Origin of the sequence: Brumimicrobium aurantiacum (genome assembly GCF_003402975.1) — a bacterium.
Classification (GTDB): domain Bacteria; phylum Bacteroidota; class Bacteroidia; order Flavobacteriales_D; family Crocinitomicaceae; genus Brumimicrobium; species Brumimicrobium aurantiacum.
In genome coordinates this window covers 1-57,671 of the sequence record NZ_QURB01000004.1, presented here as the reverse complement: position 1 = coordinate 57,671, position 57,671 = coordinate 1, and the positions used below count along the sequence as shown (strand labels likewise).

Here is a 57,671-nt window from a genome sequence, read left to right as displayed (position 1 = left end):
TTCATTATTAAAGGCTGTATATCCAGTTCTTACCCCAGTATTGAATGAGAGTTTAGATCTTGATCGGTCTATGGTATCTCTATATATATAGTGTGATTTGTTTCCTAATGAATCTATAGTTTTTACTTTAATTGCGATAGGATAATTTTCGATAAATTTATCAAAAGACTGCTCATATTGGAGAAAACCACTTGTTCTAAATGTAGTAAGTGTATTGTTCGCTTTTACAACATCGTTCAGTTCAATCGTACTTTGATCTCCCTGAGGTAAACTATATCCTGCAGAATCAGTTAAACTCCATTCGCTCATCTCATCAATAAAGTCTTCATATTGTGCTGCAATTCCCCAACTGAATTTACCTTTCATGTCATAAGCAAGTCCATCCTCCGTCAAAGTCATAAATTGATGACTTCCCTCGTGTCTTAATGAGTATATTGTGGCTTGTAGGCGATTTCTTGAATGGTCTAGAAATCCTCCAACACCAATTGTGTTTATTGAATCACCAAACTCTTCTTTAGCTGGGTCTTTTTCTAACTCATTAATGAAGTATTCTCCAAGTATATCAAAGGTTTCTCTTTCATCTGTGTTAAATATTTTCGCATAAACAGCCAAATCAGTTCTTTTATTGAGGTCCCACTTTAAAGAAGTTGCTCCAGTGATTGTTTGGAAGCGAGTAACTTCTTGACCTTCAAAATAGACCTTAAAACTTAATGGTTGGTTAATTGTACCAATACTTGTCTCCTGCGTTTCTGGAGAAAATCGATAATCATTGGTAGAAAAATGACCAAGCACACTCCAAACTAAATTTTCTCGAATGTTATAGTTTGTAATGAATTGAAAATCCATAAATCTTGGATTATAAGCACCTTTTACGGGTAAAGAGTTTAAGAGGTAACTTTGATCTTGGTAACGACCTGCAACCATATAATTGAATCGCGGATTCACTTTGTCTTCTACATGTAATGAAACTCCGAGTAGAGAAGCGTCAAGAGAACCTCTAAATTCGGTTGGAGTTCTATACGTAATGTCAAGAACAGAACTCAATCGGTCTCCATAATTCGAAGTAAAGCCTCCAGCACTGAATGCGATATTGTCAACCAAATTTGGATTGATGAAACTCATTCCTTCTTGTTGTCCACTTCTTGTTAAGAAGGGACGGTAAATTTGAAATCCATTAACATATACCAGGTTTTCGTCGAAACTTCCACCTCTTACATTATAGTTATTGGTCAATTCGTTGTTGGAAGAAGCGGCTGTTGTTAGTGTTAAGTACTTTTCAACTCCACCTCCAGGAGCAGGAATACTTCCCATATCTATCACTGGAAGATCATCAATAGTACCTCCACTTCCTTTTCCTGTGACATTTACTCCAGTGAAATATTGGACATTCAGTTTAACTTTTTCAAGGTTTATTATTTGATTTTCAAGAACAACTACGTCTCTTTCTTTGATTTCATCATCAAATTGAATAATGATGGTTTGATTACCTATTGGAGCTTCCAATTCATAAAAGCCATCTAGATTGGTTTTCGTTCTAATCTTTTCATTAGATTTTAGACTGATTTTGATTTCTGGAAAACCTTTATTGGTTTTGTCTACGACTTTTCCTTTCAAGGTCCCTGTTTGGGCTATTGCTTGTAATGAAAGAATTGCAGAGAGAAGAATCAGAAAAAAGTACCTCATGAATTTACTTAGTTTAAAGCTACTAACGAACCGAAAATGTAATTGGTATATTGAATTTAAACTTTATAGTAATTCTTGAATAATCTTGTCCATTGTGTAACCTTCTGCTTCCGCTTTATAATTTCTAACCAATCGGTGACGTAGAATAGGTTTTGCTACTGCTTGAACATCTTCAATGTCTGGAGCATATTTACCTTTTAAAACCGCATGACATTTGGCTCCGATAATTAAATATTGAGAAGCTCTAGGTCCTGCCCCCCAAGAAATAAAGTCTTTGGTTAATTGTGGGGCAGAAGCATCATTAATTCTTGTTCTACCAACCAATTTTACAGCGTATTCTAGCACATTATCAGCAACAGGAATTTCACGAATCAACTCCTGGAAGCGAATAATCTCTTCTCCACTCATGATTTGTTTGATTTCTATTTTTTGATCCTGTGTAGTTGATTTAACAATTGCCATCTCTTCTTCAAAGGTAGGATAGTCCACCCAAATGTTAAACATAAAACGGTCCAATTGCGCTTCGGGTAATGGATATGTTCCTTCTTGTTCAATAGGGTTTTGTGTTGCTAAAACGAAAAATGGTTTTGGTAATTTATAAGTACTTCCTGCAGCCGTTACATGTCGTTCTTGCATGGCTTCTAATAAAGCTGATTGCGTTTTTGGAGGAGTTCTATTGATCTCATCAGCCAAAACAATGTTGTTAAACAATGGTCCTTTAACAAACTGAAAACTTCTGTTTTCTCCTAAAATTTCAGCACCAACGATGTCAGAAGGCATTAAATCTGGTGTAAATTGAATTCTGTTGAAACTCAGTCCAAGAGATTGTGCGATTGTGTTAACCAATAAGGTTTTTGCTAATCCAGGTACACCAACCAATAGACAGTGTCCACGTGAGAACATTGAAATTAGCACTTGATCAACCACTTCTTCTTGTCCAACAATTACTTGATGGATTTCCTTTTTTAGTGTCTTGTATTTTGCAACAAGTTGATCTAACTCTTTAACGTTTGACATAATCGTAAGTGTTTTTTTAGGTTATTTCCAATTGTAACGGAAGTCGCAATTCGCGAAACTTTCATCAAAACGAATGTAAACTTTTCCAACTTTACTGTTTACCCAGTCTTTTAATAACTCTTCTTTTTTACTGTTTTCTGCAGCTTTTTTAATGAAGTTATAGTCATCTTTTAAATTCGCTGTGTGTGGTTCTGTTCTGTCCTTTATTCGAACAATTCTCACCCCATCTTTTCTTGTTTTCATGTCAGTATAAAGACCAGGGTTTGAAATTTCACCAGTTTCCAAGCCATTGACCAAACCAAAAATCTGTGGATCTATTTGGTTGATATTAGCCACATCCCAATATTGGTCTCCAGTATAAGGATTTGATAAATTACCTTGATTCTGACTTGTTTCCTTATCTTCAGAATAAGCTTTTACGGCTTCGTCCCAAGTCATTTCATGCTTCTTAAGTTTTGCATAACATTCATCCATTAATGTTGCGGCATCACTCAACTCTTGACTTCCAATTTCTGGAGTTAGTAAGATATGACGAACGGTATAATCATCACCTTTACGTGAAAGAAGTTTAACTATATGGTATCCATATTGGGTTTCAACAACATCAGATATTTCACCAACTTCCAAGGCAAAAGCAGCAGCCTCGAATGGTTTTACCATCATTCCACGAGATGCATCAATTTTACCACCATCCTTGGCACTACCTTGATCTTCAGAGTGAATTGTAGCCACTGCAGAAAAAGAACGTTCTCCATTGATGAAATCTTCACGCCATCTATTTAATTTCTCAATAACTGCATTCCTACTTTCTTGTGTGATTTTTGGATAAATTACAATTTGTTGAATGGCAATTTTTTCATTTACATATGGTAAACTGTCTTCAGGAATAGATTTGTAAAATGACCTCACATCATCTGGACTAACTTCTAAATCCTGAACAATTTGACGTTCCATATCTTGTGATAAAAGTCTGTCTCTAATAATTTCTCGAAACTCTTCTTTAATTTGTGTATATGTTTTTCCGTAGAAAGACTCTAGTTTCTCGCGACTTCCAATTTGTTGTTCAAGTGTACGAAGTCTATTTTCCATTTCCGCGTTTACCTGAGCATCTGAAATTTCGATACTGTCAATTTTCGCTTGATTTAATAGCATATTTTGATAAAGCAATTCTTCTAAAATGAAGCATCTGGTTTGATCATTGACTTCTTGACCTTCAGATTTTAATTGAAGTAATTGAGCTTGGATGTCGGATAATAGAATTGGGTTGTTTCCAACTTGGCCAACAATTTTGTCAATGACTTTTTCATCAGTTGATTCGTTTGTTATAATCTGTGCATTTCCAATAAGGGAAATACTTAAACTAATAAAAATTGACAGGATACTTTTCTTTAACATTTTCTAATATTGTTTCTTTTGCTTTACTGCGTAAATTGTTCACTCTTCTTTTGAGGATATGACGCCTAATTCCAGCTCTTTCAATCTCCATCGGTGAAGATATAGATTTTGTTCTGAAATCGAGCACATTTAGGTAGTGAGTCTCTCCATTTTCTTTAAAAGTTTGATTCCCTCTGTTTTTTAATATTTCTTCTTTTTTATCAGAAGTAATTGTTAACTCTCTTACTAAATCATCAAAGTATATCCATCGAGATTCTTCAAAATAAAAGCTAGTGGCGTAAAGATTTGCAATTTTTTTTATTTCGGCTATATCTTTATCATTCTTTAACAAGTAATGGTTTTCAATAGATAAGGTAGAAGCCAAGGTGTCTGGAACTTTTAAATACAAGGCGCGAACAATGTAAGTTTCATCTTTATAATTTTCTCTATAGGTATTGTAGTACTCCTGAATTTCCTCTTCTGAAATGACTGAATCTAAATGTTGTGTGATGTAGATGTTTTCTAATTCAAAGAGGTTCAGTTGAGATAATTCTTCTTCAATTCTGATTGTATTTTTAAGGTAAACCTCCGGTTGTGAATGCTTGATTTCTAATTTAATCTGCTCTTGATCTATCCATTCTTGAATAGCCTTTTCTTTGGCTTCTTCATAGTTTAAGTCATCATCCATTAATGCTATTCTGTGAGACAGTTCGGTGTCGTAAAGAATGTTTTCTCCAACCTGGCAAATCCTAATATCATCCTCTTGATTACAGGAAAACATAAACAGAAGAAGGCTGCTCAAAAGAACAACCTTCTCAAAATGATATTTGGTTTGTTTACTCACCTATTCTGTATAATACTTCTTGGTTTACGTTAATCGTATGTTTTTCACTCAATTCTTTTAACCATTCTTTTTCTAAATGTTCTTGATATGCTTGGATTACAGAACCTCTAGCTTCTTTCAAAGATTTTGGTCCGGCTGGCATTAATTCATTAACTACAACAAAGTAATATTTATCTCCCATTTTAAAGATTTCATTCGCTCCCTCATTAAAGCTTCTGTTTTTTAAAACTTCATTGTTAGATTGAATGAATTTTCCTTTGTCTGCCTCTAGATTTAATTGAGACTCTGCATTCACTTTGTTGAGTATATCATACATTGTTAAAGAATCGATATCTTCTAGTAATTTAGCCTCCAAAAGCATTTCTTTTTTATTTGAAGAGTAAATAATTCCATCTATTCTATCCGTCCATTGGTAATCAGCTTGATTGGCTTCAAAGAATTTCTGTAAACCTACAGTATCTTTAATTGCTTTATCCCAAACCTTGTCTTTCATTATTTCATACAATAAAACACCGTCATGATACTCTTGTAATAAAGCTTTATAGGCAGGATATTTATCTTCCAAACGACTCTTTTCGTCATTCATGATTTCGGCCGCTTGCCATTGTTTGTACTTTTCATCAATGAAATTACGTACTGGTACTGGTTTTCTGATCTTACTTTTAGCGATAAAGTCTAAAAATGATTGCATTTCAAATTTTTCGCCATTGTATTTAAACATCCACTTGTTTTTATCCAATTCTGGTTTTTCCCAGTTTTTCTTAAAAACTGTACTGTCGATGTTTTCATAAAACCATGTTAGTCTTTTACTTCCTTTATCTTTAAATGAATTCTCTTCTTTAAGTTTTGCAATGAAAGCCATTTCAGATTGATTAGCTCTATCTCCACGATTTAATTTTTGTTTAATCTGTGAGGAAAGTTCTTCAAAGGATCCTAAAGGTTTATAGTCAATTCTTTTAACGATATGGAAACCATAATCTGTTTTAAAAGGTTTAGAATAATCTCCGTTTTCCTTTAGTGCGAATGCTGCATCTTCAAATTCAGTAACCATTCTTTGGTTTGTTCCAGAACCAAATGGTGGTAATTGTCCTCCTTTTGCTTTAGACCCTTGATCATCAGAGTATGATTTTGCAAGTTTTTCAAATGATTCTCCATCTTGCAGTTTTACATAGATTTCATTTATCTTTTTCTCTGCATTGGCAATATCTTCAGGTTTATCATTTGCTTGTGTCATCACCATAATGTGAGCTGCCGTGATCGTACCTCTTGCTGGACGCTTGTCGCTTACCTTGATAAGGTGGTAACCAAAACTAGATCGAACTGGCATAGAAACTTCTCCAATTTCTAGGTTGTATGCGGCAGTTTCAAAAGGATATACCATTTGAAATGCTGTAAAATAACCTAGTTCTCCTTTATTCATTTTTGCTGAAGGATCTTCAGAGCTACTTGCAGCGATAGCACCAAAATCAGCGCCTTTGTCAATTTTAGCTTTTAGTGCTAAAGCCTTATTATAAGCGATTAAAGTGTCTGAGGGTACTGCGTCTTGTGGTAGTTTTATTAAAATATGCGCTGCTTTAACCTCACTTTTCATCCTGTTGTATGCTTCTTGAAGTAATTCCTTGGTCTTACTTGAATCTACAAGATACGGGTGAGCTAATTGTTCTTTATATCCTTTTAACTCTCTTTTTAAAGATGGTATTGTGTCATACTGTAAAGCTTCAGCCTCAGCAACTTTTAATTTGAATTTTTTGTATAATTCAACATATTCGTCAAGGCTTTCCTTATCGTATTTAGGAGCTTCATTGTTTTTTAAGTAAACCTGAAGAAATTCATTTTTTGTAATTTCTTCTCCGTTTACTGTCATTACAACTTCATCTCCACCTTTTTGACTATTGGCATTAAAAGTGATTGCAAGTGTTGCAATAGAAAGTGTTAGGAACTTTTTTAAAAACATAATATAGAGCATTTAATTTTTTAAAACGTGACTAATTTAGTAATCTATTTTAAAGCCTAAACCCAAAACAAATAAAAATATTGTATTTAACTTTATTTAAAGCTGTAGTTTGGAGCTTCTCTTGTAATTGCAACATCATGAGGATGAGATTCTGTCATTCCTGCATTCGTGATTCTTACAAACTCAGCACCTTGAAGTGCGTCAATTGTAGGAGCACCACAATACCCCATTCCAGCTCTCAATCCACCAACGATTTGGTAAACAACTTCTTCTAAATGTCCTTTGTAAGGTACACGTCCTGCAATTCCTTCTGGAACTAGTTTTTTACTGTCATCTTCTGAAGCTTGGAAGTAACGGTCTTTTGATCCTTTCTCCATCGCTTCTATAGATCCCATTCCGCGGTATGCTTTGAATTTTCTTCCTTGATAAATGATTGTTGCTCCTGGAGACTCTTCAGTTCCTGCAAGCATTGAACCTACCATTACTACATCAGCACCGGCTGCAATTGCTTTTACGATATCACCTGTATAACGGATTCCTCCATCGGCAATAACTGGAATTCCTGTTCCTTGTAATGCACCTGCAACTTCGTTAATCGCTGTAATTTGTGGAACACCAACCCCAGCAATAATACGTGTTGTACAAATAGATCCTGGACCAATTCCAACTTTTACTGCGTCAGCACCTGCATCAGCTAAATGTTTTGCTGCTTCAGCTGTAGCAATATTACCAACAATAACATCAAGGTTTTCATATTTAGCTTTTACAGCTTTCAATTTTTCAACTACACCCATTGTGTGGCCATGCGCAGTGTCAATCACAATCGCATCAACTCCTGCTTTTGCTAAAGCGTCAACTCTTTCAATGGTGTCATCTGTCACACCAACAGCCGCAGCAACTCTTAATCGACCATATTGGTCTTTACAAGAGTTTGGATGTTGCTTCACCTTTATAATGTCTCTGTAAGTAATCAGTCCGATCAGTTTATTTTCCTTATCTACTACAGGTAATTTCTCAATTTTATGCTGTTGAAGAATGTCCTCAGCTGTTGTTAAATCAGTTGATTCAGTAGTGACAACCAAGTCTTCACTTGTCATTACTTCTGTAATTGGACGATTTTTTATTTTTTCAAAACGTAAATCTCTGTTCGTTACAATTCCTTTTAAGGTTTTGTTCTCATCAACTACAGGGATTCCCCCGATTTTGTTTTCTTTCATTAAGGCCAATGCATCTTTTACTAATGCATTTTCTCCAAGAACAATTGGATCGATGATCATTCCACTTTCCGATCGCTTCACTTTTCTTACTTCAAGTGCTTGCAATTCGATACTCATGTTTTTATGAATCACTCCAATACCACCAGATTGTGCCATTGCAATTGCCATACTCGATTCTGTAACCGTATCCATGGCCGCAGAAACAACAGGTGTATTCACTGCAATGTTCTTACTGATTTTACTTTTTAATACTACGTTTTTTGGTAGAACCTCTGAAAAGGCTGGGACAAGTAGGATGTCATCAAATGTTAATCCTTCTCTTACTTTGTTTATATCTCGGAATGCCATACGAACCTATTTTTACTTAAATAAATTCACGCAAAAGTACGAAAAATAAAAGGAAAATATTTTTTTTGAAGATATTTTTTACTTCATAAAATCTGTTAAAGCTTGAATATTCTTATATTCGACTTCAAATACATTAAACACATGCTTAGAAATTTCTCTGCTCTTTTGTTATTCTTTAGCCTAACTATTGGACAAGTAGGGCTTTGTCAACAAGTTGTTTTTCCAGAAGTAATACTCAAAGATATCCCAACTGATGTTCAAGTTCAGTCTGAAAAAACACTAAATTTTTTAGTTTTGAATGGAGATACAATAGAAGTGAAAAAAGCAGGAGAAGTATATGTGATGAAGGTTCAACTCTCTAACGACGATATCCATTTTGAAAATCCGAATATAAGCTTTGAAAAACCTTTGGTCATTCCGGGTTGGCTTTCTTTATTGCCTCCATTAATTGCAATTGTTTTAGCCTTGATTTTTAAAGAAGTACTCTCTTCTTTATTCATAGGGATTTTTATTGGTGCTGCCACTATTGGATATTATGGAGGTGGAATTTCTGGAATTTTTGCTGCGTTTTTTACCGTCTTGGACCACTATATTTTAAATGCTTTACTTGATACAGGACATATTTCTGTGATTTTATTTTCTGTGATCATTGGTGCAATCGTAGCTTTAATTTCGAAAAATGGAGGGATGCAAGGTGTGGTAAATCGCTTGGTGAAATTTGCAACGAATCGTAAATCAGGAATGTTAACTTCATATTTTCTTGGCTTGGCTATTTTCTTTGATGATTATGCCAATACTTTGGTGGTAGGAAATACAATGCGTCCAATAACTGATCGGTTGAAAATTTCGAGACAAAAACTGGCGTATATCGTTGACTCTACAGCTGCGCCAATTGCTGCCGTTGCCTTTATTACCACTTGGATTGGTGCCGAGCTGACGTATATTTCTGATGGAATTTCTAAAATTGAATTGCAGCAAGGCGTCGTAATTGATGAAAGCGCTTATGGGATTTTTGTGAATTCTTTGGGCTATTCTTTTTATCCAGTTTTTACCTTGTTTTTTGTGTTTTTTATGTTGTATAAACAACGTGACTTTGGTCCGATGTATAAAGCAGAAAAAAAGGCTATTGCAGAAGGAATAATGGCAGAAGCGACAACAAACAAAGAATTGGAAGAATTCGAACCAGTGAAAAACGCCAAGATGAAAGCCTATAATGCAATTGTTCCAGTTTTTATTGTGATTGCTGGAACATTTATCGGACTGTTGGTGACAGGATTATCTAGCGCTCATGCAGAATTGTTGGCCAATGGAGTTGATTTAAGCAATGGAACTTGGGCAGCAGTTGGAACAGAAGGAGGCGGTGAAGTTGGCTTTTTTAGAAAATTAGGAATTGTCATTGGAAATGCGGATTCTTATTTAGCTTTACTTTGGGCTTCTATGACTGGATTGGCCGTGGCGATAATTATGACAATTGCTCAGCGAATAATGAATTTAAAGGAAACAATGGACACCGTGGTGATGGGAATCAATACCATGATGCCAGCAGTTGTTATTTTAATTCTTGCATGGTCTTTAGCCGGAGTAACCGAAAGTTTAAGCACCGCAGAATACCTTAAAGCCTTTTTTGGATCTGACTTTTCACATGTTTGGGTAATTCCAGCATTAACTTTTGTGTTGTCGGCCTTTATTGCTTTTTCAACGGGTTCTTCATGGAGTACCATGGCGTTAATGTATCCATTGGTTATTCCACTATCTTTTGCGGTAGCTTCAGCAGATCCTAATTTCTCAGAAATGGCCATTTTGTACAATACTATAGCTTCTGTTTTAGCGGGTTCTGTGCTAGGAGACCATTGTTCACCGATATCCGACACAACAATTTTGAGTAGTTTGGCGACCTCTTGTGACCATATTGAACACGTGAGAACACAAATGCCTTATGCGTTGACAGTAGGAGCGGTTGCTTTGTTTGTTGGAGTAATTCCCGCAGCTTTTGGCGTGCCGAGTTTGGTTGTTTTTGGGGTGGGGATTTTGCTGTTGTACTTGATTGTACATTTTGTTGGGAAGAAGGTGTAGAAAACTGCTTTTAAGGATTTAATGGAACCACGAGATGAAATCTAGCTGCAGCGATGGGGAGAAGAGTAAGGATAAAATTCCGGAGTAGATATTAAACTATATTTTTCGCTGTATTGGAAAGCCGAAAACGCCGATAAACTATCATGTTTTGGTAATGAAAGTTTATCGGCGCTAAATCCGCGTTCGAAGATCCGTGTTCCCGAAAGCTTTCGGGACAGTGTTCCATCATCCAAACTACCCAAACCTATATCATAAATAAAATACCTTAAATACAGAATAATGTTAAGTTTGTTAGTGTAACAGATCCTAAAGAAACCAATATGATTACAAATACAGAAAATAAAGAATTAAATGTTGATGTGTACGATATCCATGGAAGATTGATTAAGCAGGTGTATGAGGGTAAGCCTTCCGCCAAACAAATCGAATTAAAAGTAAATACCAGTTCTTTTGCCAACGGAATCTACTTTTATCACGTACTATTAGGTAAGCATTCAGAGAATATCAAATTCATTAAAAACTAATGATATGAAAAATCAGAACTATATATTAATAACCTTTATATTTATTGCTCTATTAGCAACACAGTGTAAGAAGAAAGACGTCAATATTCCCAATACATCTTCCATTCAATATTGTCCAGATAAATATATGTTACACAGTGAGCCTTATCCAGATTCATTTGTAATAATGGATATTACCAGTTCTTGTCCGAGTTCACATGAGTTGTATTTTTTGGAAGACTATATCTATGATGAACCAGTTGTTAATCCCAACAATCCTTTTGAAATCGCATTTGTTAGAGTTGATCCAACTGTAATGGGGTATGATAGAGAATTATGTGTTTATAATTTCTGTACGAATAAACTTGACGTTTTAACAGGTGATGTGGGAAGTGGTTTAGATTGGAGTATTAAAGATTGGATCATATTTACAGGTTCTAACGGGAGTGTTAGAGTTAAATCGAATGGGGATAGTCTCAGTTCACAAGTCAATAGCGGGTTTGAAGCAAGGTGGTCTCCAAGTGGTGAGAAGTATGTGTATAGAGATCCAGATTGGATTGGAGGTACACCCATAAAAATTGCTGATGAAACAGGTGCTACAATAGGGTCTATTCCGATATATTTTTATTCATGGGATTGGCTCAACGAAAATGAAATTGTTTATTCCAAACAGGGGAATAATAAGTTAATAAAGTATGATATTTCAACTGGAGTTAGCACAGATATTGTGAGTCACCCAGGAATTGCTCCTTCTGATGGACAGATAAGTGTAGATGACCAGCAGCGAATTTATACCCAAATAGATGAAGCAATGATACGTGTAGATTTAAATGGAAATATTGAGTATTTAGATACGAATTACACTACGTTTTCATCGAGTTTTGCCCAGCATTTATATGGTTCGAAAATTTTATTCAAACGACATGTCCTAGATACTACTAATATTGGTTCATGTGAAAATTATGTGGCTACTTACATTTCCATTTTAGACGAAGCAACAGGAGAGGAGCGTAGGGTTAAAATACCGGAGTAGATATGAAAAATCAAAACTACATATTAATCGTCTTTGTATTCATTGCATTATTAGCAACACAATGCAAGAAGAAAGACATCAATATTTCCAACACATCTTCCATTCAGTATTGCCCTGATAAATACATGCTGCACAGTGAGCCTTACCCAGATTCATTTGTGAAACTAGATACGAACTTTCAACATTGTGTAAGTTCTCCAATGGTTTATGATTTAGAAGAGCATCGTTACACCTCACCAATAGTGAATCCAACAAATCCTTTCGAGTTTATTTTTATGCGTAGTAATATACTACAAGGAGGAGCTTCATATGAACTATGTGTTTATAATTTCTGTACGAATAATACCAAAGTAATTACAGAAGATTTTGCTGTGAATTCATATATTGATTGGAGTGTGAAAGATTGGATTGTTTTTAGAGGTGAAAATTCTGATATCTATAAAGTTAAGTCAAATGGAGATAGTTTAACTAATCTTACAAATACTGTTGACCTGTGTGGTGATCCTAAATGGAGTCCTTCAGGGGAGCGACTGTTATATTATGATGAAAGTAATTATGAATATTCCATTTGTAATGAAGATGGTTCAGTAATTGAATCTTTTTTTGTTTCTATGGATAGTTATGATTGGTTAGATGAAGAAAACTTAATCTATTTAAAATCGATGAATTCGAATATCTACTTGAGAAAATTTAATATTCAATCAAATACCCATCAAGACCTAACTGTTCTGAATAATATAGCAACTGCCGAACCAATTGAAGTTAATGGAAGTACCGCTTTTTTTACCACTTCTAAAGGAATGTACAAATATGAATCAAACCAAACGACATTAATAGACACGAATTATTTTACATATTATTCAATGAACCCACAACGTCTACTTGGCTCTAAAATTCTTACGAGAAGGATTATTGGGGATACAACTGGAATGAGTGAATGTGAATATTACTACGGTTCATTTCTGTCTATTTTAGATGAAGCAACAGGAGAGGAGCGTAGGGTTAAAATACCGGAGTAGATATGAAAAATCATTTCTAATTTTATTTATAGTGTCCTTTTAAAGATAAGACCGTGATGGTAATGATGTTGTCTTCAACTTTGTAAATGAGTCTATGTTCCCTATTAATTCTTCTAGACCATAAACCAGCATATTGATGTTTTAATTCTTCAGGTTTTCCAGTTCCATTAAAAGGAGAATGTTTAATTTCTTTTAATAAAGTTGCAATTTTTTTTAGCAAAACTTTATTTCCAGATTTTTTAAACTTGTTCAAATCATCGATTGCTTCTTTCGTGTAAATTAACTCGTATTTCATTAATTTATACCTAAGAATTCGTCAATATCCTCAATTTTTGAAGTTTCACCATCTTCAATTTGTTTTAGAGATTTTTCAATTTTTTCTACGAACTTCTTATTATACGCTTTTTGCTTGGTCACTTCAAACTTCAATTTTAAAGCTTTTGCAAATGCTTTCAAAGCAATGGCTTGCTCTTCGTTCTCTGGATGAATAATATATATATCTTGTGCTTTCATATTTATTAGATTCTTTAGGAAATGAACTTATTTAAAGAACTCTATTTACAAATTTAATGAATCTCAATTGAATAATGAAATCTATTATTTTCCTTTAATCAAACAGTCAAATGTAGATTAATGTTAAGTTTGTTTAATAGCTATTACCTTTTTAAAATTTATGATATTCTATGAAATATTTGATTCTACTATTTACATTCTTTTTAATTCAAATCTCTTTTTGTCAGGATTATATTCGTTATCATCAACAAAGAATGAAGGCTGAAAAGGCTATTTTAGATACTAATTATTCTGACGCTGTAGCAATTTACGATTCCTTATTTAAAGAATATGAATTTGTATTTGCAAAGCACATATATACTGCAACGCAAACTGCTATTGAAAATAATGATTTAGAAAAAGCTTTTGACTTTATTAAAAAGGGTGCTTTAGAAGGAGTAAAAATTAACGAAGTTGATAAAGATCCTATTTTGGTTAAACTTAAAAAGGATTCAAGATGGGAAGCGTTTCGACTTGAGTATGATTCTTTACGAAAAATTTACATCAGAAATGTTAATTGGGAAGCCCGAAATTGCATAAATAAAATGTATGATCTCGATCAAGAATATCGAGATAAACATGAATTGAAACCCTGGAATTTTATGTTGAAACCCTTTATTAGAATGAAATGGAATAAAGTTTTAGGGGAGATGGTGAACAAAGAATTAACTCCGTTAATTGATAGTCTTGGATTTCCGGGGGAAAGACTTGTAGGCCTAGATGAGCAATGGATGCATCACAAAAGAAGAAACGACGGACTGGAAAGTACTTTTGGTTTTTTTATTCTGATTCATTATTTCAGTAAACCAAGAGACACATCATTAAACGAAATGCTCTACGATGAAATTAAAAAGGGGAATATTTTACCTGAGCAATATGCGGCACTAATTGATTTTCAAGCAGAGTGGGGAAAAGGTAAGTTTTATAAAGGAATACATTATAACCAATGGCATACGACAGATCAAGAAAATAGCTACGCTCAGATAGATTACAACAGGTCGGAAATTGGTTTAGAAAACTTAGAAATTCTTGAGCTAAAAAGGAAACGAGGCTTTAAAATAATTAAAGAACGTAATAAAGGAAATGTACATCATCACATTAAACTATGGCATATTGGTGGATATTAGAATGAAAGTTTATCTGCGTTAAATCCGCGTTCGAAGATCCGTGTTCCCGAAAGCTTTCGGGACAGCGTTCCATCATTCAAACTACCTAAATCCACCTAAATTATAGATAATTCTTCCTTTTTTCTTCTTTGCGAACCTCAGCACCTTAGTGTCCCGACAACTGTTCGGGACTTAGCGAAATCCTTTTTTTAAAATTCCCAATATTTCCCCTTAATCAAACATCATAAATGCAGATTAATGTTAAGTTTGTTAGTCAAATTATTGAAGTCAAACAAAAACAATGGATACAATAACCCAACGACATATAGATTACGACCGTACAAAATTTTCAGATGATGAATTGGTCAGCATCTATAAACGCATCTTAAAGCCACGTTTAATCGAAGAAAAAATGCTCATTCTCCTACGTCAAGGGAAAATCTCAAAATGGTTTTCAGGATGGGGACAAGAGGCAATTAGTGTCGGAACAACTTTGGCCATGGAAAAAGATGAGGTGATCTTGCCAATGCATAGAAACTTAGGTGTTTTCACTACTCGTGATATTCCGTTGGAAAGACTTTTTGCACAATTTCAAGGGAAAATGTCTGGTTTCACCAAAGGACGTGATCGTTCTTTCCACTTTGGAACAATGGATTACAATATTGTGGGAATGATTTCTCACTTAGGTCCACAATTGGGAATTGCCGATGGAATTGCGCTTTCTTCAGTAATCAAAAATGATAAAAAAGCAACCCTCGTTTTCTCTGGAGATGGTGGAGCAAGTGAAGGTGATTTCCACGAAGCGCTAAATGTTGCAGCAGTTTGGCAATTGCCTACAATTTTTACGATTGAAAACAATCAATGGGGATTGTCAACGCCGAGTAACGAACAATTCAGATGTAAACATTTTATCGATAAAGGAATTGGTTACGGAATGGATGCTTACCAAATTGATGGGAATAACATTCTTGAAGTGATTAATTCTGTTCAACAAATCGCTGAATCGATTCGAGAACGTCCAAGACCATTTTTATTGGAATGTCTGACTTTTAGAATGCGTGGTCACGAAGAAGCTTCGGGAACGAAGTATTATCCTGAAGGAATTCAAGACGAATGGAACAAAAAAGATCCTGTTGTCAATTTTGAGTTGTTCTTAAAAGAAGAAGGTCTTTTAAACGATGAAATGATCGAAGGATTTAAGAAAGAAATTAAAACAGAAATACAAAATGGATTGGATATAGCCAGTTCAGAAGAAAATATTACACCAGATACAGCAACTGAATTAAAAGATTTATTTGCCGAACATCAACAAGAAGTTATAGCGCCTGAATCAGAAAATAAAAGTGAAAAACGATTAGTTGATGCCGTTTCTGATGGATTAAAACAATCGATGGAACGCTATCCAGAATTGGTGTTGATGGGACAAGACATTGGCGATTATGGCGGTGTTTTTAAAGTTACTGAAGGCTTCGTAGAGCAATTTGGAAAAGATAGAGTGCGTAACACTCCGCTTTGTGAGTCGGCTATTTTAGGTGCTGGACTCGGGTTGTCGATTGCCGGCATGAAAGCAATGGTGGAAATGCAATTTTCTGATTTTGTAACGGTTGGTTTTAATCAAATCGTAAATAATTTAGCGAAATTGCATTGGCGCTGGGGACAAAATGCAGATGTGGTTGTGAGAATGCCAACAGGTGCAGGAGTAGCTGCTGGACCATTTCATTCGCAAAGTACAGAAGCATGGTTTTTCCACGTTCCAGGATTAAAAATTGTATATCCAGCATTTCCAGGAGATGCCAAAGGATTATTGAACGCTGCCATTGAAGATCCAAATCCTGTATTGTTCTTCGAACACAAGTTTTTATACCGTAGTTTAAAAGAGGAAGTATATGATGATTATTATACGACAGAGATTGGGAAAGCTGCTGTTTTAAAAGAAGGAAATGATGTTACAATTGTAACTTATGGACTAGGTGTGCATTGGGCATTAGAGACTTTAGAAAATAACGAAGCTATATCAGCTGATTTAATAGATTTACGCACTTTAGCACCATTAGACATGGAAACAGTGATTGCTTCTGTTCAAAAAACAGGAAAAGTGATTGTCTTACATGAGGATGTTGAAGTAGGAGGAATAGGAGCAGAATTGGTAACACAAATCAATGAAGCATGTTTTGAATTCCTAGATGCGCCAATACGACGTGTTGCCTCTTTAAATACTCCTGTACCGTTCGATGCGGAATTAGAGAAAAATTTCTTGGCCAACAGCCGATTTGAAGACGCATTAAAAGCATTATTGAATTATTAAATCATTCAAATGGAAAAGGAAACGGTAAAACATTCATTGAAAGGAAACCAACGTGTAATTAAAGGTTGGATATTTTATGACTGGGCAAATTCAGTCTATAATTTGGTGATATCTTCCGCGATATTTCCTGTGTTTTACGCCAATATTACAGAAAGTCATTACCTCAAAAAAGTAGGGCGTGAAAAATTGTTGCCCGATGAAAATGTAATGATTGATTTTTTTGGAATTAGTTTATCCAATTCTGTTTTGTTCTCTTATGTCTTAGCCGCTTCTTTCTTATTGGTAAGTGTTTTATCTCCTTTGTTGTCAGGAATTGCAGATATCTCTGGAAATAAAAAACGTTTTATGCAGTTCTTCTGTTATCTCGGAGCGTTTTCAAGTATTTCACTTTACTGGTTTGATCCCGCGAACATCGAATGGGGAATGTTGTCCATCTTCCTGGCCAGCATAGGTTTTTGGAATAGTCTCGTTTTCTACAATGCTTTTTTACCAGAAATAGCAGAACCTAAACAACACGATAATATTTCGGCAAGAGGATTCTCAATGGGATACTTTGGAAGTATGTTACTTTTGGTCATTTGTTTGGCCATGATTATGCTCGGTGATGCAGCATATACAAAATACAGTTTTGTTTTAGTAGGATTGTGGTGGATGGGATTTGCTCAATTTACATTCCGAAGATTACCGCATAACATATATAAACGCGATGTCAATTCAGGTTATATTTTTAAAGGAGTAACGGAATTGAAAAGTGTATTTAAAGAGTTTAGACAAACCAAGCGATTACAACGTTATTTATTGTCGTTTTTCTTCTTTAATACAGGAGTACAAACGGTAATGTTGATGGCCGTTGTTTTTGCCAAAAAAGAAATTGAATGGGGAGAAGGTGGAGGAGATGCCAATTTAATTATCGCTATTCTTCTGATTCAAATTTTAGGCGCTGCAGGTGCTTATTTGATGTCTTTCATTTCAAGTAAAATCGGAAATTTAAAAACGCTAATCTTTGTAGTAATTGGTTGGATGTTGCTTTGTATTTGGGCTTATTGGATTAAATCTCCAGTAGAGTTCTATTTCCTTGCCGCTGGTATAGGTTTAGTTATGGGAGGTGTTCAAGCGCTATCTCGTTCTACCTATTCAAAATTCTTACCAACCACAGAAGACCATGCATCGTATTTTTCATTTTATGATGTTGCTGAAAAACTCGGAATTGTCCTCGGACTTTTCTTCTTCGGATTTATGGAATACATGACAGGAAATCTGCGCGCTTCTGTTTTATCTATTGTTGGATTCTTTGCGATTGGACTTGTGTTGTTAATTCTAGTTCCTAGAAAAGAAAGTGCAAAAGGAAGGAAAGCATTAAGCAAAAGAAGGTTGCAAAAGCTTAAAGAGAAAGAAGCAGAATCAAGAGTAAAATAGCTATTTGTTCTGTTCAAATTCTCTTAATACATGTTTGTTAAAACCCTTGAACTTATTCTCATATGATAGACCAATTATTTAAGAGGATCTCTACAATGAAAGTTTTATATTATTACGCTAATAATGTAGGGTTTACCTTCTATTCAATTGTATCGTGAGTCTCAAAAAAGTGTTTTTTCACGCCCATTGAATTTCGTTAACGAATGTTACAAGAGGCTAATATTTGTTATAAGCGGCGACAATGTTGATGTAAATGAATTATGTTAGTACCAGTTTTTAAAACTACTATTCTACTAAATAATAATTATTCACTTTTCAACTACAAAAACATGGTCGTAAAAAAAACATCAAAATTTAAACCCAAGACACTATTGTCTTTCTTAGACTACAGTATACTTTTTTATACTTTAGTTTTAATTTTCGGAGCAGGTTTTATTCTGTTTCAGTTTCAAGACGAATTTCAAGAGATTAGAAATCTTCAATTTAATTCAGTTTTAGGAAGTGTACTTTTCTATTTCACTGCATTTCTCTTGATTTTTAAAATTTCATTTTTAGCCTTTTTATTGGTCAATTATTTAAAATATAAACCAGTAGAAGCAGCGAAAGATGTGGATTTGCCTACGGTAACTATTATCGTTCCTGCCTACAATGAAGGAGCCTTTGTTTTTCATACTTTAAAAAGTATTGCTGAGAGTAATTTCCCAATGGAGAATATTCAATTGATTGCTATTGATGATGGAAGTAAGGATGATACTTGGGACTGGATGCTAAAAGCGAAAGATGAATTGGGTGATTTCCTATCTATTTACCAGCAACCAGAAAATAAAGGTAAACGACATGCTTTGTACAGAGGTTTTAATTTAGCTACTGGAGAAGTTATTGTTACGATTGATAGTGACTCGCTCATCTACAAAAATACTTTGCGTAATTTGGTTTCTCCATTTGTGGTGAATGAAAGATGTGGTGCAGTGGCAGGGAATGTTAAGATTCAAAACACAAATAAAGCCATCATTCCTAAAATGTTGAATGTAAGTTTTGCTTTTAGTTTTGGTTTCATTCGCGCAGCACAGGGAAATATGAAAAGCGTTTTATGTACTCCAGGTGCACTAGCCGCATATAGAAAAGATGCCGTTATGAACTGTTTGGATGAATGGATCAATCAAACTTTTATGGGTGTAAAAACTGATATTGGTGAGGATAGAGCAATGACCAATATGATTATGAAGCAAGGTTATGATACAATGTTTCAAAGTAATGCAAGTGTAGCCACGAATATTCCAGAGAACTATACTGTTTTGAGAAAAATGTTTACACGTTGGGAAAGAAGTAATGTGCGTGAAAACATAATGATGTCGAAGTTTGCATTTAAGAAATTTAGGCCTGAGAATAGACTAAGACCTAGGGTTTTATTGGTGAATCAATGGTTGACTGTTATTACAGCATATCCAGCCTTGATTTTAATGATACTCAGTTTGATATTTTATCCAATGCTTTTCTTGTGTTCAACTATTGTAAGTATCGCATTGTTCTCTATTATTCCGGCGGTTTACTATGCGGTAAAAAACAACAAAAGAAATTCATTATGGATTTTTACTTATAATTTGTTCTATTTCTTTACATTATTCTGGATTACGCCTTATGCTATTGTCACTGCAAATAGAAGAGGTTGGTTAACGAGAGAAAATGTTGATACAGAAGTTCAATTAGTCAAATAAAAAAATAGAGTATAGCGCAGTACTTAGATGTTGTAATCTATAGTACTGTGCTATTTTTTTAGCAGTGCATAGTTTTTAATCTTGATAATGGTTTGAATGATTATCTTTATCGAATATTACACACAGTGGATATTCTAAATAACACAAGAAGTTGTCTCCAAAGGGAACTTAAATAAATCAGATTATGGCCAAGGAAAAAACAAATCAAGAATTTCAAAAGCAAACGCTTAAAAAGTTAGGCATTGAAAAGTTAAATCCAATGCAGGAAGAGGCTTCCAATGCGATACAATCAACTTCTGATGTCGTTTTACTTTCTCCAACTGGAACAGGAAAAACTTTGGCGTTTTTAATGCCTTTGATTGCTCAACTCGATGCAGATTGTGATGAAATTCAATTGTTGATTTTAGTGCCTTCTCGTGAATTGGCGCAGCAAATTGAAAAAGTTGCACGAAATATGGGGTCAGGATTTAAGATTAATTCTGTTTATGGGGGTCGTGCTGGTGCACTAGATAAAATTGACTTAAAAACAAGACCTGCTATTTTGATAGGTACTCCAGGAAGGGTTGCAGATCGTTTTAGAAGAGATGATTATTCTCTTGATCATATTCAAACCTTGGTTTTAGATGAATTTGATAAGTCTTTGGAAATAGGATTTGAAAAGGAAATGGCTGAAATTATATATGCCTTACCTAACGTAAAACAACGTGTACTGACCTCTGCCACTCAAGATGCATCAATTCCTGAGTTTGTTGGCTTAAAACATCCAATTGAAGTGAATTACTTGTCTGAAAGCAATACTAAACGCAAATTAAAAATTCTTCTTTCTGAAGATAAAGATAAGTTGCAAGCCTTAAAAAGTGCTATCGATTTTATAGGACCAAAGCCGGGAATTATTTTCTGTAATTACAAAGATGCCTTGGACAGGGTGAGTACTTTTATGGAAGAGCACAACATTGATCACGCTAGTTTCCATGGTGGAATGGAGCAAATTGACAGAGAACGTTCTTTAATTAAATTTAGAAATGGAACATGTCAGTTATTATTGGCAACAGATCTCGCAGCACGTGGATTAGATATTCCTGAAATCGAATTTATTTTACACTATCATTTACCGCTTCACGAAAAGGAGTTTATTCACCGAAATGGGCGTACGGCCAGAATGAATAAAGAAGGTGTTGCTTATATTTTACACTGGGAAGAGGACGAACTACCTTCATTTATCGCAGAAGAAAATCCAGAAAGAATAGAAATAGCGAATCAAGCACGTAAAAATACTTCAGCACAAGAAAAATGGACAACTTTATATATTACAGGAGGACGACGTGATAAAATTTCAAAAGGAGATATCGCTGGATTTTTCTTAAAGCAAAGTAACATCAATAAAAATCAACTGGGTGTCATCGAATTAAAACAAAATTGCGCTTATGTTGGTGTTCATGCAAAAGCCGCAAAGATTGTGATGAAGCAACTCAATAATCAAAAGTTGAAAACGAAAAAAGTGAGGATTAGTGAGATATAAAATTGACTAATTTTTAAAGTAGGGATATGAAATTTTTTTATCTGTTGGTCTTTCTTTGTTTTAGTTCAATTGGTTTCAGTCAAGAAATCAAAACAGTTTATTTCCTTCCAGGACAAGGTTCTGATGCACGGATTTTTGATTCATTAAAATTAGATACCAATTACACCATTCGACATTTGCGCTATGACACCTTAACTTCAAAAATGAATATGAAGGAATTGGCGGAGAAATTGGCTGTTAATATTGACACTACAGAAGGTTTTGCTTTGGTTGGCGTTTCACTTGGTGGAATGTTGTGTGTGGAGTTGAGTGAAATGCTCAACCCTGAAAAAGTAGTTATCATTTCAAGTGCAAAAAACAGAAAAGAACTTCCGGTACGTTATCGCTTTCAAAAAGCCATTCCATTGTATGCTGTTTTCCCCTCTCGATTGATTGCTTGGGGAGCTAAAACATTACAACCCATCGTGGAGCCAGATCGAGATCAAAATGAAGCGACCTTTAAAAGTATGTTAGAAAAAAAGAATGAGCAATATTTGAAATATTCTGTTCGCATGATCATTCGTTGGGAAAGGAAAGCCAATACTTCAAATTTGATACATATTCATGGGAGTAACGACCATACCATTCCAATTCGTAATATTGATTCCACTGATTTTGTTATTGAAAACGGTTCGCACATGATGGCTTTAACAAAAGGAGAGGAGATTGGAGGAATTTTGAATCGAATACTTAATATGCATTGACTATTAATGCTGTAGTCGAATTTTCCTGAGATGAGTTTTTGTTAGATAGTTGAATGCTTGAACCATCAAATTTAATTATGATTTAGAATTATTGTAATCAGATTCTTTATCTGAGAGTAGAGGTAAGTGACCAACATTAGCTCTCGTATTGTTGCTGTAATCGGTTGGATTTTTTTGGTTATCATTTTCGAGGAACTCTTCAATGTCTTCAAATTTGAAATTTGGAACTTTTCCAATGGCTATGCTTAACTCAATTAATTTGCTTAGTTTGTGATCAAAGTTTTCGTTGAGAACTTGTGTGAGATAGCTTCTGGAAACGCCAAGTTTTTGTGCAAACTGAGTTTTATTTAGATTGTTGTTTTTAATATATTCTTCAATCTCCATGAATAATTCATTTTGGATTTTTTCCAGCCAATATTCTTTACTGCGAATTAATTCTTCTCTATTTATCATTATTTATACTTTTTTAAAATTGATCTTTTAAACTTCTGAATTTTTTAATCACTTTAAAAAAAACATAATTCGTGCAAATCCGCGTTCACAGATCCGCTTCATCCGCGTTCTAATACAGCGCAAATTTGAACAAACCATGAGTCTACGTTTTTTAATTCGTAAATCACTCTTCGATTAGTATCTTTGCATTCAAATTTATTTCACCAATGAATATTCATGACCTTGTAATCAGAGATAAAGAAGCTGTTTCTTTAGAAGATGTATTTCTCAATCAAGAGAATCAAAACCATATTCAACAATTGATCAAAGAACATCAATTTGTTGATGAACTGTCGAAATATAATTTACCGGTTAACAATAAAATCTTACTTCAAGGAAGTTCTGGATGTGGAAAAACTACTACCGCCAAAGCGATTGCGAATGCATTAGGGAAACCAATTTTTATTCTCAATTTAAGTACCATTATATGTTCTAGAATTGGAGAAACATCACAAAACATCAAACAAGTTTTTGACAAGGCAGCCCGTACAAAATCGGTTTTGTTTTTAGATGAATTTGATCAAATAGGAAAGGAGCGTGATAGCAGTGACAAAGAGGTGGGAGAAATGCGTAGATTGGTGAATACTTTAATTCAGTTGATTGATTATTATCCAAATGATGCTTTATTGATTAGTGCTACAAATCATCCAGAAATTATTGATTCAGCCTTGATTAGAAGGTTTCAATTGCGCATAAATTTTGAACTGCCTAATGATGAGGTGTTGAGTGCCTATTACGACCAGTTAGTTGAAGGTTTTCCAAAAGACTTACAATCGATAGATCGAAAAATGGGAATTTCATTTGCTGAAGCTAAAGACCATGCCTTAACTCAAGTTAAATCAAATTTAATTGGACAATTGGTGAAGAAAGTTGTTGTCAATTAATATTAAATGCGTTTTAAGAAGTTTTAATTGCTTTCAGTTAGATTTATAAAACCTGAATTATAAGCCGTTGAAACGGCTTGAGGCTTGAGTCTGCTAATTCTATTGAATGTGGGATGATCCCGAAAGTTTTCGGGACCACATCAATAGAGTTTTACCCATAATAAAAACACTTTTTATTGCGTAAACATATCTTCTACTTCAGTAGATTCGATATGATACTCCACTTGTAAAGTTCCCGATACGCAATTAATATTATCTTTAGCTTAGTCTAAGTAAATCCTGAATACAGAAATGAATTAGTATATTTGAAAAAAGAAGATGTTGTGTAGAAACGCAATATAAACGAGAAAACATGGGGAATTACAAAGAAATAGAGCAACAGCCAAACAATCCATTACATGGAGTGAAATTAGCTACAATTCTAAACGATTTAGTAGATCATTATGGTTGGGAAGAACTAGGAGATAGAATAAACATTAACTGTTTTCAAAGCAATCCATCTATTTCCTCAAGTTTGAAGTTTTTAAGAAGAACACCTTGGGCGAGAAACAAGGTGGAACAATTGTATTTAAGAACGAAGTGGTAATTAAAAAATCATTTCTTCATCATTCGCATTTTTTATTGATGTGGTCCCGAAAACTTTCGGGATCATCCCGCATCTAGAAGAATATGAATGTACAATTTTAGCCGTTTCAACGGCTTTTTATCTGCTTTAAAAAGAATAGACCTATTTTACTAGGTGCAGATTTAAGGCATGTTTAAAAATTTAACCAAACTTTTTGCCTTTCCAATTGTACAATAGTTAGTTTAAAAAATACCAAAATGCAAAACAACCCAAATACAGAAATTCAATTTAAGTGCGGAGCTATAATGAAAAACAAATTTATGCTAGCACCAATGACCAATACCCAAAGTAATGCCGACGGTTCTCTTGGAGATGATGAATTCAATTGGTTGTCCATGCGTGCAAAAGGCCAGTTTGGATTGGTCATGACTTGTGCTTCTCATGTACAGAAAATAGGTCAAGGTTTTCCTGGGCAATTAGGAATTTTCTCAGATGAATTAAAAGCTGGACATCAAAAATTAGTGAAAGAACTTAAGTCTCATGGAGGTTTGGCAGTAATTCAATTGCACCATGCAGGAATGAGAACTCCACAGGAATTGATTGGAGAAGAACCTGTTTGTCCTTCTGCTCATGAAAAATCTGGAGCAAGAGCTTTAACAATCGATGAGGTTATTCAACTCAAGAAAGACTTCGTAGATGCTGCTGTACGTGCACAAGAGTGTGGATATGACGGAGTAGAGGTGCATGGAGCGCATGGATATATTCTAACTCAATTTTTAAGCTCGGAATATAATCACCGTTCTGATGAATATGGTGGAAGTTTAGAAAATAGAGCACGTTTGATGTTTGAAATTGTTGATGAGATTCGCGAAAGTTGTGGAAATAAATTTTTATTGGGAATTCGTCTTTCCCCTGAACGATTTGGAATGAAACTTTCTGAGGTCAAAAAAGTTTGTCAACGATTTATTGATGAAAATAAAATCGACTTTCTAGATGTTTCACTTTGGGATGTTTTCAAAATGCCAGAAGAAGAACAAGCTGAAGAAATCTCATTATTGGAACATTTTACATCACTAGATTACAAAAATACCTTGTTGACAGTTGCAGGTAAAATTAGAAATGGAAAAGAAGTTCAAGAGGTCTTAGCTTCCGGAGTTGACTTTGTAAGTATCGGACGTTCTGGAATTCTACATCATGATTTTCCAGCAAAAGTTATTGCTGATCCAAATTTCGAACCTGTTGAAACTCCTGTTTCAGAGGAGTATCTAAAAACAGAAGGCTTAGGTGCTAACTTTATTCAATATATGCAAAGATGGGACGGATTCCTCGAAAAGTAATAAATGCCTTGAACAACAAAACGCTACTCTTACTTTTAAGTGTTTTGTTGATGAGTATATCTGTTTCTGCAGCAGCAATAGATGGATTGAAGAATCTTGAATACGTAGCGTTTTTGGTTCTTCTCGGAGCGATTAGTTTATTGGTTTTACTTATTTCTTTTGTTTATCGGTTGTCACAAAATAAAAGAAGTAAAGTTGTGACTGTTGCGGCTTTTTCACTCCTCATTTGTGCTTTTGGCTCTATTGCTATTCTTGGTTTGACGAGTATTGATCCTGGTTTTTTGGCGACATGTATAGGTTTGATTGTCCTTTCCATCCTCGCTATCGTACTTAATTATAAGTTGAAATAGGGGTAGGTTTTAGTATATCTTAACCTTAGAAATCAACTTAAAATCAATAGCATTCTTAAATTTGTCCTATGCAAAAAAGCGATAAAATAAAAGTATTGCGTCATCCGATCTCTATTTTGAGTTTGGTGTTTTTGCTATTTATTGCTCCTTGTACTGTAAGAAATGCCATTCAGGCAGAAGTGGGTGTGAAACAAACCCAAGTAAGTAATAAAAGTCAAACGAGTTTTTCACAGCATTCATGTATCGACTCTGTTTTTGAGCTTCACCAAATTAATAAAGGTAAAGCGGATTCCGCTCAAAAGGTGAATTTGTTCAAAGCTTCTCGATTCAATAACCTTAATCTCCCAGTTGGCAATAAAATCCTCCCACCTCAATTCGCCCGAGGGAATATCCCATCCATAGAAGTACCACTTTATATTCTATATCAAAACTTTCAACTTTACGCGTAATTGATTTTCTACATATCAGGTTGATATCAAATTATTCTTTGAATTAATACAAAAGACGGAATTACATTTAATTCTTTTAGTATTTAAATGTTAGTTCTCTTGGACGCGCATTATATTTTTTTGAAGTTGTAGCGAACTAGAAGTCGTTAATAATGGGAGAGAAAAAGCATCGCTTTTGAAGACCAAACGTTAGTGCAGGGACCAAAGTTTGTCTGAGGAGATCACCGACGTTATCGATTTATAGGAGTGAAAACAATAAGAAATATCAAGCGCTAGACTTTTTTACTTTACTTTTTTTGGCGATGAAAAAAAGTAAAAAAGTTGAAATAGATTTTACTGAAGAGTATCGAATCAGGAATGTATTCATCTGTTTTTAGATGGAGTAAGGTAAATATTTTTGTGATTTCGAAAATGAGATTAACAATAAAGTGCATCGCCAATAATCAATTACAAATAAAAAAATATGAAAGAAATAAAAAACGATGCGGGGCTCATGTCTCTTGCATTACGATTAGTTGTAGGTTGGACTTATTTTTCGGCCTTTTGGAGAAGAACCATTTTAGTAGACAAGTTGGATCCTGAAACCGCAGGATATATAGGAGAAAAATTCAATCATTTTTTGCCCAATGCTTTAGGAATAAAACCGATAATTCAATATTTAGTTGAAAATCCAGATTTGCTATGGTATAATATGGTGGCATTTACCATCATCGAAGGAATCGTTGGATTGTTCATTATGTTCGGTTTGTTTACCCGATTGATGAGCATTGGTGTTTTCGGATTAGCCATGGGGATTTTGTTGGGTTCAGGTTGGATCGGAACAACTTGCCTTGACGAATGGCAAATCGGTGTGCTTGGAATAGCCACAGGTTTTGTGCTCTATTTAACAGGAAGTGGAAAGTATTCATTAGATTATTATTTCATGAAAAACAATTTTGCATTTACCAAAAAGAACTGGTTCTCATGGCTTGGTTCAGGTGATTTGAAAATGAAAGCCAAACGATATTCAAAATTCGTTTTAATTGGTTCTTTTTTCATTTTAGGAATGACACTTATGACAAACCAAGTCTTTCACGGTGGATTATGGGGGACTTTGCACAACAAATCAGTAAAACCAAAATTAGAATTAACGAATGGAAGTTTGGAACAAAACTCAATTTCATTTGATGTTTTCAGAACAGAAGGTGTTGATGTTTATGGTTCTTGGGTAATCAAAATTGAATTGATTGACGAAACAGGAAATACAGTTGTTGATTTTAATCAAGAGGAATTATCGTCGTTAAATGCTTCGAACATTTCAAATGATTATATCGCGAAAGTAAAGCCTGGAAAACACAGTTTAATTGTTCCGCTTGGAGCGAAAGCAACTGTTCAACTGGAAGATTCAAAATTGAAAGGATTGGAAGCAGGAAAGTATACCCTTCGTATAACGGATATAAGCGGTGTCTTCTGGGAACATGTTATTCAGAAAAGATAAGGATTAATCCCATTTCTGTATTGATAAAAACAAAAAAGCCGACCTTTCAATAAGGTCGGCTTTTTCAATATATTGAGTTCAATTTATTTTTTGAATTCCAAAATTGTTTTTTCAATAATGGCAACACATTCCATTAATTGCTCTTCATTCATTACCAATGGAGGAGCAAAACGAATAATGTTTCCATGTGTTGGCTTGGCAATTAAACCATTTTCTTTCAGCGCCATACAGATATCCCAAGCTGTTGAGCTATCTTCAGTATCGTTGATTAGAATAGCGTTCAACAATCCTTTACCACGTACTTTTGTAACAAGGTCAGTTTTAGCTATAATTTTTTCCATTTCATCACGGAAAAGTTGACCCATTTTTTCAGCGTTTTCAGCTAATTTTTCATCTTCAACAACTTCAAGTGCTGCAATAGCTACTTTTGCTGCCATTGGGTTTCCTCCAAATGTTGAACCATGTTGACCTGGTTGAATAACACCCATTACTTCATCGTCTGCTAAAATTGCAGAAACAGGATATACACCACCAGAAATTGCTTTTCCAAGAACTAAAATGTCTGGTTTTACATCTTCGTGGTTACATGCTAAAATTCTACCTGTACGCGCGATTCCAGTTTGCACTTCATCAGCAATGAAAAGTACACCTGCTTCAGTACATAACTCACGAACTTTTGTCAAATATCCTTCATCTGGAACGTAAACACCAGCCTCTCCTTGGATAGGCTCAACCAAGAATCCAGCAACATTATCTTGTTTTAATGCTTCTGCCAATGCTTCAGTATCATTGTAAGGAATGTGAATAAATCCTGGCGTATATGGTCCGTAGCTTCTACGTGCATTGTCATCATTTGAGAAAGAAACAATAGTCGTTGTTCTACCGTGGAAATTACCATCACAAACGATTATTTTCGCTTGGTCTTCAGCAATTCCTTTTCTCTCATAAGCATATTTTCTACATACTTTAATTGCAGTTTCAACAGCTTCAGCACCAGAGTTCATGGCTAAAACTTTGTCAAATCCAAAGTAGTTGGTTACATGCTTTTCAAATGGTCCAAGTGTGTCGTTGTAGAACGCACGTGACGTTAAAGTCAATGTTTCAGCTTGAGTTTTTAATGCACCAATAATATGTGGGTGACAGTGACCTTGATTAACTGCAGAATATGCAGAAAGGAAGTCGTAATAATGCTTTCCTTCAACGTCCCAAACGTGAACACCTTCTCCTTTAGCGAGAACTACAGGAAGCGGATGATAGTTGTGCGCTCCGTGCTTTTCTTCCATTTTGATAAGGTCTTGTGAAGATAATTTTACTGATGTACTCATATATTTGATTGTTTTTTTAAAATTAATTGAAATGTTCTAAACAGTTTAAAACATAGACTTGTGCAAATATAACCAATCGAATAGGAAATAAAAAACGCAATGACTTAGATTTGCATAGTCAGAACTGAATGTGAGAATTAAAAATGAATAATGAAAAATGAAAAGTGAAAAATTGGTTCCAAAGCTATTTTTCACTTTTCATTTTTAGTTTTTCATTTTGTTAACGCACAAAAAACCACTCATTCTCTGAAGACATCTCTTCGTTATAAGTGTATCCATCCACATTGTAGCCTTTGAGGTCTTCAATGTTTTGATATTGATTTTGAATAATGTCTCTCGCCATTGCCCCACGCGCATGTTTCGCATACATCATGATCACTTTGAATTTGTCGCCTTTTAAATCCTTAAAAACTGGAGTAATTACACGAGCCTTCAAGGTCTTTTTATCAACGGCTTTATAGTATTCGTTTGAGGCTAAATTCACGATTACTTCATCATCTTTTGTTTCTTCATTGATGAATTTTGCAATTTTGTTTCCCCAATAATCGTATAGGTTTTTCTTTTTTGGCGTTACATTCCATTTTGTTCCCATCTCCAATCGGTATGGATACATTAGGTCCATAGGCTTTAAAACTCCATACAATCCAGACAATAAAAGCAGATCTTTTTGTGCATTCTCAAAATCTTTGTCTGAAAATGTTGACACATCGAGTCCTTTGTAAACCTCACCTGTAAAAACCGTAGCCGCTGGTTTTGAATTTTCATTTAAGGTAGTTGGAGCTTCCCAATTTTGATATCGATCGTGATTTAAATCACTTAAACTTTCAGAGATGTGCATCAATTGGCCAAGCTTCTTTTTAGACATTTTTTGAAGCTTTTTGGCTAAGTAATCAGCTTCTTTTAGGAAATGTGCTTCACTCGTAAAAGGTGTGTTTATGTTTTGATCGTAATCCAGAGACTTTGCTGGTGATAAAAGTATTTTCATGGGTAATATTTTGAACATCAAAATTACATAATTTAAGCCATTTCATCTGTCTTGTGTCATGGTTTTTTGTCTGTAAAATATGACAGTATTTCAATATTTGTCTTATGCTGCTGACAGAATGTCCAATTCAAGCTATTGGCAATGATTTTGTTTGACTGCAATCGGTTAAAAAAGACAATCATGAAAAAACAAAATAAAGAAGAGGCTGCTGAGCAAGAAAAGCAAACTGTTGAAGAAAATCAAAGTTCGCAAGAGCAAACTGAGGAAGTGAAGGAAAACGAGACAGAAAAAGAAGTTCAACCTGAATTGTCAAAAGAGGAAGAGTTGGAACAAAAAGTCGCTGACTTAAACGACAAATATTTACGTTTGTATTCTGATTTTGAAAACTTTAGGAAGAGAACAATTAAGGAGAAAGGTGATCTTATTTCAAATGCAAGTCAAGGTGTTTTAAAAGATATGTTGGCAGTATTGGATGATTTCGAAAGAGCGATTGATAACAATCAGACTTCAGAAGATGCAGAATCAATTAAGCAAGGATTTCAATTGATTTACAATAAATTCAACAATATCCTTACTGCTAAGGGATTGAAACCAATGGACAGTAAGGGTGAAGTTTTTGATATTGATCACCATGAAGCAATTACAAACATTCCTGCCGAAGACGATATGAAAGGAAAGGTCGTTGATGTAGTAGAGAAAGGATATTTTTTAAATGACAAAGTACTACGTTACGCTAAGGTTGTAGTAGGTCAATAAAAACAGATATGAGCGATAAGAGAGATTATTATGAAGTATTGGGGGTAAGTCGTTCTGCGACCGCACCCGAAATTAAAAAAGCATACCGTAAACTCGCCTTAAAGTACCACCCTGATAAGAATCCTGATGATGCTGAGGCAGAAAACAAGTTTAAAGAAGCGGCAGAAGCCTATGAAGTTTTAGCCAATGCAGAAAAGAAACAACGCTATGATCAATTTGGTCATGCCGGTGTTGACGGTGCTGCCGGAGGTGGTGGCGGATTTGGCGGAATGGATATGGATGACATATTCTCACAATTTGGCGACATCTTCGGTGGAGGTGGCGGCGGATTTGGTGGCAGAAGAGGTGGCGGCGGAGCTCGTCAAAGAACTGCCCGTGGAACAAATCTGCGTGTCAAAATTAAACTTACATTAGAGGAGGTTTTAGAAGGAGTAAAGAAGAAAATCCGTGTTAATAAGCTAGTAAATGCTAGTGGAGTAACATTTAAAGACTGTCAAACGTGTAAAGGTCAAGGTCGAGTAAACCGTGTAACGCAGACTTTTTTAGGTGCGATGCAAACAGCTACGACTTGTTCAACTTGTCAAGGTACAGGAAAGATAATCGATAAGAAACCTGCTGGAGCAGATGCACAAGGATTAGAGCGTAAGGAAGAAGTAATAGAAATCGATATTCCGTCAGGAGTTGAAGATGGTATGCAACTTTCAGTGAGTGGAAAAGGTAACGCTGGTCCATTTGGTGGAATTGCAGGTGACTTACTCGTTGTGATCGAAGTTAAAGAGCATGAAGAGTTAAGACGTGATGGACAAAATGTACATTATGAAGCCTTCATTAACTTTGCTGATGCAGCGCTTGGAGCTTCCATTGAAGTGCCAACGATTAAAAGTCGAGCAAGAATTAAGATTGAACCAGGAACTCAAAGTGGTAAAATGTTACGCTTAAAAGGAAAAGGTTTACCAAGTGTTCAAAATTACGGAACAGGAGATCAATTTGTACATATTAATATATGGACTCCACAAGAGCTTTCTAAAGAAGAAAAAGAAATAATAGAAAAGTTGCGTGACAGTGAAAACTTTCAACCCAATCCAGATGGGAAAGAGAAAGGATTTTTTCAACGCGTAAAAGATATGTTCAGTAATTAAGATTATTATAAATATAGCTTTAAAGCATCCATACTTCATTGAGTGGATGCTTTTTTTTATGGTCTTAAGTTTGCTTCTTGAAATCATTTTTTTGATTCATTCCGCATAAGAATTGTTTTTTCTTTTGAATTGCCTTCTGTTTTTCTACATTTATACAAAAATCACGTAAATGAAAGAAATACAAAAAGAGTATATGAGAAGGGCTATTCAGCTTTCTCAAGAGAGCATTTCAAAAGGTGGTGGACCATTTGGGGCAGTAATCGTAAAGAATGGAGAGATTATCGCCGAAAGCGCCAATAGTGTTACCAATGATAATGACCCAACTGCACATGCAGAAGTAAATACAATAAGAAAAGCATGTAAAGAATTAAATACATTTGATTTAACAGGGTGTGAGATTTATTCCTCATGTGAACCTTGTCCAATGTGTCTAGGCGCTATTTATTGGGCACGTCTTGATGAATTATATTTTGCCAATACTAAAGTGGACGCAGCGAAAATTGGTTTTGATGATTCATTTATCTACGATGAGTTAGAGTTGTCAGTAGAAAAAAGACGTGTTAAGACGAGTCAATTCTTAAGAGAGGAAGCAATCTTAGCTTTCCAAGAATGGGATAGTAATCAGGACAAAATCGAGTATTAATAGTTTCGTAATTATTGGCTTAGATGTGTGGATTATTATGGGTGCATAGAAAAAACACAGATTTAAAAATTTAATAATACATACGAATATCTAATTTGCGATACAAATAGTTGTCTGAAATAAAGAATTAGAATTATCAAAATACTATATTTGAGATATAGAATTGAATAGAAAGTAGTGATGAGTATATCAATCATCATTTTTACTCAAAAATAAATACAATGGAAAACGTTGAGAAAAAGAAAAAAACAGGAATGTATGATAATGTTTTAAAGCAATTTAATCATGCTGCTGATATAATGAAATTGGACAAAGGTATTCGTAAGATACTAGGTTCTACAAACAGTGAAATTAGTGTTCATTTCCCGGTGAAAATGGACGATGGAAGAATTGAAGTTTTTAACGGATATAGAGTACAACACAATAACGCATTAGGACCATATAAAGGTGGTTTGCGTTTTCACCCAACTGTTGATATTACTGCCGCAAGAGCATTAGCTATCTGGATGACTTGGAAGTCTGCATTGGCTGGTTTGCCTTATGGAGGTGGAAAAGGAGGTGTTTCTATTGATCCAAGTAAATACTCTGAGGCGGAATTAGAGAGAATCACTCGACGTTTTACTTATTCTTTAGGAGAAAATATCGGACCTGATGTTGATATTCCTGCACCTGATGTAAATACTAATCCTCAAATTATGGCGTGGATTGCAGATACTTTTGCATCTACAAAATCACCATCAACACGTATGTTGAACTTACACGTTGTAACAGGAAAGCCTGTTGGATCAGGAGGATTGAAAGGAAGAGATAGAGCAACGGGATATGGTGTTGTAGCTTCTATTAAGTCTTGGGCAAAATTAAAAGGAATAGACCTTTCTGGAAAACGTTTTATCGTTCAAGGATTTGGTAATGTTGGATATTGGGCTTCTTACTTTATGGAGGAGCTTGGAGCAAAACTAATCGCAGTTCAAGATGCAAGTGGTACAATTTTCAATGAAAATGGACTTGATACTGAAAAACTGCACAATCATGTTGGAAACAACAAAGGTATGATTGCAGGTTATCCTGAGTCAGTGAAAATTGAAAATTCAGAATTTTTTGCTTTAGATTGTGATGTTATTATTCCTGCAGCTTTAGGTAATCAAATTACTGAGGCGAATGCACATTTGATTAAAGCAAAATTAATTGCTGAAGGAGCAAATGGTCCTACAGATGTAGAAGGAGAGAAAATTTTACTTGAAAGAGGAGTAGATATTATTCCTGATATTTTGTGTAATGCTGGTGGTGTAACCGGAAGTTACTACGAATGGCTGCAAAACAAAAGAAGTGAGGATTATCATATTGATACTGTGCTAAGAATGATTAGCGAGAAGTTAGAGCAAGCTTTCGAAAGAACAGTTAACTCTGCAAATAAATATGATACTGACTGGAGAACAGGTGCATATATTGCTGCTTTAGAAAGAATCGAACAAACTTACAGAGAACGTGGTGTATTCCCATAGAGATTAAACATTGTATTATGAATAATGTCGGAATTGTAAAAGGAAATGTTTGCAGTACAACAGCGATGCCTTCTCCGAAAGATGTGCGTGCGTTAAGCAAATATATTGATGTTTTTGTTCAGTCGAATGCTGGGGAAGAATGTGGTTACAGCGATAATGAATACGCTTTAGAAGGGTGTATTGTTAGACCTGATAGTGAAAGCATTATCGAGTCAGCTGATTTGCTTTTATTTCAAAACCCAATTACTGAACCTTTACAACCGACGACTAAGAAAGTAATTGTAGCCAATATTGATTTTTTCAATGATAAGGAGCAGTTGAGCTTCTTTAAACATGAGAATATCGATTTATTCACCTTTGAAGCTATAAATGACGAAGAGGAGAGAGGAGTGTTTAAAGATAAGTTTGTGAATTTCGTAAGGTTTCACCTTGGAGATCCAGTACAACCTGAATACATTTCTTTATTTTCTAGCTCTAAAATTTTATCTGAAGGAAAAGTAATACATAAAAAACTACTCTGAAAAAGATTATATTAAAGTAAAACGCAACATGATTTTCATGTTGCGTTTTTTTATGCCTAAATTTTTTAGTTGATTGTTTTATTGCACTTGTAAGCTGGACTTAATCTTCTTTTACAATGACAAAGATATCTTCGTTATCACGCTTAAATAATTTCTCTTCTCTTGCGTAACGTTCAAGTGCTTTAGTGTTGTCTAGTTGCTCTAATGTGTTTTTTGTTTCGGTAAACTTGTCCAAGAGTAGTGCTCTTTCATTCTCCAATTTATTGAGTTTAATCTCTTGTCGAGCAATAGTGAAAACATCTACATCATCTAAAAATAAAATGTAAACAACGAATACAATTGATGTAATCACATACTTGTTTTTAAAATGCTTTAAACGTTTCATGATTCAAAGATAGAGATATATTGTGATTGAATTTTAAGTTTGGCTTACTTTTATAAATGGTGAAATGTTGAAAAGCCATTTTGATATGCTGTTAATCGTTTTTCGTAGCTTTCGAAGAGGCTAGGATCAAAAAAAAGCCCCGAAATTAAATTCGAGGCTTAATTCTTAAGATTTAAGAAATATTATCCCATGAATGGGTATCTGTAATCTGTCGCTGGGACAAATGTTTCTTTAATCGTTCTTGCAGAAACCCAACGCAACAAGTTCAGTTTTGCACCTGCTTTGTCATTTGTTCCTGATCCACGAGCTCCTCCAAATGGTTGTTGACCTACAACAGCTCCAGTTGGTTTGTCGTTGATATAGAAGTTACCAGCAGAATTTTTCAATTTTCTTAAAGCAACATTAATTGCATATCTATCTTGACTGATAATTGAACCAGTTAAAGCATATTCTGAAGTTTCATCTAAAACAGTAAGAGTTTCTTCAAATTTGTCTTCATCATAAACATATATCGTTACTACAGGTCCAAAAATTTCTTCAACCATCGTTTTGAACTTAGGATCTTTTGCAACAATTATTGTTGGATCGATAAAGTATCCTTCAGATTTGTCATAATTTCCACCTGCAATGATCTCAGCATCATCACTTTCTTTTGCGTAATCAATATATTCCGCAATACTGTCAAAGGCAGCTTCGTTAATTACTGCTGTAATAAAGTTTGTTGTGTCTTCTGGCGAACCAATTTTGAAAGAGTTCACTTGTTCAACAGTGTTTTCCTTAACGTCCTCCCAAAGATTACTTGGAATATAAACACGTGAAGCAGCTGAACATTTTTGACCTTGGAATTCGAATGCACCACGAGCAATTGCTGTTGCAACTTCTAGAGGCTTAGCTGATGGGTGAACCATGATGAAGTCTTTTCCTCCTGTTTCACCTACAATTCTAGGGTATGATCTATATGTTTCAATGTTGTTTGCAATTGTTTTCCATAGGTTACGGAATACTCCTGTAGATCCTGTAAAGTGAAGTCCAGCAAATTCTTTGTGCTTGAATACAACATCTCCAACATTCGCTCCACCAGTCGTTACAAGGTTGATTACACCATCTGGAACACCTGATTCTTTAAACACCTCCATGATTACATTCGCAGAGTAGATTTGAGATTCAGCTGGTTTCCAAACCACAACATTACCTAACATTGCTGGTGCAGATGGTAAGTTAGCTGCAATAGCTGTGAAGTTAAAAGGTGTAATTGCTAAAACAAAACCTTCTAATGCACGCCATTCTAATCTATTCCAAAATCCTTTAGGAGATTCAGGTTGCTCTGCATAAATTTCAGACATGTATTGAACATTGAATCTAAAGAAATCTGCTGTTTCACAGGCTGCATCAATCTCTGTTTGGTAAACATTTTTTGATTGACCTAACATTGTAGCTGCGTTGATTTTGTCACGGTAAGGACCTGAAATCAAATCAGCAGCTTTCAAGAAAATACTAGCTCTTTCTTCCCATGGAAGTTCTTCCCATCTTTCTTTTGCAGCTAGGGCAGCGTCAATCGCTTGCTCTACGTGCTTTTTCTCACCATAATTATAATGCCCCAAAACCTTTTGGTGATCATGTGGTGAAGTCAATGGTCTTTTATCTTCAGTTGTAATTTCCTTTCCTCCAATGTACATCGGTACATCGATAGGATCTTGGTCATTCATTTCTTTATATTTTCCTAGCAAAGACTTAACTGCTGGAGAATTTGGTTCATAAGCATTGACTGGCTCGTTAATTGCCGTCGGTACTTTGAAATGTGCATTTGCCATATCTAATATTTTTAATTGTTTCAAATTTTACGCTAACAAAAGTAACCATTCATTCCTTCAAATCAAAGCAAAATTAATGTACTTCTTTGGGTTTGTTTTAATCTTAACATTCAGATTTTGGAATATTAATTTATTCTGTATTTATACCATTATAATTCTTTAAAATCTCCTATATTTTACTATTTTTCTTATTTTTGTTTTACACACTTATCCTTAATATGAAATTATTTTTTCCTTTATTTCTGTCTTTCTTTTTAAGTCTCTCTTTTAGCCGTGTACTTTCTCAAAGTACATTTGAACAACAGGTAAAAGAATATGAAAATGTAGACTTAAATCAGAAAGTAAAATTGTTTTTTGAGTTTAACGAAGGTTTTACAATTGAAGATGAGGATAGCGTTTTGTATTACATCAATGACCTTATCAACGAAGGCCTCAAAGCGGACAATGAAAATGCTATTGCCATGTCTAACTTTGGGTTAAGTAAGTACCTTTTGAATCAATCTCTTTTTGATGAGGCTTCAAGTAAATTAGATCGTGCAATTAAACACTATTCAAAGGTACGAAATGATACCATGCTTTCCGTATGTAATAATTCTTACGGAAATATAAATCTGTTACAAGGTTTGTTCGGAAAAGCAGAATTCTATTACAAAAAATCCAATGATTTTGCCAACAAAGCCAATAATAAGGAATTTGAAATGCTTTCAAATTTTAATATGTGTCGTATTTATTTGAATAGAAAAGAATACGAAAAGGCTGAGCAAAATTTAGAAGAGTACATCAGCTTTCTGATGAAAAAAGGAGATATGCGAAAGCTTGCTGCTGCCTATGGACTTAATGGTCAAATTTATTTAGATCAACAAAAATTAGACTTGGCCATCCATAATTTTACTTTAAGTATGGAAAGTGGTTTATCTGCTGGAAATATGAATGCTGTAGCCAATGGATACACTAATATTGCGATTGCAGACTACTATTTGGGAGAATACGATAGGTCTGAACAATATTTCAAGCTAGCATTAGCCTATAGAAAAAAAGACGGGAAGAAGTTCTATATTGCTGAAGGTTACTATAACCTCGGAGACTTTTATTCTGGAATTTCAAAATTTGACTCTTCAGCTGTGTATTATAAAAAATCAATAGCAATTGCAGAAGAATCTAATAATTTACAAGGAAAATTAGATGGGTTAATTCAGTTGAGTAATATCTACGAAACATTAGAAGAAAAAGACAATCAAATTGAAACTTTGAAAGAAATGATTGAAACTCACAAAGTCATAGCGAAGGAGCAAAGTTATAATGAAATTAACGCATTGAAAAGAAGCTTTGTTCAATCTGAGAAAGAAGCTATTCGTACTGGAGGTATTCGTGAGGACCAATTATTTGGAAAGGTTGAAAAATATCAATCCATTTTCAATTCGTGGATGTGGCTAGTTTTAGCATGTATTCTTGCTTTTGGAGTTTTTGTAATTGTATTTAGAATTAAAAAAAGAAAACACTCTTAAATCAGTCTAACTACTTAGGAGAAGATGTATAGGGAGGAATTTGTTTTTATTTGTTTTTTGTGTTGAGTACACCTGTAAACATGAGTAAATCATAGGCGAAATGTGCTGCAATACAAAACCATAATCCAAATATTTCATAAGCATAAGAAAGGATTAAAATAAAAGGAAATAAGACTATTCCCAGAAGACTTTTTCTTAATGAAAAAGGGTTGAAATATCCATGAACTCCAATGAAAATAATAGATGTAAGCCAAGGACCTAACCAGGTTTGAAGTCCTGCTCTAAATAATATTTCTTCTCCAAACCCTGCACAAAAAGACATAAAAATGATATCAAACCAATTTAGTTTTAAGCTTTTTAATATACGCATTTGTGGTCCAGATAGTTCTTCAAAAACTGGGAATTGTGTTATAGCAATGATAAAAAATCCATAGATGAAACCAAACTCTAAACCGAGTAATGTTAATGGAGAAAGAACCTTGTCGAATGCTAAAACTGCTATGATATCAACATCTGAGAAAAACCAAAGAAATGTTAAACCTACAGCTGGAAAAAGTAATAGTGTGGCCCAGCTTAAAATATGAAATTGTATTTTTGGATGCATAGAAATATTACTTTTGCTTAAAAATAATTAAAACCATGAAAGAGTTAGTTTTAAACTGGATAAAAAGCTTTTATTCGTTAGGTAATGAAGCTACAAAGGAGGAATTATTAAATAATCCTCAATATCAGGATCATGAATTTTTATGGATGATTGGTTTACTCATCGGAATGATCCTCATTTCTATTTTGATGTGGTATTTGACGAGACAGGTTTTGTTGGCCATTATTAAAACCATTGCACAGAAAAGTAAAACTAAACTCGATGATTTATTAGTTGAAAAAAAGTTTTTCGGTTCTATCGCATATATTCTGCCATTAATGCTGATGGACTACCTTTTTTCCATTGTATTCTTTGCTTTTCCCGATACTTTAGAGCTTACAATTAGATTTAATGATTTCCTCATTGTGTTGGTGATGCTTATCAGTATTCGCCGTTTCCTCAATGCTGTTCGTGTGGTTTTGGAAGATAAACCTTATTTTAAAGATAAGCCAATTGGAGCTTATGTTCAAACAGTCAAATTGATTATTTCTATTGTTTTTATCATCATTTTACTTTCTGTAATAACCAATCAATCACCTTTATTTTTCTTAACGTCACTAGGAGCGATGACAGCAATTTTGCTTTTAGTTTTTAAAGATACGATTTTAGGTTTCGTTGGAAGTATTCAAATTTCTGCAAACGATATGCTGAGAATAGGTGACTGGATTACAATGGAAAAATTTGGAGCTGATGGAGACGTTGTTGAAATCAATTTAACTACAGTTAAAATTCAAAACTTTGATAAAACAATTACTACAATTCCCACTTATAATTTCATCTCAGATAGTTTTAAAAATTGGAGGGGAATGGCCAATTCAGGTGGACGTAGAATTAAACGATCTTTGAATGTGAAAATAGAGTCAATCAAATTTGCAGATGATACACTAATCGAGAACTTGTCAAAGGTAAGGTTGCTTTCAGAATTTATTAAACAACAAAAGAAAGAAGTTGAAAAGTATAACCAAGAGCATGGACTAACTGATGAATATCAATTGAATGCACGTCGTCCTACGAATGTTGGATTATTCAGGAGATATGTAGAGTATTACTTAAAAAATAATTCAGATTTAAATCAAGAAATGTCATTGATGGTTCGTCAATTACAACCGGGAACGAAAGGATTGCCGATAGAATTATATTGCTTTTCTAAAACTAAGGTTTGGGCGGAATATGAGATCGTAATGGCAGATATCTTTGATCACCTTTTCGCAGTAGTAAATAGATTTGAATTGGAGCTTCATCAAGAAGTTTCAGGCTCAGATATTCGAAAGGCGATTGTTTCCAATACCGAAGAAGAGTAGTCACTCATCAAAATGAAGAGATAACAAAAACGCCAGATGACAATCTGGCGTTTTTTATGATTTATTTCTTCTGAATAACGAAATCAGTCCTTCTGTTTTTTCGTTTATTAGATTCACTGGTATTGGGTACTTTTGGTTGTGTTTGACCATATCCTTTTGCAGATAATCTTTGTTTGTCAATTCCATTCTCAATCAGAAAGTCTTTTACACCATTTGCCCTTTTCTCAGAAAGTTTCAAGTTTTTCTCAGCAATACCTTCATTATCTGTGTGCCCTTGAATAAGTATGTTATACTCTTCGTTTTCTTTTAAAAATCGAGCAAATTGCTTTAAAATAAATTTAGCTCTTTCTGATAGTTCATCAGAAGCAGTATTGTATAAAATGTCATTAATAGTATAAGGTTCACCCACTTCGATTTCTCGAACCATCATGTCTTTCGATTCAATAGTCTCACCTTTTGCTAACTCCTCCTTGGTAATGATTTGCGAGTCAAAAGCATGTCCTTTTTTCTTGACGTTAACCATCACATCTTCATTGTCTTCGACTTTTACAACTGCTGCATATTTACCGTCATTACCATTTACCCTTACTTTTTCAACTTTGTCAGAATTTGAATAAGCAATTTCAACTTGAACATCTTCGACCGGAGAATTATCTTCCGTATTTAAGTTCCCTTTTACAATCGTTACTGCTTTTGGACGTGCCTCTTCATATAATTCAAAAGAATAAATATCCCAGATTCCACCCTGTCTAGAAGAAAAGTAAGCATCTTCACCATCAATCGATACAAATAATCCAATTTCATCTTCCTCTGAATTGATTGGATAACCAATGTTTTTTGGTTTTGACCATGAACCATCTTCTTGCTTTCTCATATAGAAAATGTCTGTTCCACCTAATCCTTTTCTTTGCTCACTTACACTTGAAACAAAATAAAAAGTTTCACTATCTTGATGGAAAAACGGACTTTTATCTTTTCCTGCCGTGTTTACTTCTGCAAAAGGTTGTGATGGTCCCCAAGAACCATCAGATAGTCTTTTGGAATAAAATATATCATCATTTTGTGTGGTAGGACGAATCGCTGAAAAATATAGCGTATTTCCATCAGCTGACATTGTTGGTTGACCTTCCCAACCATCATTTGTGTTGATACCATCACCTAAGTTTTCTAATTCAGTCCATACATAATCATTTCCTCCTTCTCCCGTTCTTTCATAATAAGTTCTGTACAAATCACAATTTCTATAGTTTTGACCTCTTACATTTTCATCTTTACATGCACAGATAATCATTTCCTTATTATCAACAGAAAGTGTTGCAGCTCCATAACTGTCAAATACTCCATTGTTAAATGGTGATGCTAGTGGATTCCCTCCGTCAAATGGAGTGTTTTTGTTTTTTCTTTTGGACCATGTAAACTCTTCATTTATTGTAGAAATAATGTCTCCTTTCGCTGTTCTATCAACTCTTCGTGTATAGAAAATTAACTCGTTGTCTGGAGAAATCATAGGGAAATATTCATCTCGTAAAGTACTCACATTTTCAACTTTACTTGGTGAGAAAGGAACTGCATTGTCATAAAATGATTGCTCTTCTTTGAATTTAGAAAGAACTTCTGCTACGTCATTTAAACGTTTCTCACGATCATCAGAAAAACGATCCATATCATCATGATCAAAATCATTAAATTTTTGGAAGTATTTTACAGCTTCTTTTTCGTTTTGAAAAGTATAATTGATTACACCAAGATAATAATAGCAGTTTGCATGAAAATTAGAACATCGATCTATCGTTTTATTAAAGAGACCTTCGGCGACTTTCATATAACTATCACCTCTTTTAGGATCTGGATCTGAATTGTATAAATCTAATCCATTATTATAGGCATACATCGCAAATTCATAGTATGCTGTAGCATTGTCTGGCTCTTCAGAAATGGCTTCTCTAAATAATTTAGAGGCCTCTGGTGGAGCTTCTTTTTTAGCTTTTTCAATAAGTTTTTTCACCTTTTTACCAGGTGGCAAACATGCTTCATCTTCTACTTGTGAAAATACAAATGATACAGAAAATAAAAGAAAGATTATAAGTGAATAGTTTTTAGCCATATTGTAATGTTTACTTCAATAAAATATAGTCATTATAACGCTTTCTTGAAATAAATGTTACAGTTTTTATGAATTAAAACACTTTTATTTTACGACTATTTTTTCACTATGAATACTATTCTTCCCTATAAATTGAATAAAGTAAATCCCTTTTGGTAGATTAGTTTGAATCGATTGCTTTGAATTATTGACGTTAATTACTTGAACATTTTGTCCAATATTATTTGTAATTCTAATTTCCTTAATCTGTGGAGCGTCAAACTGAATATTTATAATTCCTCTACTAGGATTTGGATAAATTGAGTAAGTATAGTTTTCAGAGTTAAGATTTAAAACTTGCTCATGGATTACTCCAACAGCGTTCAAATCAAAACCTCCAGTCCCAAAAGGCGTTGGAAAAGGATCATTAATTAAATTCCCTTGTGCATCATGAGTTCCATGCTCATCTAACGAACCTACTACATCGATAATTTTAATATGAGTTATGCTATTGATATCTATTCCTGTACTGTCAGACAACTCTTCTAAATCAAATGGAGTTCCAAAGCCTACCTTGTATTTACCTGCTAAATTGTGAATGTCTGTAGGCTGAACCATTCCAAATCCTCCAATTTCGTTATTGGTTTGTGTAAGAGAGTGTGAAGGGAAACGAACATAGTTGATTCCATCCGAACTGACCTCTACATGAGCCAATTCTAAAAAAGTATTGGTAACTCCATTTTCAAAAACTGCGAAGTCGGGTCCTGTTCCATTCATGATAGGAGTTAAGAATGTAACTATTGCAATACCACTATCTCCTAATGAAACAGCATCCGTTGATGTATTTGACGCTGGTCCTATTGCATCAACTGGAGCGCCAAAAGTAGCTTTGTTTGAACCTTGATAATAAACTGAAGTATCACTTATGTTTACGAATCCTCTCTCTATTTCTACGTGAGTAGCCCAACTTTTTATAATTGTTGAATCGTGGGCAATAGCTGTTGTTCCAGTTTCTCCTGCAGCTGGCGCATAAGTTTGAGCTTTTGAAAAACCTAAGAATGCTACGAAAATAATTGTGATGTACTTATTCATAATGAATTGTTGTATTTGGGTTTAACCCTACTTTTATACTATTAGTTAATTGACCTGTTAAATTGAAAAATCTTAAATATCCAGTGTTGGTGAAATCCATTGCGTCTTGACAAATTAGCTCATCTTCAAGATATGGAGTAACACCGTAAAGTGTTGTTATGTCTTGATTATTGATAAAGTTGTTGGTAATGATTGTTTGTGATGCACAATCATAAATAGAAACCGCCGAAGAACCACTTCCATGATCAAAATAACTTAAATACAATTGATTATTCCTCATTGATAATGAAGTTGCTGTAATTCCAAGATTTGTTATTGTTTTACTCTGTGTATTAATTCTTATTAATTCCGCAGGATCAGAAGCGTAATCTCCTCTTTTTACTACATAAACGTTATCAAATTCATCTGCGATTATAGCTCCTGGATTTTTACCCACAGTGAAGGTATCTACAACATTTAAAGTATTTAAATCTATTTGAAAAACTGTTGTATCTGGATTTTGAAAATCTAATCCTCCTGAGTTTGCAACATATAAAGATTGATTTGACACACAAATTCCTTCAGGATTTCTTCCTACTTTAATACGTTTGGTTATGTTTAAAGAGGTTGTGTCTATTGCAGTAACATATCCATCAAAACTCGTGACATAAATGGCATTTTCATGATAAGCAATCTTACGGGGTTCTTGTGATTGATTGTTGTAGTTAAATTGAATTTGCCCAATACTTTTTAAACTTTTTTTATCCAAAATTTCTAGGGTACTTGATCCTGTAACAGTGATATATATTTTCCCTCCATAACTCACCATATCATTTCCTGTATCGCCCAATAATCGATCGTTTATGTTTAAGAAAAGATTCTCTGTCACTTCTCCGTTTTCTAAATCTACCCATGTTAAGCTACTGTTGTTGTGCTGGAATAATCCTTCGTTTAACACCAACAAACCGTTCTTAAAACCATCTTTACCAGTAATGACTTGATCGTCTTTTTCTTCTTTCTTACAAGAAGTAGCAAAAAGAAGTAGGATTAAAGTGTATTTAATTAAATTCATAACTAAGTTTTAAAAAGTAATTTCTTCCTGGCATCACATAATATTTAATAAAGTTATATGAGATGTCACCAACATTTTTGAAGCCAGCTTGAAGTTTGATGTTTTGATTCTTATTTAATTTGAAATTATAACTCGCTGAAAGATCAAAAATCAAATAGGGATCTAATCTATTTCCGTTTGAATTTTCATTTAAACTATAGCGTTCTCCAATGTAAAGTGATGTAAAATATAATCCAGCCTTTTTGTAATGAACACTAGCCATAGCATTACCAGTAATTTTAGGAGTGTATGCAATTTGATCGCGGTAGGTAGGAGAGTGCTCATCACTTACATCAATTGCATTTTGAAAACTTGCACCTGCCTGAAAGTTAAGCTTCCAATTTTTGCGAATCGCTGTTCGGCTTGTTATGTGTAAATCTCCTCCTAAAATATCAACCCTTCCGATATTTTGAATTGACCAAACGAATAAATTCTGTGTTGGTAATGCAATGATTTTGTTGTCAACCTTGTTTTTAAAAACATTCCCCTGAATTTGAAAGAGTGTCTTTTTAATTTGCTTGATATATCTAGCCCCAAAATTAATTTGTGATGATTCTTCAGGAGATAAATCTTTGTTCCCTATTTGAGAGTAATACAATTCATTAAACGTCGGTGCGCGAGAAGATGGTTTATACCAAATAGAAAGTTGTAGATTTTTAAAAAGTGAATCGGATGTAAATACCGAAAGTTGAGGGTGTAATTTATAATAACTATTTCGGTGGGTTTGTATGTCATTTGCATCAATGAAACTTTGGTAAAAAGCACTTGCAGCAACATTGAAAAAAGTGGTGTTGTATTTCAATTTTAACATTGAAGTATTGGTCATTCTTTCAGGTTGTCCGATGTTTCTTGAACTTTCTAAAACGTCAAAATTAATGTCGTGACCCAAGTTGAAGTCGAAGTTATTCCATTTATAGCGTGTATGAAAACCCGAAATAATTGAATTAGTGGTATACTTATTATCCAAAAAACCATCACTGTTGAGATAGGTTGGATCATTGTAATGTATATAATGATTGTTATATGTAGCAAAAGCTTTAACCATTAAATTTCGATTCAATAAAGTGTAATTAAGGCCAAGACTAGTAACTTCGGTTTCTAATGTTTCAGATGCTAAATCATTGTAAATGATTACCGCTCCAGGTAGTTCTTGTTGAATAACATTTCTTTTTGCCGAAAACTTCAACTTCTGAATGGTAACATTCTTTTTCCATCTAAGCCCTCCACCAACTGAAAAGTGATAATTTTCTAAAGCGTTATTTCGTCTATATTTTATTGATTCGTCTCCAAATGGTAGTTGATATGGATATTCACCATCATAAGTCCTATAACCACCTGTAGCACTTATAAATGTTTTTTTGTTTGATTTTTTAAATCCTAGGTAGGCTTCTTTTTGACCAAAACTTCCTAAGGTTAAATTACTTCGTATTGCGATTTTTGAATTGGAAAATTGTTGATCAAATGTTTTTAATTGAACTGAACTACCTTTGATTAATCCAGAAACCGGAATAAGCTGTTCTGTGTTTTGTTGGTTTAAACCTACTTCTTCAACATTGTTTAATTGAATGTTGGACAAATTGGTTTGACCATTTTGAGGATTATTAATTGGTAATCCGTCGATAATAAGTTGTGAATGTTCACCTCCAAGTCCTCGGTGAGAAAGTGTTTTCATTCCTCCAATTCCACCATAACTTTTGATGGTTAAACCGGTGATGTATTGAAGTATTCCTCCCAAATCATTTGAAGAAATATGTTGAATTTCATTTTTAGTTAAAGTGGTGTGCTGTTCTATTTTTTGATGATTCCCCTTAATGGTCACTTCTTGGAAATGTGTTGTATCTTCTTCTTGAGCGAATAAAAAATGGGGTATAAAAAATAGCAAGATACATTTAGTAATGTTACTTAGTACCTTGCTATTTCTAGTAGTAGAGGTCATAAACCTGATTATCTAATAATTAGTTTTTGTGTTCCAAAACTGTTTCCAGTTGAAACTTTTACAATGTAGATTCCAGAGTTTAAGCTCGAAATGTCAATTGTACTCAATCCATTATGAGTAAATGATTTTACAATTGATCCGTTTGTATTAAAGATTTTATATTCACCAGCATCACCAGAAATATTCAAAGTAGATGTTGCTGGATTAGGATATAATGAAAATTGAGCAATTTCATTTTTCGTTAATCCTGTTGTGTTTTCATACTTAATGTTATCAAGTGCAAAATATGTTGGAGTATTTAAACCAAATTCTCCAACGTCAGAAGAATTGAATGAGAATGTTAAATAGTTGATGTCTGTAAACGCAGTAAGGTCTACTGGTGTCCATGTATCAATAATGTAATCATCATTGTCGTCAGAGAAACGGAAATCAGCTAAATAGAAAGTGATTGAATCTGTTTTTGCTCCTGTAGCGTCATGATTATAAATTACAATGTTGAAGAAGTCTTCTCCGTTTGTACCATCATCTGCACCACTCGCGTCATTTGGAGATCCAAATTCTTTTGCAAAAGCGTCACCATCTTTCATTGAATAATATGCGTAAGTTGTGTTGGTGATGTCTATGCTAGATATTCTTGCGTGAGAATCTGGGAAATGCATTGTATCTCCACTATGGTAAACGGCATAAATCTCAGAATTGTCAGCTCCACTTCCTGGAATAGCGCTATATTGATTACCGTAACCTGTTGTTGTATTGTCAGTAATGTTTGAATATGAAAAACCATTCCATGATCCCCATGCAGTATTGTACTCATTTTCAAAAGTTACTCCACCAGAAGTAAATCCACCTGCTTCATCACTACCGTTGTAATAAGACTCTGGGTCTAAAGTTAAGTCTTCGAAATCGACTGTTGTTTGCGCTTTTAGAGTTGTTACAGCAAGGAGCGCGCTTGCTAAAAAGTAAATTTTCTTCATTTTTTTAATTTTTAATGAATTATGAATAAAAATGAAGACACCAAATCGAGTGTTGAACCCTAAAGAATAGAAATATCAATACTGAGAATATAAAATATGCGCAGTACTTTGATAAGTCCGACTTTAATCTGAAGTCTCCTTAAAACGCATTTTAGATAAGTCTTCTGACTTACTCTTTTTTCTTTTCTACCTTCCCAACCGTCAGGCGACGTGTCAGTGGTTTTTAGAAAAGATCTTTAAGAGCTTACAGCTGCAGATACAGTTCTTGATTTTCACAAGATTCCTTACTATATGATTCTCACATATAATCTAAAATGTAGTACAAAGGTATAGCGATTTTTCAATTAAACAAATTAGATTTTAAACTTAACATTGGTCAACTTATGCTATTTAACTTTTAGCCATAAAAAAAGTCCATAATATACATTGTACATTATGGACTTTTGAAAAGTTATTTTGTTGACTCTAGTAACCTTCTAGTAAAATAACGCGGCATGAATCTGTATCCAATTCAGTTAGTCCTTGGAATAGAGTGAAACCTTCATCGTCTTTTACATAATAGTAAAATGGTTCTGAATTTGATTTTTGTAATTCTTTGCTAAAACGAATAACGTTGGTTGAGTCACATGTTGGTGCTTCATCCCAAAAACTCTCCGTTGACGCATTTCCAAGAAATTCTTCATTTAAATAGAAGTCTACTTTTTTGATATCATCATTTACCAATGAATTAGACTGGTCTTCCTTTAACCAAAATATTACATCAGTTGTATATAAACATGATTTGTCACTAATATTCGCTGATGCATCATAATTGTCGGCGTCTGGATTTGTACATCCTTCCTTCTTACAACTTGAGAATAACATCGCTCCTGAAAGGAAAAGGCCTAAAGAAAGTAATTTTATTGTTTTCATGGTAATATAAAGTTTGATCTAATTTGAATCGAATTAAAATGATAAACATTTAATAGTTAACGTATTCATAAATGTTCACGCTGTAAATATCTATATTTTTTTTGTCTTATGAAATTTTATATTGGCTAATCTGATTTTTCATTTCTTAATCAATACTTTTATTCTACTCATGAATATTTTAAATTAAAATACATCTATTATTTTGAAATAGGTTGTATTCTATCTGATAATTAATAGTATAGCGCTTTACTTTATGATTGTTTAAACTGTAGAAAAGGCTTTTTTTTCGGTTATTTCTTTTGATAAAAGACCTGTTGTTAAGGATAAGAATTACTTTTGTTTACTTTATTTACCCTCTATAATACTGAAAAATGAATCGTAGATTGAAATTAAATGGTACCATATTGTTGATGTTTCTTTTGGTTTTTACCCAAAGTTCATGTGAGACAACTGATTCTTCTAAGGTAACTCAATCCAATGCAAGAGTAAAAAGTGATACACTTCAAAATGATTTTGCAGAAGCATTCCAAATTATTCATCATCAAGGGTATATCGAAATTGTTGTACAAAATCCAGATGATTTATCACAAAGAGAATCTTATCGTGTGGCACAATCCAATTCTGTAAAGGGAAATTTTTTACCCTTGGAGATAGAAAAGGTAATTGCATTGTCAACTACGCATGTTGGAATGATGAGAGCCCTTGATTTGGATAATTCCATTGCTGGCGTTTCTGATTATAAATATTTATGTAATCCGGTTAGTAAATCAAATGTTGCTGAGGTTGGCCATTTAGGAATGGCGGACACAGAATCTTTTTTAAAGGTGAATCCTGATGTCATTTTGTATTCTGGCTTTAATGAAAAGTCACCAATTTTGAATAAACTGGAACAAGCAGGCTTGAAAACATTTAAAGTTTTTGAATGGAAAGAAACACATCCTTTGGGAAGAGCTGAATGGATTAAAGTATACGGAGCTTTGTTTAATAAAGAAATAGAAGCCAAAACAATTTATGAAGAGGTAAAATCTAAATATTTTACACTAAAAGATAAACTAAAACTTGAATCATCTTCTGAATCAATGTTTGCTGGAACTTATTTTGGTGATGTTTTTAATGTTCCTGCAGGAGAAAGCTATATGGCACAATTGTTTGAAGATGCGAATATTAACTATGTATATGCTGACACTGAAGGAACTGGAAGTCTAAGCAAAAGTTTAGAAGAACTCTTAACTACTAATATGGAAACTCAATATTGGTTAAATGCTGGTGTTTCTAATAAGAGAGATTTACTTAAACAAAGTGCCAAATTTGAAATGTTAAACGCATTTGAAAAAGGAAAACTATATACCTACTTCAACAATAATAATTGTTTTTGGGAGAATTCTCCAATCGAACCTCATATTGTTTTAGAAGATCTTGCAAAAATATTTCACCCTCAACTCTTCGATAATCATGAATTGAAATATTATGAATTGTTAAAGCGTAATCAATCAGAAAGAATTACTGATTAAGCATTTGTATTTTTGCAATTGGATAGTATCAATAGGATGAATAGATCAAGAACAAAGTTTTGGCAATTAAGTATTTTTCTCACCATATTATTGGTTGGAATTGCTGTGCTTGATCTTATGTTAGGAAGTTTTGCATTGAGTTTTACAGATGTACTTAATGGTTTGTTTAATTACAATGAAAATTCAACGGCACAATTAACAGTTCGAATCTTTCGATTTCCAAGAGTGGTTACAGCTATTTTGGCTGGCGCAGCACTTTCAATTTCTGGCTTATTGATGCAAACGCTGTTTCAAAATCCACTGGCAGGACCTTATGTGTTGGGGATTAATTCGGGTTCTTCTTTAATGGTGGCGCTTTCTACAATGTCATCATTCTATTTTTTTGGAAGTGATTTAGGAATCGTTCTCGCAGCTATGGTAGGCGCGTTTGGAGCTGGAGTTTTTATTTTGTTTAGTTCATTGTTTACCAAGAATAAAGTTTCATTATTATTGATAGGTATAATGTTTGGAAGTTTTACAGGAGCAATAATTAGTGTTATTCAAGCTTATGCAGATCCTAACAATTTAAAAACATTTATGCTGTGGAGTTTTGGTTCATTGCAAGGCGTGGAATTTGACCAGTTAGGCATGTTAACATTGATCGTAGCAATCGGTTCTGTTTTCTCTTTATTATTGGTTAAACCCTTAAATCTAATGTTGCTTGGCGATAAAAATGCATCATTATTAGGGGTGAATGTAAAATCTATTCGCTTTTTGATTATTCTAGTTACTGCAATATTAACAGGAGTTGTAACTGCTTTTTGTGGTCCAATTGCTTTTGTAGGTTTAGTTGTTCCGAATATGATTAAAATGCTTTATAAAACCACAAATCATTACCATCTTTTAGTTGGAAGTTTATTGGGTGGAGCACTTCTTATTGTGGTTTGTGATGTAAGTATGCAATTGTTAATGCCTTTAATTAATTTACCTTTAAATGCCTTGACAGCGCTAATTGGAGCTCCTGTGGTGATGTGGATTATAATGAAAAAATTTTGATGCTAAATTTTAAAGACTTAAATATAGGATTTGCAAAAACAAAGAAAACAGAAGCTGTTAAGCTTTTTGATGCAGCCAATTTAAAGTTTGAAGCAGGCGATTTTGTAGCTGTTATTGGACCAAATGGTTCAGGGAAAACAACTTTGTTCAATACAATTTTAGGTCAGTTAACACCCTTGAAAGGTGAAATTTGTTTTGAAGAAAAGAACTGGTCGGCATTATCTAGAACAGAAAAAGCTAAGCACCTTAGTTTTGTTCCTTCCAAGTTTGAAGGAATTCAGCATTTAACAGTTTTTGATTTAATCGCAATGGGACGTGCCCCATACACGAATCTGTTGAATAAGTTGAGCTCAGAAGATCTCAGTGTGGTAGAAAAGGTTTTAGATCAATTAAATTTAAGTAAATATAAGTATAAAAATACCTTAAATTTAAGTGATGGAGAGCGCCAAATTGCAATGATTGGAAAAGCACTTGCTCAAGAATCTGAAATTATGATTCTCGATGAACCAACCGCATTTTTGGATTATAACAACCGAAGAAAAGTACTAAAACTACTTCAGCATATCGTAGAAGTCAATAATCAACTGGTCTTTATTTCATCTCATGATTTAGAATTATGTTTTGGATATTGCAACAGAATCATCGCCATTGATACCCGAAAAAATGAACTAGTGAACTTTAACGCTCCCTTTGATAAGGAGTTAATCATAAAAAAGGTATTCGAATAAGTCGTTTCCCTAAGTTTATCTTTTTTTCTTGAATACTCACGATATTCATAATATCTTTGTACACCGAAATACTTGATTAAAAATGAAATATAATTTAAGCGAAATAACAGCATTAATAAAAGATAGAAGAACGATTTCTCCTGATACTTTTAGTGACAGAAAAGTGCATAAGGAACAAATTGAACTTTTATTGAATAATGCCATCTGGGCGCCTACACATGGGATGACTCAACCTTGGAGATTTAAAGTCTTTATGGAGGAAGGAAAAGTAAAGTTGTCTGATTTTTTAAGTGATCTTTATTTAAAAACTACTCCTGAAGATAAAGTGATGACAAAGAAGCTGGAAAAGATCAAGAATAGAACGAATAAGGCATCTGCTATCATAGCCATTTGTATGGAAAGACAGGTCTCTGAAAAAATTCCAGAAATTGAAGAGATTGCAGCTGTTGCGTGTGCAGTACAAAATATGCACTTGACATGTACAGCCTATGGATTAGGAGGATTTTGGTCGTCACCTAAAATGGTATACTCAGATGAAATGAAAAACTTCTTAGATATTGGACCTGAAGATCTTTGTTTAGGGTTGTTCTATGTTGGCTATCCTGGAGAAGAATGGCCTAAAGGTCAACGTAAACCAATTGAATACGTAACAGAATGGATACAAAAGTAGAAAATATCATTGATTTAGGTTTGGTGAATTATGTTCGCCATCCGACCAACCCTAACTATGTAGTTTTTCGTTTCGCTAATGCAGTTAAAGCAAAAGACTTCGAAAAATCCTTGACAAATAACAAGGTTTGGTTTGAAAAAGGAGAGGAGGAAACAAGAGGAAAAACTTATATTCTTTTTGGAATTCATAATAGAGACTTTTCAAGAGTGGAAAGAATAAATTATGATGTAGAAGGTAGGAATAGAAGTTTCCTCATTCGCAATAAATTTCTTCGTTGGACGTTAGTTCTTTTCTCAATCGGAGTTATGATTCTAGCTACTGTCGGTTATTGTACACGACCAGATTTAGTGGAAGCAAATGTCGAAAATGTTATAAAATAGTTGATGAAGGTATATATGCTTATAATTCTCGTAGTTTCTTTTTTGTTCAGCGTATCAACACTTGAAGCCCAATCCTATCGTCCTAATGTAGAAAATTATTTCGGGGTTCAGGTAAAGCCTTTAATTCCTTTTGGCTTGGTAGGTGATAAGCCTTTTAGTATGGAAAATGGAGGGTTTGAAACAGAAATTTCTCCAATGTTAGGCTACACCTATGGTGGAGTTGTAAGAATAGGACTGACCGAATTATTGGCTATAGAAACAGGGCTAAACTATACTAGGAGAAACTATAAAGCTAGTTATTCTGTTGCTGATTCCAATGTTTACGCCGAGGATGAGTTAGGTTATGTAAGTTTTGAATTGCCAGTGAACTTTCTTGTTTATATTAAGCTTGGAAAACAATTTTATATGAATGTAGGAATTGGAGGTTCAGGAAATTTCAATGCCTCAAATATCCGATCATTAATTAATCCAGAAGGAAAGAACTTGTTTATTTTTGAAGGTAGACGTCAACATTATTTTGACTTTAACGTGAATGCAGATGTTGGTTTTGAATATAGAACCCCAAATAGTGGAGCAATATATTTTGGACTATCTGGACGAGTTCCCTTTTCTTCTACAATGGAAATTGCAACTGAATACCGTCATGGTACAACAAGTACTATTGCTTATGGAACTGTAGAAGGCTCAACTTTTTCATTAGCTTTGAAATACTTCTTTCATAACAATAAAAGGAAAAAAGGTACGCAATTTAATGGAGGACCAATTGAACAATAGAATTTAAGCCTCTATTGCTTCTTCAATTCGTTCAGCAAACATTAAACCGTCACTGTCAATTGATAAGTACTTAACTTTTTCCATTGTGTTTTCTAAACTTGGATCATATGGGTGTTTAACCTTGATGTAGTTTTCGGTAAATCCATTGATATAGCCATTGTCATTTTGACTTTCCCAAAGTACAGTTCCCGATTTACCAACTTGAGACTCGTAAAAAGCACGCTTCTTCTTCTCTGATAGAATACGTAACATTTTACTTCTTTCTTTACGTATATTCATTGGAATAACACCATCCATTTTCTTGGCTGTAGTGTTCGCTCGTTCTGAATATGTAAATACATGAAGATAAGAAATATTCAGTTCATTTAGGTAATTGTATGTTTCCATAAATGCTTCTTCTGTCTCTCCAGGAAAACCAACAATCACATCAACCCCAATACACGCATCAGGTGAAATCTTTTTGATTTGCTCAACGCGATCAGTATATGTTTCTCTTAAATACTTTCTACGCATTTTCTTTAACAATTCATCCGAACCCGATTGTAGAGGAATGTGAAAGTGAGGGACAAAATATTGTGAGTCAGTCAAACAAAAATCAATGATTTCATTACTTAATAGATTCGGTTCAATTGAAGAGATTCTAAATCGCTCAATTCCTTCGATTTTATCTAACTCCTTGATTAATCCGAAAAAGTTTTCCTCGCCTCCTTGACCAAAGTCACCAATATTTACTCCTGTTAAAACAATTTCTTTAACCTCAGTTTCTGAAATCTTTTTCGCTTCATTTACTGTGTTACTAATTGAAGTGTTTCTACTTTTTCCACGAGCCAATGGAATCGTACAAAAAGTACAGAAGTAATCACAACCATCTTGAATCTTTAAAAATGACCTTGTTCTATCTCCATATGAAAAAGAAGGTTTAAAGTCTTGGACTTTCTTGATTTTATCGTATTCAATTGTAACTCCTTCTAAAGTTTCTTGTTTTTCAATGTGTTTTATGATGTCAAACTTTTCATTTGCTCCAAGTACCATGTTTACACCATGAATTTCTGCAATCTTTTCTGGTTTTAATTGAGCATAACACCCAATTATGACGATGAAACTTTCTGGATTAACTTTTTTCGCTTTTTTTACCAATTGAACACACTTTTTATCAGCATTTTCAGTAACTGAACATGTGTTAATTACATATATGTCAGGAGTATTGTCAAAATCTACCTTTGCATATCCTGCCTCTTCGAAGTTACGTGCAATTGTACTCGTTTCTGAAAAATTAAGTTTACATCCTAAGGTGTAAAAAGCTACTTTTTTGTATTGACTCATAATAAACGCAAAATTAAGGAAAAACGTTTAATACACATGATAAAAAATAATGTCTCATCATAAAAAGTAGTTATTTAACCCAATAAGGATTGTAATAGATCTTTTGTCGAATAATTAAATTATTAGTTGTATAACTATAAAATTAGTTGTGTATTTAAAAATATAGTTATATAATTGTGTGAGATTTAGAAAGATGAAAGAAATGAAACAGGTAGAACTAACTAAGGCGGAAGAACAAGTGATGCATATTCTATGGCGAATAGAACGTGGTTTTGTAAAAGATGTAATCAAGGAGTTGGATGAACCTAAACCTGCTTACAGCACTGTATCTACAATTATTAGGATTTTGGTAGAAAAGAAAATAGTGAGTTATAAGGCCTATGGGAAGACACATGAGTATTTTCCATTAATCTCAAAAGAGGATTATTCTAAGCAGAAGATGGGAGAGATGATTCATAAACTTTTTGATGGTTCAACTCAAAAAATGCTCTCATTCCTTGTGAAAAAGGAGAAGTTAAGTCTTTCAGATTTAGATGAAATCATGCAAACCTTAAAAAAGTAAAGTATGACGGAGTTTATTATATTCAATATTTATTTTTTAATCTGCACCCTAGTTTATCGCTTCGTTTTAGATAAAAAAGGAGTGTTGAAATGGAATCGTTGGGTTCTGCTATTTATGCCAGTTTCCTTATGTTTAATCGTAAAAATGTCTAGCTTAATGACGGTGAATTCTAGTTTGTTTACTGTTGAGCTTGATTTTATTACAATTCAAAATACAGGTTTTGTTAAGGATGTAAACTTTGAAGAGTATTCTGTTTCTGAATGGATTTTAGTTTTTTACTTACTTGGAGTGTCTGTTTTTTGTATCTATCATATCTATAATTTTTTCAAGCTTTCTGTTTTAATTAGAAAATCTAAACTTCTTATGCTGTGTGATGATTACAAAGTGTTATCGTCTGAATTTAATGCATCATTTTTTAATATCATTTTTATTCAGAAAGGGCTTACGGAGTCAGAAGAGAGGTTAATTCTGGCGCATGAATATGCTCATGTACGCCAGAAGCATAGTTATGATCGGATTTTAGTTCTTATTGTCCAATCTCTCTGTTGGTTTAATCCGGCAGTCTACTTATGGAAGTCTGATGTTGAAAAGAATCATGAGTATTTGGCTGATCAAGAGGTTTTAAAGAGTATTGATAGAAAGGAATATACTTTGTTCTTACTCGAGCAACAATTGCAACTTAATTTAAATCAATTTCACCTTCCACTTAGTAATATGTCTAATTTAAAATCAAGAGTTATGAAAATGAACAGTAAAAAAGGCTCTGTTATGAGTTATTTGGTTCTTCCAGTTTTAGCTGTAGGAATGATGAGTAGTAGGTTTATACCTGAAGTACATAATCAAAATATTCAGTCTAGTATTAATTATGCTAATACAGAGGTAGGGAATCCAATCGAAAATCCTGATGAAATGCCTGAGTTTAAAGGAGGGATGGATGCCTTAGTTAATTATTTGTCTAATGAAATTGTATACCCTAAAGAATCTATGAAGAATAATTCGAGTGGGAAAGTGTTTTTGGAGGCAGTGATTACTGAAGAAGGTAAAGTCACGAAAGTGAAAGTGTTAAGGGGAGTAGATGAATTTATTGACGCTGAAGCTGTTCGCGTTTTTAATGCCATGCCAGATTGGATTCCTGCAGTGAAGGATGGGAGGAAAGTGGCTTGTGCTGTTACTTTACCTATTCATTTTGCACTAGATAATACTGAAAAAGGAAGTAAAGAGTAATCTAAACTATATATATAGTAAAAGTATTTGTTCCTTGAATATTGTTATTGAAGGCTATCATAAAACTATGGTAGCCTTTTTTATATAATACACCTTTCGTATGATGTTTTCATGCTTTCTTATAATTCAATGATAAATTCATGTTTTTTATACCTTATATATAAGGAGTGAAATTCAGTCATAAAAGAGTAATGATTGTAAAAAGCTATAAATTGTATTTAAGATAAGGGTAAAAGAGTTGATAATAGAGAACAAACCAAAATGTTGAATTTTTTTTTAAAATAATAACCCGTTAATAATAAGCGGTTAAGGATTAAGATTAAAAATAAATTAAATAAAGTTTATCAAAAAGCTTGTTTACTGATAAAAGCTCAGTATCTTTGCACCCCGCAAACGAGCGGTGAATAACTTGAAAAGCATTTAAGATTACGAATTAGCGATAAGGAGTGAGATTAAAAAAAAAAGATTAAATAAAATTTTCAAAAAAGCTTGTTACTTTAAATTTAGTAACTATCTTTGCACCCCGCAAACGAGCGAGGTTAGAAAATTAAAAAAGACTTCAAAAATCTTTTTTAAAATTTAATTCAAATAAAACTTGCAGGTTAAAAATTATTACTAATTTTGTCCTCCTCGAAACAAACGAGTTTAGGGAAAGCAAGATAAGGTTTTTAGTTATTGAATTAACGAGAAACAACAAATAAGTTCTTTGATAGATTGAGAAATAAGGAAACAGCGTAAATAAACGAAATTAAGAGCCATAACAAAATTCAAAGTCTTTTACAACGGAGAGTTTGATCCTGGCTCAGGATGAACGCTAGCGGCAGGCCTAACACATGCAAGTCGAGGGGTAACGAGAAGTGCTTGCACTTCGGCGACGACCGGCGCA

The 57,671-nt window shown here is 33.9% G+C and carries 52 protein-coding genes, 1 rRNA gene and 1 riboswitch (1 of these 54 running past the window's edge); of the genes, 32 read left to right on the top strand and 21 right to left on the bottom strand.

Translation table 11 applies throughout. The annotated features are described in order from the left end of the window. The 6 genes from DXU93_RS07865 to guaB form a co-directional block, all read right to left on the bottom strand. Window positions 1-1,683: the 5' portion of a TonB-dependent receptor plug domain-containing protein gene (locus tag DXU93_RS07865; RefSeq protein ID WP_116880736.1), read on the bottom strand. 963 nt of this gene lie to the left of the window's left edge; the window shows 1,683 of its 2,646 coding nt (coding positions 1-1,683); the start codon lies at window positions 1,681-1,683; its stop codon lies beyond the left edge, outside the window. Window positions 1,684-1,746: 63 nt separating this feature from the next. Then, window positions 1,747-2,700, bottom strand: coding sequence for an AAA family ATPase (locus tag DXU93_RS07860; RefSeq protein ID WP_116880735.1), 954 nt, complete (start codon window positions 2,698-2,700; stop codon window positions 1,747-1,749). A 21-nt stretch (window positions 2,701-2,721) separates the two neighbouring features. Continuing rightward, window positions 2,722-4,095 (bottom strand): peptidylprolyl isomerase, encoded by a 1,374-nt coding sequence (locus DXU93_RS07855; RefSeq protein ID WP_116880734.1) that lies wholly within the window; start codon window positions 4,093-4,095, stop codon window positions 2,722-2,724. Next, window positions 4,061-4,918 (bottom strand): hypothetical protein, encoded by an 858-nt coding sequence (locus DXU93_RS07850; protein ID WP_123776087.1) that lies wholly within the window; start codon window positions 4,916-4,918, stop codon window positions 4,061-4,063. Before DXU93_RS07850 ends, DXU93_RS07855 begins: the two co-directional genes overlap by 35 nt. Next, window positions 4,911-6,872 (bottom strand): peptidylprolyl isomerase, encoded by a 1,962-nt coding sequence (locus DXU93_RS07845; protein ID WP_165851364.1) that lies wholly within the window; start codon window positions 6,870-6,872, stop codon window positions 4,911-4,913. Before DXU93_RS07845 ends, DXU93_RS07850 begins: the two co-directional genes overlap by 8 nt. 92 nt (window positions 6,873-6,964) lie before the next feature. Continuing rightward, window positions 6,965-8,437, bottom strand: a complete 1,473-nt coding sequence (gene guaB, locus DXU93_RS07840; RefSeq protein ID WP_116880731.1) for an IMP dehydrogenase — start codon at window positions 8,435-8,437, stop codon at window positions 6,965-6,967. Window positions 8,438-8,578: 141 nt separating this feature from the next. Here guaB and DXU93_RS07835 point away from each other — a divergent pair, with 141 nt between their 5' ends. The 4 genes from DXU93_RS07835 (at window position 8,579) to DXU93_RS07820 (ending at window position 13,065) form a co-directional block, all read left to right on the top strand. Next, window positions 8,579-10,510 carry a Na+/H+ antiporter NhaC family protein gene (locus tag DXU93_RS07835; protein WP_116880730.1) on the top strand — a complete coding sequence of 644 codons (1,932 nt, stop codon included), beginning with the start codon at window positions 8,579-8,581 and terminating at the stop codon, window positions 10,508-10,510. A gap of 320 nt (window positions 10,511-10,830) precedes the next feature. Next, on the top strand, window positions 10,831-11,034 hold the full coding sequence (locus DXU93_RS07830; RefSeq protein ID WP_116880729.1) for a T9SS type A sorting domain-containing protein: 204 nt from the start codon (window positions 10,831-10,833) through the stop codon (window positions 11,032-11,034). Between the two features lie 4 nt (window positions 11,035-11,038). Continuing rightward, on the top strand, window positions 11,039-12,046 hold the full coding sequence (locus DXU93_RS07825; RefSeq protein ID WP_123776086.1) for a hypothetical protein: 1,008 nt from the start codon (window positions 11,039-11,041) through the stop codon (window positions 12,044-12,046). A gap of 2 nt (window positions 12,047-12,048) precedes the next feature. Beyond that, entirely contained in the window at window positions 12,049-13,065 is a 1,017-nt protein-coding gene (locus DXU93_RS07820) for a TolB family protein (RefSeq protein ID WP_123776085.1), read from the top strand. 22 nt (window positions 13,066-13,087) lie between these two features. On the opposite strand, the gene DXU93_RS07815 is transcribed toward DXU93_RS07820, so the two are convergent. Next, complete coding sequence (locus DXU93_RS07815; RefSeq protein ID WP_116880726.1) at window positions 13,088-13,360, bottom strand: Txe/YoeB family addiction module toxin; 273 nt, start codon at window positions 13,358-13,360, stop codon at window positions 13,088-13,090. Then, window positions 13,360-13,578: a DUF2683 family protein gene (locus DXU93_RS07810; RefSeq protein ID WP_116880725.1), complete on the bottom strand. Its 219-nt coding sequence runs from the start codon at window positions 13,576-13,578 to the stop codon at window positions 13,360-13,362. Before DXU93_RS07810 ends, DXU93_RS07815 begins: the two co-directional genes overlap by 1 nt. Before the next feature lie 170 nt (window positions 13,579-13,748). Between DXU93_RS07810 and DXU93_RS07805 the strand changes: the two genes are divergently transcribed. From DXU93_RS07805 to DXU93_RS07780, 6 genes are all read left to right on the top strand, one after another. Then, window positions 13,749-14,744 (top strand): hypothetical protein, encoded by a 996-nt coding sequence (locus DXU93_RS07805; protein WP_123776084.1) that lies wholly within the window; start codon window positions 13,749-13,751, stop codon window positions 14,742-14,744. Between the two features lie 280 nt (window positions 14,745-15,024). After that, window positions 15,025-17,028 carry an alpha-ketoacid dehydrogenase subunit alpha/beta gene (locus tag DXU93_RS07800; protein ID WP_116880723.1) on the top strand — a complete coding sequence of 668 codons (2,004 nt, stop codon included), beginning with the start codon at window positions 15,025-15,027 and terminating at the stop codon, window positions 17,026-17,028. 9 nt (window positions 17,029-17,037) lie between these two features. Continuing rightward, window positions 17,038-18,444, top strand: coding sequence for an MFS transporter (locus tag DXU93_RS07795; RefSeq protein WP_116880722.1), 1,407 nt, complete (start codon window positions 17,038-17,040; stop codon window positions 18,442-18,444). A gap of 329 nt (window positions 18,445-18,773) precedes the next feature. Then, window positions 18,774-20,159 carry a glycosyltransferase gene (locus DXU93_RS07790; RefSeq protein ID WP_116880898.1) on the top strand — a complete coding sequence of 462 codons (1,386 nt, stop codon included), beginning with the start codon at window positions 18,774-18,776 and terminating at the stop codon, window positions 20,157-20,159. Window positions 20,160-20,343: 184 nt separating this feature from the next. Then, window positions 20,344-21,678 (top strand): DEAD/DEAH box helicase, encoded by a 1,335-nt coding sequence (locus tag DXU93_RS07785; protein WP_116880721.1) that lies wholly within the window; start codon window positions 20,344-20,346, stop codon window positions 21,676-21,678. A 26-nt stretch (window positions 21,679-21,704) separates the two neighbouring features. Beyond that, complete coding sequence (locus tag DXU93_RS07780) at window positions 21,705-22,421, top strand: alpha/beta fold hydrolase (protein ID WP_116880720.1); 717 nt, start codon at window positions 21,705-21,707, stop codon at window positions 22,419-22,421. A 75-nt stretch (window positions 22,422-22,496) separates the two neighbouring features. Here DXU93_RS07780 and DXU93_RS07775 read toward each other — a convergent pair whose 3' ends face one another. Beyond that, window positions 22,497-22,874 carry a helix-turn-helix domain-containing protein gene (locus tag DXU93_RS07775; RefSeq protein ID WP_116880719.1) on the bottom strand — a complete coding sequence of 126 codons (378 nt, stop codon included), beginning with the start codon at window positions 22,872-22,874 and terminating at the stop codon, window positions 22,497-22,499. Window positions 22,875-23,080: 206 nt separating this feature from the next. Between DXU93_RS07775 and DXU93_RS07770 the strand changes: the two genes are divergently transcribed. The 6 genes from DXU93_RS07770 (at window position 23,081) to DXU93_RS07745 (ending at window position 27,975) form a co-directional block, all read left to right on the top strand. Beyond that, window positions 23,081-23,797 carry an AAA family ATPase gene (locus tag DXU93_RS07770; protein WP_116880718.1) on the top strand — a complete coding sequence of 239 codons (717 nt, stop codon included), beginning with the start codon at window positions 23,081-23,083 and terminating at the stop codon, window positions 23,795-23,797. Window positions 23,798-24,149: 352 nt separating this feature from the next. Further along, a complete protein-coding gene (locus tag DXU93_RS07765; protein WP_116880717.1) occupies window positions 24,150-24,383 on the top strand; it encodes a VF530 family protein in 234 nt (77 codons plus the stop codon). A 236-nt stretch (window positions 24,384-24,619) separates the two neighbouring features. Continuing rightward, window positions 24,620-25,699 carry an NADH:flavin oxidoreductase gene (locus DXU93_RS07760; protein ID WP_116880716.1) on the top strand — a complete coding sequence of 360 codons (1,080 nt, stop codon included), beginning with the start codon at window positions 24,620-24,622 and terminating at the stop codon, window positions 25,697-25,699. Continuing rightward, window positions 25,675-26,049, top strand: a complete 375-nt coding sequence (locus tag DXU93_RS07755; protein ID WP_123776083.1) for a hypothetical protein — start codon at window positions 25,675-25,677, stop codon at window positions 26,047-26,049. The genes DXU93_RS07760 and DXU93_RS07755 overlap by 25 nt, the downstream gene beginning before the upstream one ends. Before the next feature lie 68 nt (window positions 26,050-26,117). Further along, window positions 26,118-26,498: a hypothetical protein gene (locus tag DXU93_RS07750; protein WP_116880714.1), complete on the top strand. Its 381-nt coding sequence runs from the start codon at window positions 26,118-26,120 to the stop codon at window positions 26,496-26,498. Between the two features lie 463 nt (window positions 26,499-26,961). Continuing rightward, window positions 26,962-27,975 (top strand): TQO small subunit DoxD, encoded by a 1,014-nt coding sequence (locus tag DXU93_RS07745; protein WP_116880713.1) that lies wholly within the window; start codon window positions 26,962-26,964, stop codon window positions 27,973-27,975. Between the two features lie 83 nt (window positions 27,976-28,058). Here DXU93_RS07745 and rocD read toward each other — a convergent pair whose 3' ends face one another. Both rocD and yaaA read right to left on the bottom strand, forming a co-directional pair. After that, window positions 28,059-29,300 carry an ornithine--oxo-acid transaminase gene (rocD, locus tag DXU93_RS07740; protein ID WP_116880712.1) on the bottom strand — a complete coding sequence of 414 codons (1,242 nt, stop codon included), beginning with the start codon at window positions 29,298-29,300 and terminating at the stop codon, window positions 28,059-28,061. 220 nt (window positions 29,301-29,520) lie between these two features. Further along, window positions 29,521-30,285, bottom strand: coding sequence for a peroxide stress protein YaaA (yaaA, locus tag DXU93_RS07735; RefSeq protein WP_116880711.1), 765 nt, complete (start codon window positions 30,283-30,285; stop codon window positions 29,521-29,523). Between the two features lie 180 nt (window positions 30,286-30,465). On the opposite strand from yaaA, the gene grpE reads away from it, so the two are divergent. The 5 genes from grpE (at window position 30,466) to DXU93_RS07710 (ending at window position 34,846) form a co-directional block, all read left to right on the top strand. Beyond that, window positions 30,466-31,041, top strand: coding sequence for a nucleotide exchange factor GrpE (gene grpE / locus DXU93_RS07730; protein WP_116880710.1), 576 nt, complete (start codon window positions 30,466-30,468; stop codon window positions 31,039-31,041). Window positions 31,042-31,049: 8 nt separating this feature from the next. After that, on the top strand, window positions 31,050-32,180 hold the full coding sequence (gene dnaJ / locus DXU93_RS07725; RefSeq protein WP_116880709.1) for a molecular chaperone DnaJ: 1,131 nt from the start codon (window positions 31,050-31,052) through the stop codon (window positions 32,178-32,180). A 169-nt stretch (window positions 32,181-32,349) separates the two neighbouring features. Continuing rightward, window positions 32,350-32,823, top strand: a complete 474-nt coding sequence (locus tag DXU93_RS07720; protein WP_116880708.1) for a nucleoside deaminase — start codon at window positions 32,350-32,352, stop codon at window positions 32,821-32,823. 221 nt (window positions 32,824-33,044) lie between these two features. Then, window positions 33,045-34,325, top strand: a complete 1,281-nt coding sequence (locus DXU93_RS07715; protein WP_116880707.1) for a Glu/Leu/Phe/Val family dehydrogenase — start codon at window positions 33,045-33,047, stop codon at window positions 34,323-34,325. Between the two features lie 17 nt (window positions 34,326-34,342). Next, window positions 34,343-34,846, top strand: a complete 504-nt coding sequence (locus tag DXU93_RS07710) for a hypothetical protein (RefSeq protein ID WP_116880706.1) — start codon at window positions 34,343-34,345, stop codon at window positions 34,844-34,846. A gap of 100 nt (window positions 34,847-34,946) precedes the next feature. On the opposite strand, the gene DXU93_RS07705 is transcribed toward DXU93_RS07710, so the two are convergent. Together DXU93_RS07705 and pruA are read right to left on the bottom strand one after the other, a co-directional pair. Beyond that, a complete protein-coding gene (locus DXU93_RS07705) occupies window positions 34,947-35,231 on the bottom strand; it encodes a septum formation initiator family protein (RefSeq protein WP_116880705.1) in 285 nt (94 codons plus the stop codon). A gap of 182 nt (window positions 35,232-35,413) precedes the next feature. Beyond that, window positions 35,414-37,042: an L-glutamate gamma-semialdehyde dehydrogenase gene (gene pruA, locus DXU93_RS07700; protein ID WP_116880704.1), complete on the bottom strand. Its 1,629-nt coding sequence runs from the start codon at window positions 37,040-37,042 to the stop codon at window positions 35,414-35,416. Between the two features lie 218 nt (window positions 37,043-37,260). Here pruA and DXU93_RS07695 point away from each other — a divergent pair, with 218 nt between their 5' ends. Beyond that, entirely contained in the window at window positions 37,261-38,547 is a 1,287-nt protein-coding gene (locus tag DXU93_RS07695) for a tetratricopeptide repeat protein (RefSeq protein ID WP_116880703.1), read from the top strand. A gap of 46 nt (window positions 38,548-38,593) precedes the next feature. Here the strand turns inward: DXU93_RS07695 and DXU93_RS07690 are convergent, their stop codons facing one another. Beyond that, window positions 38,594-39,151 (bottom strand): CPBP family intramembrane glutamic endopeptidase, encoded by a 558-nt coding sequence (locus DXU93_RS07690; RefSeq protein ID WP_116880702.1) that lies wholly within the window; start codon window positions 39,149-39,151, stop codon window positions 38,594-38,596. A 35-nt stretch (window positions 39,152-39,186) separates the two neighbouring features. Between DXU93_RS07690 and DXU93_RS07685 the strand changes: the two genes are divergently transcribed. Then, the gene (locus DXU93_RS07685) at window positions 39,187-40,491 is read left to right on the top strand and encodes a mechanosensitive ion channel family protein (RefSeq protein ID WP_116880701.1); all 1,305 of its coding nucleotides are present in this window, start codon (window positions 39,187-39,189) and stop codon (window positions 40,489-40,491) included. A gap of 61 nt (window positions 40,492-40,552) precedes the next feature. Here DXU93_RS07685 and DXU93_RS07680 read toward each other — a convergent pair whose 3' ends face one another. From DXU93_RS07680 to DXU93_RS07655, 6 genes are all read right to left on the bottom strand, one after another. Next, window positions 40,553-42,595, bottom strand: coding sequence for an OmpA family protein (locus DXU93_RS07680; protein ID WP_116880700.1), 2,043 nt, complete (start codon window positions 42,593-42,595; stop codon window positions 40,553-40,555). An 84-nt stretch (window positions 42,596-42,679) separates the two neighbouring features. Then, window positions 42,680-43,666: a T9SS type A sorting domain-containing protein gene (locus DXU93_RS07675; RefSeq protein WP_116880699.1), complete on the bottom strand. Its 987-nt coding sequence runs from the start codon at window positions 43,664-43,666 to the stop codon at window positions 42,680-42,682. After that, window positions 43,659-44,717 carry a YncE family protein gene (locus DXU93_RS07670; protein WP_116880698.1) on the bottom strand — a complete coding sequence of 353 codons (1,059 nt, stop codon included), beginning with the start codon at window positions 44,715-44,717 and terminating at the stop codon, window positions 43,659-43,661. Before DXU93_RS07670 ends, DXU93_RS07675 begins: the two co-directional genes overlap by 8 nt. After that, on the bottom strand, window positions 44,704-46,638 hold the full coding sequence (locus tag DXU93_RS07665; RefSeq protein WP_165851363.1) for a TonB-dependent receptor: 1,935 nt from the start codon (window positions 46,636-46,638) through the stop codon (window positions 44,704-44,706). The genes DXU93_RS07670 and DXU93_RS07665 overlap by 14 nt, the downstream gene beginning before the upstream one ends. Before the next feature lie 62 nt (window positions 46,639-46,700). Further along, a complete protein-coding gene (locus DXU93_RS07660; protein WP_116880696.1) occupies window positions 46,701-47,666 on the bottom strand; it encodes a T9SS type A sorting domain-containing protein in 966 nt (321 codons plus the stop codon). A gap of 137 nt (window positions 47,667-47,803) precedes the next feature. Further along, window positions 47,804-47,994: riboswitch (cobalamin riboswitch) on the bottom strand. 137 nt (window positions 47,995-48,131) lie between these two features. Continuing rightward, the gene (locus DXU93_RS07655; RefSeq protein WP_116880695.1) at window positions 48,132-48,578 is read right to left on the bottom strand and encodes a hypothetical protein; all 447 of its coding nucleotides are present in this window, start codon (window positions 48,576-48,578) and stop codon (window positions 48,132-48,134) included. Between the two features lie 371 nt (window positions 48,579-48,949). Between DXU93_RS07655 and DXU93_RS07650 the strand changes: the two genes are divergently transcribed. From DXU93_RS07650 to DXU93_RS07625, 6 genes are all read left to right on the top strand, one after another. Further along, on the top strand, window positions 48,950-50,089 hold the full coding sequence (locus tag DXU93_RS07650) for an ABC transporter substrate-binding protein (RefSeq protein ID WP_116880694.1): 1,140 nt from the start codon (window positions 48,950-48,952) through the stop codon (window positions 50,087-50,089). Window positions 50,090-50,125: 36 nt separating this feature from the next. Further along, window positions 50,126-51,124, top strand: a complete 999-nt coding sequence (locus tag DXU93_RS07645) for a FecCD family ABC transporter permease (RefSeq protein WP_116880693.1) — start codon at window positions 50,126-50,128, stop codon at window positions 51,122-51,124. Beyond that, complete coding sequence (locus DXU93_RS07640; protein ID WP_123776082.1) at window positions 51,124-51,852, top strand: ABC transporter ATP-binding protein; 729 nt, start codon at window positions 51,124-51,126, stop codon at window positions 51,850-51,852. Before DXU93_RS07645 ends, DXU93_RS07640 begins: the two co-directional genes overlap by 1 nt. Before the next feature lie 82 nt (window positions 51,853-51,934). After that, a complete protein-coding gene (locus tag DXU93_RS07635) occupies window positions 51,935-52,522 on the top strand; it encodes a nitroreductase family protein (RefSeq protein ID WP_116880691.1) in 588 nt (195 codons plus the stop codon). Continuing rightward, window positions 52,507-52,902 carry a hypothetical protein gene (locus tag DXU93_RS07630; protein WP_116880690.1) on the top strand — a complete coding sequence of 132 codons (396 nt, stop codon included), beginning with the start codon at window positions 52,507-52,509 and terminating at the stop codon, window positions 52,900-52,902. The genes DXU93_RS07635 and DXU93_RS07630 overlap by 16 nt, the downstream gene beginning before the upstream one ends. A gap of 3 nt (window positions 52,903-52,905) precedes the next feature. Beyond that, on the top strand, window positions 52,906-53,676 hold the full coding sequence (locus DXU93_RS07625; protein ID WP_116880689.1) for an outer membrane beta-barrel protein: 771 nt from the start codon (window positions 52,906-52,908) through the stop codon (window positions 53,674-53,676). Between the two features lie 3 nt (window positions 53,677-53,679). Here the strand turns inward: DXU93_RS07625 and mtaB are convergent, their stop codons facing one another. Then, window positions 53,680-54,999, bottom strand: coding sequence for a tRNA (N(6)-L-threonylcarbamoyladenosine(37)-C(2))-methylthiotransferase MtaB (gene mtaB, locus DXU93_RS07620; protein WP_116880688.1), 1,320 nt, complete (start codon window positions 54,997-54,999; stop codon window positions 53,680-53,682). Between the two features lie 202 nt (window positions 55,000-55,201). On the opposite strand from mtaB, the gene DXU93_RS07615 reads away from it, so the two are divergent. From DXU93_RS07615 to DXU93_RS07605, 3 genes are all read left to right on the top strand, one after another. Continuing rightward, window positions 55,202-55,561 (top strand): BlaI/MecI/CopY family transcriptional regulator, encoded by a 360-nt coding sequence (locus DXU93_RS07615; protein ID WP_116880897.1) that lies wholly within the window; start codon window positions 55,202-55,204, stop codon window positions 55,559-55,561. Window positions 55,562-55,564: 3 nt separating this feature from the next. Then, window positions 55,565-56,785 carry a M56 family metallopeptidase gene (locus DXU93_RS07610; protein WP_116880687.1) on the top strand — a complete coding sequence of 407 codons (1,221 nt, stop codon included), beginning with the start codon at window positions 55,565-55,567 and terminating at the stop codon, window positions 56,783-56,785. Between the two features lie 779 nt (window positions 56,786-57,564). Continuing rightward, window positions 57,565-57,671: ribosomal RNA gene (locus DXU93_RS07605) — 16S ribosomal RNA — on the top strand; the annotation flags it as partial.

Coding starts and splice junctions, on each gene's coding strand:
- DXU93_RS07775 (WP_116880719.1), bottom strand. CDS start 22,874: ATGATAAATAGAGAAGAATTAATTCGCAGTAAAGAATATTGGCTGGAA.
- rocD (WP_116880712.1), bottom strand. CDS start 29,300: ATGAGTACATCAGTAAAATTATCTTCACAAGACCTTATCAAAATGGAA.
- DXU93_RS07810 (WP_116880725.1), bottom strand. CDS start 13,578: ATGAAAGCACAAGATATATATATTATTCATCCAGAGAACGAAGAGCAA.
- DXU93_RS07690 (WP_116880702.1), bottom strand. CDS start 39,151: ATGCATCCAAAAATACAATTTCATATTTTAAGCTGGGCCACACTATTA.
- DXU93_RS07785 (WP_116880721.1), top strand. CDS start 20,344: ATGGCCAAGGAAAAAACAAATCAAGAATTTCAAAAGCAAACGCTTAAA.
- DXU93_RS07805 (WP_123776084.1), top strand. CDS start 13,749: ATGAAATATTTGATTCTACTATTTACATTCTTTTTAATTCAAATCTCT.
- DXU93_RS07675 (WP_116880699.1), bottom strand. CDS start 43,666: ATGAATAAGTACATCACAATTATTTTCGTAGCATTCTTAGGTTTTTCA.
- DXU93_RS07705 (WP_116880705.1), bottom strand. CDS start 35,231: ATGAAACGTTTAAAGCATTTTAAAAACAAGTATGTGATTACATCAATT.
- DXU93_RS07650 (WP_116880694.1), top strand. CDS start 48,950: ATGAATCGTAGATTGAAATTAAATGGTACCATATTGTTGATGTTTCTT.
- DXU93_RS07695 (WP_116880703.1), top strand. CDS start 37,261: ATGAAATTATTTTTTCCTTTATTTCTGTCTTTCTTTTTAAGTCTCTCT.
- DXU93_RS07710 (WP_116880706.1), top strand. CDS start 34,343: ATGAATAATGTCGGAATTGTAAAAGGAAATGTTTGCAGTACAACAGCG.
- DXU93_RS07800 (WP_116880723.1), top strand. CDS start 15,025: ATGGATACAATAACCCAACGACATATAGATTACGACCGTACAAAATTT.
- DXU93_RS07760 (WP_116880716.1), top strand. CDS start 24,620: ATGCAAAACAACCCAAATACAGAAATTCAATTTAAGTGCGGAGCTATA.
- guaB (WP_116880731.1), bottom strand. CDS start 8,437: ATGGCATTCCGAGATATAAACAAAGTAAGAGAAGGATTAACATTTGAT.
- DXU93_RS07635 (WP_116880691.1), top strand. CDS start 51,935: ATGAAATATAATTTAAGCGAAATAACAGCATTAATAAAAGATAGAAGA.
- DXU93_RS07660 (WP_116880696.1), bottom strand. CDS start 47,666: ATGAAGAAAATTTACTTTTTAGCAAGCGCGCTCCTTGCTGTAACAACT.
- DXU93_RS07655 (WP_116880695.1), bottom strand. CDS start 48,578: ATGAAAACAATAAAATTACTTTCTTTAGGCCTTTTCCTTTCAGGAGCG.
- DXU93_RS07750 (WP_116880714.1), top strand. CDS start 26,118: ATGCAAAAAAGCGATAAAATAAAAGTATTGCGTCATCCGATCTCTATT.
- DXU93_RS07765 (WP_116880717.1), top strand. CDS start 24,150: ATGGGGAATTACAAAGAAATAGAGCAACAGCCAAACAATCCATTACAT.
- DXU93_RS07770 (WP_116880718.1), top strand. CDS start 23,081: ATGAATATTCATGACCTTGTAATCAGAGATAAAGAAGCTGTTTCTTTA.
- mtaB (WP_116880688.1), bottom strand. CDS start 54,999: ATGAGTCAATACAAAAAAGTAGCTTTTTACACCTTAGGATGTAAACTT.
- DXU93_RS07845 (WP_165851364.1), bottom strand. CDS start 6,872: ATGTTTTTAAAAAAGTTCCTAACACTTTCTATTGCAACACTTGCAATC.
- DXU93_RS07630 (WP_116880690.1), top strand. CDS start 52,507: ATGGATACAAAAGTAGAAAATATCATTGATTTAGGTTTGGTGAATTAT.
- DXU93_RS07820 (WP_123776085.1), top strand. CDS start 12,049: ATGAAAAATCAAAACTACATATTAATCGTCTTTGTATTCATTGCATTA.
- DXU93_RS07670 (WP_116880698.1), bottom strand. CDS start 44,717: ATGAATTTAATTAAATACACTTTAATCCTACTTCTTTTTGCTACTTCT.
- DXU93_RS07645 (WP_116880693.1), top strand. CDS start 50,126: ATGAATAGATCAAGAACAAAGTTTTGGCAATTAAGTATTTTTCTCACC.
- DXU93_RS07625 (WP_116880689.1), top strand. CDS start 52,906: ATGAAGGTATATATGCTTATAATTCTCGTAGTTTCTTTTTTGTTCAGC.
- DXU93_RS07780 (WP_116880720.1), top strand. CDS start 21,705: ATGAAATTTTTTTATCTGTTGGTCTTTCTTTGTTTTAGTTCAATTGGT.
- DXU93_RS07860 (WP_116880735.1), bottom strand. CDS start 2,700: ATGTCAAACGTTAAAGAGTTAGATCAACTTGTTGCAAAATACAAGACA.
- pruA (WP_116880704.1), bottom strand. CDS start 37,042: ATGGCAAATGCACATTTCAAAGTACCGACGGCAATTAACGAGCCAGTC.
- DXU93_RS07680 (WP_116880700.1), bottom strand. CDS start 42,595: ATGGCTAAAAACTATTCACTTATAATCTTTCTTTTATTTTCTGTATCA.
- grpE (WP_116880710.1), top strand. CDS start 30,466: ATGAAAAAACAAAATAAAGAAGAGGCTGCTGAGCAAGAAAAGCAAACT.
- DXU93_RS07825 (WP_123776086.1), top strand. CDS start 11,039: ATGAAAAATCAGAACTATATATTAATAACCTTTATATTTATTGCTCTA.
- DXU93_RS07790 (WP_116880898.1), top strand. CDS start 18,774: ATGGTCGTAAAAAAAACATCAAAATTTAAACCCAAGACACTATTGTCT.
- DXU93_RS07755 (WP_123776083.1), top strand. CDS start 25,675: ATGGGACGGATTCCTCGAAAAGTAATAAATGCCTTGAACAACAAAACG.
- dnaJ (WP_116880709.1), top strand. CDS start 31,050: ATGAGCGATAAGAGAGATTATTATGAAGTATTGGGGGTAAGTCGTTCT.
- DXU93_RS07615 (WP_116880897.1), top strand. CDS start 55,202: ATGAAACAGGTAGAACTAACTAAGGCGGAAGAACAAGTGATGCATATT.
- DXU93_RS07745 (WP_116880713.1), top strand. CDS start 26,962: ATGAAAGAAATAAAAAACGATGCGGGGCTCATGTCTCTTGCATTACGA.
- yaaA (WP_116880711.1), bottom strand. CDS start 30,285: ATGAAAATACTTTTATCACCAGCAAAGTCTCTGGATTACGATCAAAAC.
- DXU93_RS07720 (WP_116880708.1), top strand. CDS start 32,350: ATGAAAGAAATACAAAAAGAGTATATGAGAAGGGCTATTCAGCTTTCT.
- DXU93_RS07640 (WP_123776082.1), top strand. CDS start 51,124: ATGCTAAATTTTAAAGACTTAAATATAGGATTTGCAAAAACAAAGAAA.
- DXU93_RS07795 (WP_116880722.1), top strand. CDS start 17,038: ATGGAAAAGGAAACGGTAAAACATTCATTGAAAGGAAACCAACGTGTA.
- DXU93_RS07715 (WP_116880707.1), top strand. CDS start 33,045: ATGGAAAACGTTGAGAAAAAGAAAAAAACAGGAATGTATGATAATGTT.
- DXU93_RS07685 (WP_116880701.1), top strand. CDS start 39,187: ATGAAAGAGTTAGTTTTAAACTGGATAAAAAGCTTTTATTCGTTAGGT.
- DXU93_RS07610 (WP_116880687.1), top strand. CDS start 55,565: ATGACGGAGTTTATTATATTCAATATTTATTTTTTAATCTGCACCCTA.
- DXU93_RS07835 (WP_116880730.1), top strand. CDS start 8,579: ATGCTTAGAAATTTCTCTGCTCTTTTGTTATTCTTTAGCCTAACTATT.
- DXU93_RS07855 (WP_116880734.1), bottom strand. CDS start 4,095: ATGTTAAAGAAAAGTATCCTGTCAATTTTTATTAGTTTAAGTATTTCC.
- DXU93_RS07830 (WP_116880729.1), top strand. CDS start 10,831: ATGATTACAAATACAGAAAATAAAGAATTAAATGTTGATGTGTACGAT.
- DXU93_RS07815 (WP_116880726.1), bottom strand. CDS start 13,360: ATGAAATACGAGTTAATTTACACGAAAGAAGCAATCGATGATTTGAAC.